The organism is Mesorhizobium sp. CNPSo 4671, assembly GCF_057784245.1.
Genome location: NZ_JBWLUW010000009.1, coordinates 1 through 53,255, shown reverse-complemented (window position 1 = coordinate 53,255; position 53,255 = coordinate 1). Strand labels below are relative to the sequence as shown.

The 53,255-nt window shown below is 61.4% G+C and carries 60 protein-coding genes and 1 tRNA gene (1 of these 61 running past the window's edge); 32 read left to right on the top strand and 29 right to left on the bottom strand.

What is annotated here, in order from left to right:
* Window positions 1–684, bottom strand: the 5' portion of a protein-coding gene (locus AC04SF_RS23960; protein WP_488479798.1) for an isopenicillin N synthase family dioxygenase. 345 nt of this gene lie to the left of the window's left edge; only the first 684 of its 1,029 coding nucleotides appear in the window; its start codon is at window positions 682–684; its stop codon lies beyond the left edge, outside the window.
* Between the two features lie 114 nt (window positions 685–798).
* Here AC04SF_RS23960 and AC04SF_RS23955 point away from each other — a divergent pair, with 114 nt between their 5' ends.
* Complete coding sequence (locus tag AC04SF_RS23955) at window positions 799–1,197, top strand: GFA family protein (RefSeq protein ID WP_096445378.1); 399 nt, start codon at window positions 799–801, stop codon at window positions 1,195–1,197.
* Window positions 1,198–1,348: 151 nt separating this feature from the next.
* Window positions 1,349–1,561: a hypothetical protein gene (locus AC04SF_RS23950; RefSeq protein ID WP_488479797.1), complete on the top strand. Its 213-nt coding sequence runs from the start codon at window positions 1,349–1,351 to the stop codon at window positions 1,559–1,561.
* A 6-nt stretch (window positions 1,562–1,567) separates the two neighbouring features.
* On the opposite strand, the gene AC04SF_RS23945 is transcribed toward AC04SF_RS23950, so the two are convergent.
* Window positions 1,568–2,473, bottom strand: a complete 906-nt coding sequence (locus tag AC04SF_RS23945) for a hypothetical protein (RefSeq protein WP_488479796.1) — start codon at window positions 2,471–2,473, stop codon at window positions 1,568–1,570.
* 166 nt (window positions 2,474–2,639) lie between these two features.
* On the opposite strand from AC04SF_RS23945, the gene AC04SF_RS23940 reads away from it, so the two are divergent.
* The 3 genes from AC04SF_RS23940 (at window position 2,640) to AC04SF_RS23930 (ending at window position 5,243) form a co-directional block, all read left to right on the top strand.
* The gene (locus tag AC04SF_RS23940; RefSeq protein ID WP_488479795.1) at window positions 2,640–3,512 is read left to right on the top strand and encodes an undecaprenyl-diphosphate phosphatase; all 873 of its coding nucleotides are present in this window, start codon (window positions 2,640–2,642) and stop codon (window positions 3,510–3,512) included.
* A 135-nt stretch (window positions 3,513–3,647) separates the two neighbouring features.
* Window positions 3,648–4,268, top strand: a complete 621-nt coding sequence (locus AC04SF_RS23935) for a transglutaminase-like cysteine peptidase (protein ID WP_488479794.1) — start codon at window positions 3,648–3,650, stop codon at window positions 4,266–4,268.
* 183 nt (window positions 4,269–4,451) lie between these two features.
* A complete protein-coding gene (locus AC04SF_RS23930) occupies window positions 4,452–5,243 on the top strand; it encodes a phosphodiester glycosidase family protein (protein ID WP_488479793.1) in 792 nt (263 codons plus the stop codon).
* Here the strand turns inward: AC04SF_RS23930 and AC04SF_RS23925 are convergent.
* Window positions 5,240–5,869 (bottom strand): DedA family protein, encoded by a 630-nt coding sequence (locus tag AC04SF_RS23925; protein ID WP_488479792.1) that lies wholly within the window; start codon window positions 5,867–5,869, stop codon window positions 5,240–5,242. The genes AC04SF_RS23930 and AC04SF_RS23925 overlap by 4 nt on opposite strands.
* 25 nt (window positions 5,870–5,894) lie before the next feature.
* Window positions 5,895–6,878, bottom strand: a complete 984-nt coding sequence (locus AC04SF_RS23920) for a DUF1402 family protein (RefSeq protein WP_488479791.1) — start codon at window positions 6,876–6,878, stop codon at window positions 5,895–5,897.
* A gap of 238 nt (window positions 6,879–7,116) precedes the next feature.
* Between AC04SF_RS23920 and AC04SF_RS23915 the strand changes: the two genes are divergently transcribed.
* Window positions 7,117–8,190, top strand: a complete 1,074-nt coding sequence (locus AC04SF_RS23915) for a glycoside hydrolase family 25 protein (RefSeq protein WP_488479790.1) — start codon at window positions 7,117–7,119, stop codon at window positions 8,188–8,190.
* A gap of 33 nt (window positions 8,191–8,223) precedes the next feature.
* Here AC04SF_RS23915 and AC04SF_RS23910 read toward each other — a convergent pair whose 3' ends face one another.
* Window positions 8,224–8,406 (bottom strand): hypothetical protein, encoded by a 183-nt coding sequence (locus AC04SF_RS23910; RefSeq protein WP_488479789.1) that lies wholly within the window; start codon window positions 8,404–8,406, stop codon window positions 8,224–8,226.
* A gap of 462 nt (window positions 8,407–8,868) precedes the next feature.
* Entirely contained in the window at window positions 8,869–9,780 is a 912-nt protein-coding gene (locus AC04SF_RS23905) for a LysR family transcriptional regulator (protein WP_488479788.1), read from the bottom strand.
* 105 nt (window positions 9,781–9,885) lie between these two features.
* On the opposite strand from AC04SF_RS23905, the gene AC04SF_RS23900 reads away from it, so the two are divergent.
* The 5 genes from AC04SF_RS23900 to AC04SF_RS23880 all read left to right on the top strand — a co-directional run bounded on the left by AC04SF_RS23900 (window position 9,886) and on the right by AC04SF_RS23880 (window position 13,001).
* Entirely contained in the window at window positions 9,886–10,047 is a 162-nt protein-coding gene (locus AC04SF_RS23900; protein WP_488479787.1) for a hypothetical protein, read from the top strand.
* A 39-nt stretch (window positions 10,048–10,086) separates the two neighbouring features.
* On the top strand, window positions 10,087–10,695 hold the full coding sequence (locus AC04SF_RS23895; protein WP_488479786.1) for a methyltransferase: 609 nt from the start codon (window positions 10,087–10,089) through the stop codon (window positions 10,693–10,695).
* Window positions 10,696–10,779: 84 nt separating this feature from the next.
* Window positions 10,780–11,802, top strand: a complete 1,023-nt coding sequence (locus AC04SF_RS23890; protein WP_488479785.1) for a DUF3592 domain-containing protein — start codon at window positions 10,780–10,782, stop codon at window positions 11,800–11,802.
* Between the two features lie 43 nt (window positions 11,803–11,845).
* Window positions 11,846–12,367, top strand: coding sequence for a hypothetical protein (locus tag AC04SF_RS23885; protein ID WP_488479784.1), 522 nt, complete (start codon window positions 11,846–11,848; stop codon window positions 12,365–12,367).
* A complete protein-coding gene (locus AC04SF_RS23880) occupies window positions 12,360–13,001 on the top strand; it encodes a hypothetical protein (RefSeq protein WP_488479783.1) in 642 nt (213 codons plus the stop codon). Before AC04SF_RS23885 ends, AC04SF_RS23880 begins: the two co-directional genes overlap by 8 nt.
* A 182-nt stretch (window positions 13,002–13,183) precedes the next feature.
* On the opposite strand, the gene AC04SF_RS23875 is transcribed toward AC04SF_RS23880, so the two are convergent.
* Window positions 13,184–14,731: an anti-phage dCTP deaminase gene (locus AC04SF_RS23875; RefSeq protein ID WP_488479782.1), complete on the bottom strand. Its 1,548-nt coding sequence runs from the start codon at window positions 14,729–14,731 to the stop codon at window positions 13,184–13,186.
* 115 nt (window positions 14,732–14,846) lie between these two features.
* On the opposite strand from AC04SF_RS23875, the gene AC04SF_RS23870 reads away from it, so the two are divergent.
* Window positions 14,847–15,023, top strand: coding sequence for a hypothetical protein (locus AC04SF_RS23870; RefSeq protein ID WP_488479781.1), 177 nt, complete (start codon window positions 14,847–14,849; stop codon window positions 15,021–15,023).
* Between the two features lie 63 nt (window positions 15,024–15,086).
* Here AC04SF_RS23870 and AC04SF_RS23865 read toward each other — a convergent pair whose 3' ends face one another.
* From AC04SF_RS23865 to AC04SF_RS23840, 6 genes are all read right to left on the bottom strand, one after another.
* On the bottom strand, window positions 15,087–18,860 hold the full coding sequence (locus tag AC04SF_RS23865; protein ID WP_488479780.1) for a vitamin B12-dependent ribonucleotide reductase: 3,774 nt from the start codon (window positions 18,858–18,860) through the stop codon (window positions 15,087–15,089).
* Between the two features lie 676 nt (window positions 18,861–19,536).
* A complete protein-coding gene (locus AC04SF_RS23860; RefSeq protein WP_096445417.1) occupies window positions 19,537–19,848 on the bottom strand; it encodes a PilZ domain-containing protein in 312 nt (103 codons plus the stop codon).
* Window positions 19,849–19,947: 99 nt separating this feature from the next.
* Complete coding sequence (locus AC04SF_RS23855) at window positions 19,948–20,436, bottom strand: NUDIX hydrolase (RefSeq protein ID WP_488479779.1); 489 nt, start codon at window positions 20,434–20,436, stop codon at window positions 19,948–19,950.
* 211 nt (window positions 20,437–20,647) lie between these two features.
* Complete coding sequence (gene gpt / locus AC04SF_RS23850) at window positions 20,648–21,148, bottom strand: xanthine phosphoribosyltransferase (RefSeq protein ID WP_027045568.1); 501 nt, start codon at window positions 21,146–21,148, stop codon at window positions 20,648–20,650.
* Between the two features lie 116 nt (window positions 21,149–21,264).
* Complete coding sequence (locus AC04SF_RS23845; RefSeq protein ID WP_488479778.1) at window positions 21,265–22,098, bottom strand: universal stress protein; 834 nt, start codon at window positions 22,096–22,098, stop codon at window positions 21,265–21,267.
* Between the two features lie 83 nt (window positions 22,099–22,181).
* Complete coding sequence (locus tag AC04SF_RS23840) at window positions 22,182–22,925, bottom strand: competence/damage-inducible protein A (RefSeq protein ID WP_488479777.1); 744 nt, start codon at window positions 22,923–22,925, stop codon at window positions 22,182–22,184.
* A gap of 161 nt (window positions 22,926–23,086) precedes the next feature.
* Between AC04SF_RS23840 and AC04SF_RS23835 the strand changes: the two genes are divergently transcribed.
* Window positions 23,087–24,091 (top strand): alpha/beta fold hydrolase, encoded by a 1,005-nt coding sequence (locus tag AC04SF_RS23835; protein WP_488479776.1) that lies wholly within the window; start codon window positions 23,087–23,089, stop codon window positions 24,089–24,091.
* 54 nt (window positions 24,092–24,145) lie between these two features.
* Window positions 24,146–24,424, top strand: a complete 279-nt coding sequence (locus tag AC04SF_RS23830) for a hypothetical protein (RefSeq protein WP_488479775.1) — start codon at window positions 24,146–24,148, stop codon at window positions 24,422–24,424.
* 79 nt (window positions 24,425–24,503) lie between these two features.
* On the opposite strand, the gene AC04SF_RS23825 is transcribed toward AC04SF_RS23830, so the two are convergent.
* Together AC04SF_RS23825 and AC04SF_RS23820 are read right to left on the bottom strand one after the other, a co-directional pair.
* Entirely contained in the window at window positions 24,504–24,743 is a 240-nt protein-coding gene (locus tag AC04SF_RS23825; protein WP_096445429.1) for a DUF2188 domain-containing protein, read from the bottom strand.
* A gap of 29 nt (window positions 24,744–24,772) precedes the next feature.
* Window positions 24,773–25,051 (bottom strand): DUF982 domain-containing protein, encoded by a 279-nt coding sequence (locus AC04SF_RS23820; protein WP_488479774.1) that lies wholly within the window; start codon window positions 25,049–25,051, stop codon window positions 24,773–24,775.
* A 165-nt stretch (window positions 25,052–25,216) separates the two neighbouring features.
* On the opposite strand from AC04SF_RS23820, the gene AC04SF_RS23815 reads away from it, so the two are divergent.
* Window positions 25,217–25,977 (top strand): IS5 family transposase gene (locus AC04SF_RS23815; protein WP_488479773.1). Its coding sequence is split into 2 segments (ribosomal slippage): window positions 25,217–25,544 and window positions 25,544–25,977, totalling 762 coding nucleotides; the frame shifts between segments, so codons are not numbered across the junction.
* An 88-nt stretch (window positions 25,978–26,065) separates the two neighbouring features.
* Here the strand turns inward: AC04SF_RS23815 and AC04SF_RS23810 are convergent.
* Together AC04SF_RS23810 and AC04SF_RS23805 are read right to left on the bottom strand one after the other, a co-directional pair.
* Entirely contained in the window at window positions 26,066–26,383 is a 318-nt protein-coding gene (locus AC04SF_RS23810) for an SH3 domain-containing protein (protein ID WP_096445433.1), read from the bottom strand.
* Between the two features lie 132 nt (window positions 26,384–26,515).
* Window positions 26,516–27,619 carry an NADH:flavin oxidoreductase/NADH oxidase gene (locus AC04SF_RS23805; RefSeq protein WP_488479772.1) on the bottom strand — a complete coding sequence of 368 codons (1,104 nt, stop codon included), beginning with the start codon at window positions 27,617–27,619 and terminating at the stop codon, window positions 26,516–26,518.
* Window positions 27,620–27,779: 160 nt separating this feature from the next.
* Here AC04SF_RS23805 and AC04SF_RS23800 point away from each other — a divergent pair, with 160 nt between their 5' ends.
* On the top strand, window positions 27,780–28,358 hold the full coding sequence (locus tag AC04SF_RS23800; RefSeq protein WP_488479771.1) for an NUDIX domain-containing protein: 579 nt from the start codon (window positions 27,780–27,782) through the stop codon (window positions 28,356–28,358).
* Window positions 28,359–28,385: 27 nt separating this feature from the next.
* On the opposite strand, the gene AC04SF_RS23795 is transcribed toward AC04SF_RS23800, so the two are convergent.
* Window positions 28,386–29,885, bottom strand: a complete 1,500-nt coding sequence (locus AC04SF_RS23795) for an HAL/PAL/TAL family ammonia-lyase (protein ID WP_488479770.1) — start codon at window positions 29,883–29,885, stop codon at window positions 28,386–28,388.
* Between the two features lie 467 nt (window positions 29,886–30,352).
* Between AC04SF_RS23795 and AC04SF_RS23790 the strand changes: the two genes are divergently transcribed.
* The 4 genes from AC04SF_RS23790 (at window position 30,353) to AC04SF_RS23775 (ending at window position 32,922) form a co-directional block, all read left to right on the top strand.
* Window positions 30,353–30,664 (top strand): hypothetical protein, encoded by a 312-nt coding sequence (locus AC04SF_RS23790; RefSeq protein ID WP_488479769.1) that lies wholly within the window; start codon window positions 30,353–30,355, stop codon window positions 30,662–30,664.
* A gap of 756 nt (window positions 30,665–31,420) precedes the next feature.
* Window positions 31,421–31,505 (top strand) — tRNA-Leu (locus tag AC04SF_RS23785).
* A 47-nt stretch (window positions 31,506–31,552) separates the two neighbouring features.
* Window positions 31,553–31,996: a hypothetical protein gene (locus tag AC04SF_RS23780; RefSeq protein WP_488479768.1), complete on the top strand. Its 444-nt coding sequence runs from the start codon at window positions 31,553–31,555 to the stop codon at window positions 31,994–31,996.
* A gap of 77 nt (window positions 31,997–32,073) precedes the next feature.
* Complete coding sequence (locus AC04SF_RS23775) at window positions 32,074–32,922, top strand: leucine-rich repeat domain-containing protein (RefSeq protein ID WP_488479767.1); 849 nt, start codon at window positions 32,074–32,076, stop codon at window positions 32,920–32,922.
* A 579-nt stretch (window positions 32,923–33,501) separates the two neighbouring features.
* Here the strand turns inward: AC04SF_RS23775 and AC04SF_RS23770 are convergent.
* Window positions 33,502–34,170, bottom strand: a complete 669-nt coding sequence (locus tag AC04SF_RS23770) for an outer membrane protein (protein WP_488479766.1) — start codon at window positions 34,168–34,170, stop codon at window positions 33,502–33,504.
* A 191-nt stretch (window positions 34,171–34,361) separates the two neighbouring features.
* Between AC04SF_RS23770 and AC04SF_RS23765 the strand changes: the two genes are divergently transcribed.
* Together AC04SF_RS23765 and ade are read left to right on the top strand one after the other, a co-directional pair.
* Window positions 34,362–34,748, top strand: coding sequence for a SecDF P1 head subdomain-containing protein (locus AC04SF_RS23765; protein ID WP_488479765.1), 387 nt, complete (start codon window positions 34,362–34,364; stop codon window positions 34,746–34,748).
* Between the two features lie 81 nt (window positions 34,749–34,829).
* Complete coding sequence (gene ade, locus AC04SF_RS23760; protein WP_488479764.1) at window positions 34,830–36,647, top strand: adenine deaminase; 1,818 nt, start codon at window positions 34,830–34,832, stop codon at window positions 36,645–36,647.
* Window positions 36,648–36,902: 255 nt separating this feature from the next.
* Here the strand turns inward: ade and AC04SF_RS23755 are convergent, their stop codons facing one another.
* From AC04SF_RS23755 to AC04SF_RS23745, 3 genes are all read right to left on the bottom strand, one after another.
* The gene (locus AC04SF_RS23755) at window positions 36,903–38,066 is read right to left on the bottom strand and encodes an alpha/beta hydrolase (RefSeq protein WP_488479763.1); all 1,164 of its coding nucleotides are present in this window, start codon (window positions 38,064–38,066) and stop codon (window positions 36,903–36,905) included.
* 139 nt (window positions 38,067–38,205) lie between these two features.
* Entirely contained in the window at window positions 38,206–39,279 is a 1,074-nt protein-coding gene (locus AC04SF_RS23750; RefSeq protein WP_096445458.1) for an alpha/beta hydrolase, read from the bottom strand.
* A gap of 100 nt (window positions 39,280–39,379) precedes the next feature.
* The gene (locus AC04SF_RS23745) at window positions 39,380–40,783 is read right to left on the bottom strand and encodes an aminopeptidase P family N-terminal domain-containing protein (protein WP_488479762.1); all 1,404 of its coding nucleotides are present in this window, start codon (window positions 40,781–40,783) and stop codon (window positions 39,380–39,382) included.
* A 193-nt stretch (window positions 40,784–40,976) separates the two neighbouring features.
* Between AC04SF_RS23745 and ilvA the strand changes: the two genes are divergently transcribed.
* Together ilvA and AC04SF_RS23735 are read left to right on the top strand one after the other, a co-directional pair.
* Window positions 40,977–42,233 carry a threonine ammonia-lyase IlvA gene (gene ilvA, locus AC04SF_RS23740; protein WP_488479761.1) on the top strand — a complete coding sequence of 419 codons (1,257 nt, stop codon included), beginning with the start codon at window positions 40,977–40,979 and terminating at the stop codon, window positions 42,231–42,233.
* A complete protein-coding gene (locus AC04SF_RS23735; RefSeq protein WP_488479760.1) occupies window positions 42,230–42,784 on the top strand; it encodes a DUF1697 domain-containing protein in 555 nt (184 codons plus the stop codon). Before ilvA ends, AC04SF_RS23735 begins: the two co-directional genes overlap by 4 nt.
* A 5-nt stretch (window positions 42,785–42,789) precedes the next feature.
* On the opposite strand, the gene AC04SF_RS23730 is transcribed toward AC04SF_RS23735, so the two are convergent.
* Complete coding sequence (locus AC04SF_RS23730) at window positions 42,790–43,086, bottom strand: DUF2218 domain-containing protein (protein WP_488479759.1); 297 nt, start codon at window positions 43,084–43,086, stop codon at window positions 42,790–42,792.
* Between the two features lie 132 nt (window positions 43,087–43,218).
* The gene (gene gloA / locus AC04SF_RS23725) at window positions 43,219–43,659 is read right to left on the bottom strand and encodes a lactoylglutathione lyase (RefSeq protein ID WP_488479758.1); all 441 of its coding nucleotides are present in this window, start codon (window positions 43,657–43,659) and stop codon (window positions 43,219–43,221) included.
* A gap of 216 nt (window positions 43,660–43,875) precedes the next feature.
* On the opposite strand from gloA, the gene AC04SF_RS23720 reads away from it, so the two are divergent.
* From AC04SF_RS23720 to AC04SF_RS23710, 3 genes are all read left to right on the top strand, one after another.
* Complete coding sequence (locus AC04SF_RS23720; protein WP_032920553.1) at window positions 43,876–44,472, top strand: cold-shock protein; 597 nt, start codon at window positions 43,876–43,878, stop codon at window positions 44,470–44,472.
* A gap of 129 nt (window positions 44,473–44,601) precedes the next feature.
* On the top strand, window positions 44,602–45,165 hold the full coding sequence (locus tag AC04SF_RS23715) for a DUF192 domain-containing protein (RefSeq protein WP_488479757.1): 564 nt from the start codon (window positions 44,602–44,604) through the stop codon (window positions 45,163–45,165).
* Window positions 45,166–45,185: 20 nt separating this feature from the next.
* A complete protein-coding gene (locus AC04SF_RS23710; RefSeq protein ID WP_488479756.1) occupies window positions 45,186–45,953 on the top strand; it encodes an alpha/beta fold hydrolase in 768 nt (255 codons plus the stop codon).
* 22 nt (window positions 45,954–45,975) lie between these two features.
* Here AC04SF_RS23710 and speB read toward each other — a convergent pair whose 3' ends face one another.
* Together speB and AC04SF_RS23700 are read right to left on the bottom strand one after the other, a co-directional pair.
* Window positions 45,976–46,941 (bottom strand): agmatinase, encoded by a 966-nt coding sequence (speB, locus tag AC04SF_RS23705; RefSeq protein ID WP_488479755.1) that lies wholly within the window; start codon window positions 46,939–46,941, stop codon window positions 45,976–45,978.
* 48 nt (window positions 46,942–46,989) lie between these two features.
* Window positions 46,990–47,595 (bottom strand): HD domain-containing protein, encoded by a 606-nt coding sequence (locus AC04SF_RS23700; RefSeq protein WP_488479754.1) that lies wholly within the window; start codon window positions 47,593–47,595, stop codon window positions 46,990–46,992.
* A 130-nt stretch (window positions 47,596–47,725) separates the two neighbouring features.
* Between AC04SF_RS23700 and AC04SF_RS23695 the strand changes: the two genes are divergently transcribed.
* The 3 genes from AC04SF_RS23695 to AC04SF_RS23685 all read left to right on the top strand — a co-directional run bounded on the left by AC04SF_RS23695 (window position 47,726) and on the right by AC04SF_RS23685 (window position 49,845).
* Window positions 47,726–48,370, top strand: a complete 645-nt coding sequence (locus AC04SF_RS23695; protein WP_488479753.1) for a VOC family protein — start codon at window positions 47,726–47,728, stop codon at window positions 48,368–48,370.
* Between the two features lie 269 nt (window positions 48,371–48,639).
* A complete protein-coding gene (cysE, locus tag AC04SF_RS23690; RefSeq protein ID WP_488479752.1) occupies window positions 48,640–49,488 on the top strand; it encodes a serine O-acetyltransferase in 849 nt (282 codons plus the stop codon).
* Window positions 49,489–49,641: 153 nt separating this feature from the next.
* A complete protein-coding gene (locus AC04SF_RS23685) occupies window positions 49,642–49,845 on the top strand; it encodes a DUF3126 family protein (protein ID WP_019857879.1) in 204 nt (67 codons plus the stop codon).
* A gap of 49 nt (window positions 49,846–49,894) precedes the next feature.
* On the opposite strand, the gene AC04SF_RS23680 is transcribed toward AC04SF_RS23685, so the two are convergent.
* Window positions 49,895–50,626, bottom strand: a complete 732-nt coding sequence (locus tag AC04SF_RS23680; RefSeq protein WP_488479751.1) for a hypothetical protein — start codon at window positions 50,624–50,626, stop codon at window positions 49,895–49,897.
* A 116-nt stretch (window positions 50,627–50,742) separates the two neighbouring features.
* Between AC04SF_RS23680 and AC04SF_RS23675 the strand changes: the two genes are divergently transcribed.
* Both AC04SF_RS23675 and AC04SF_RS23670 read left to right on the top strand, forming a co-directional pair.
* A complete protein-coding gene (locus tag AC04SF_RS23675) occupies window positions 50,743–51,078 on the top strand; it encodes a DUF6949 family protein (RefSeq protein ID WP_488479750.1) in 336 nt (111 codons plus the stop codon).
* A 19-nt stretch (window positions 51,079–51,097) separates the two neighbouring features.
* A complete protein-coding gene (locus AC04SF_RS23670; RefSeq protein ID WP_488479749.1) occupies window positions 51,098–51,625 on the top strand; it encodes a gamma carbonic anhydrase family protein in 528 nt (175 codons plus the stop codon).
* Between the two features lie 48 nt (window positions 51,626–51,673).
* Here AC04SF_RS23670 and AC04SF_RS23665 read toward each other — a convergent pair whose 3' ends face one another.
* Both AC04SF_RS23665 and AC04SF_RS23660 read right to left on the bottom strand, forming a co-directional pair.
* On the bottom strand, window positions 51,674–52,234 hold the full coding sequence (locus AC04SF_RS23665; RefSeq protein ID WP_488479748.1) for an ankyrin repeat domain-containing protein: 561 nt from the start codon (window positions 52,232–52,234) through the stop codon (window positions 51,674–51,676).
* A 114-nt stretch (window positions 52,235–52,348) separates the two neighbouring features.
* Window positions 52,349–53,101: an NYN domain-containing protein gene (locus AC04SF_RS23660; RefSeq protein ID WP_096445496.1), complete on the bottom strand. Its 753-nt coding sequence runs from the start codon at window positions 53,099–53,101 to the stop codon at window positions 52,349–52,351.
* Between the last annotated feature and the right edge of the window lie 154 nt (window positions 53,102–53,255).

The window sequence follows — 53,255 nt, the reverse complement described above, 5'->3', positions numbered from 1 at the left end:
GTCCTGCGCCAGCAAGGTGACGAAACCGGAATCGGCATGCTCGCGGCCGATGATGGTGCGTGTCTCACCCTTGTGGACCACCGAGAAGTCAGGCCCGCTGGTGTCGATGCCGGCATTGGCATCGCGCAGGGGGTAGCGGATCAGGCGCAGCGTCGAGATGCCATTGTCGAAATGGGGATCGAAGATCGTCTCCGGCAGGCCAAGCCCGCGCGCGATCGACTGCATCAGCGCCTTGCCGACCGTCTCCATCGCGCGGTAATAATCCGCCGCAGCCGCGCGCCAGCCGGGCAGGGTGTCTTCGGCCGGCAAGGGCGTCGGCTCGCATAGCGGATCGTCGGATACCGAACGGCCGGCTGCACCAGCGATATCCGGCCCTATGTCGATGCCTTCCTTGTAGGAGACGGCTGTCGGCTGCAGCGGGAACCATCCGCGATAGACGTTCTTTTTTGTCTGGTCGAAATTCCAGCGCAGCAATTTCTGCTTCTCTGTGTCGGGAAGGGCGAAGATGCGCAGCAATTGCGCTCTTCTGTCCGGCATCAGCCAGTCGTCGCCGGCAAAATCGCGGACCGCCATGAAACCTATTCCCGAGGCAGCGGCCACGATGCTGGCGTCGGCGCGGTCGCGGGCGGCCGAGGGCGGCCCGAACAGATCCGCGATGCCGATGGTTTCGATGTCTTGCGTCATGATCAGAATCCCACCGCATCACGGTAATCGATGGCTTTGTATCAAAGCTTTTCAATTGACCCAATCAGTCTCGCCATTTACCTCGGCCGCACACTCTCGTCAGGGATCACGGTGATGGCTAAATATCAGGGCGGGTGCCTCTGCGGAGCGGTGCGCTACAGCGCCGACGCAGCGCCCATCAACGAACGCATCTGCCATTGCCGGCTTTGCCAGAAGGCGATCGGCGCCGCCTTCAACGCACGCGTGTTGTTTCGCATCGACGATGTGACGATCGAGGGGCCGTTGGCGATGGTGAACACCTCGCCCGATCTCAAGCGCGGGTTTTGCCCAAGCTGCGGCACGACGATGTTTTCGCGTCGCGACTCCGCCGGCATCATCGGTATCACCACCGGTTCACTCGACGACCCCACTTTCTTCAGGCCGCAGATGCATATTTTCACCGCCTCGAAGCAGCCCTGGGTGGTGCTGGATGACGGCCTGCCGCAACATGAAGGCGCTCCGCCGCCAGGCTAGGTCTTTCGTTCTCCCTTGTGGGAGAAGGGAAGGTGAAACCATGACCAAAATTTAATCCAAAACAACACGCGATAGCCGGCAAAACGTCATTGGCGGGCCATTATTGTCTTCCTATCTATGCTGCGCGGGCCGGCATTCGAGGAGACGACGGATGAACGACAGCATCAGCGCCCTGGACGAGCTTTTGAGCGATCCGATGGTCTTGCTTGTCATGGAGCGCGACCGTGTGCGCCCGGAACAGGTGCGCATGTTGCTCGAACGGGTCCGCAGCAGGGTGCCCGATGGTGCCCGTGCCGATGAGCCGGTCGTTCCGCCGGCCCATATAGTGGCCAAAAGTTGTTTCCAGCAATGGCTGCGCAGTTAGGCGCGGTCAGTTGGAACTAGCCGGCAAATAGCTGTAATGACTGCGGAAATAGGCGATTTTGAAGCCCAGCCGCGCATAGTTGCGATAGGCTGGGCCGTCGCGGTCGTCGTACGGCGCCTCGATATCGGCGGCGAACAGTTTCGCGCCGGCCGCAATCCCGTCGCGCACCAGCGCTTCCGCAAGCACCGCGTCGAGATCGAAGCTCGGCGCCATGATGCCCGGCACCGGCGCTTCGATGCCGCTCCAGGCCGTGCCGTCGGCGCCGATGAACAGCGAGCGCACCGCCACCACCGCGCCATCCCGCCTGGCGATATAATGATGCCAGCCCTGCCGGCCGACCAGAGCCAGCAGCCAGGGTGAGGTGGGCAGCCGGTAGCTTTTGTCGATGAAGCCGGCCCATTCGCTTGCCGATGCCTTCGTCACGCGTTCGACTGAAACCCCGTCAATAATGAAGAGCGGCTCGGATGACAGCGGTTCGGCCTCGCGATAAATCCGCTCCCAGCCGCCCTGGCGCTGCAGGCCGCGCGCCTCGAGCCAGCATCTGAGGCGTGATGGTTCGGTGTGTGGATTGACATAGAACCAGGGCCGCGAAATGCCGGCGGCGCGGTAGTGCGCCAGCAGCGCGTCGAGCTGGCTTTCGGAGGCCGGGCTGTCGACGCCGAAATTCTTCACGCAGTTGAAATGGACGAACGGGATCGTCGTGCAGGTGGTCCAGGTGAGGTCGCCTTCTCCCGCTATCGAAAGCCCTTGCCTTGCCGCGAAATCGGCCGGCGCGGCGGCATAGAGGTCGAGCCAGGCGTTCACCTCGGCACGCTCGATAATACGGCTGAGGTCGCGCGAGACATCCTCGATCGCGATGCCAGGCGGGTGTGGTTCCGGCAGGGGCTGTAATTCCGACAGGGCGGTCGGCATGGCTCTCCTCCGTCATTTAACTTACAGTGTAAGATTAGCGGAGAATAATATGAACAGCCGGCTTGTCAAGCGGCGCCTTACAAATCCGTAAATAGGATTCCGGGGATCGCCAGACTATTGCTCGGCGGGGATCGCCCCTCATGGTTGTTCGACAGAAAGGCTCGATATGGCTGACATCTGCACTCAAGGCGTAGACACCGGCTTCGTCGGCCTGGGATTTGCCAAAGTCGCCTTTCTCGGCCTCGTGCAGGGCATCACCGAATTGCTGCCGATTTCCTCGACCGCCCATATGCGCATCGTGCCGGCGGTGCTCGGTTGGCAGGATCCGGGCTCCGCCTTCTCCGCCGCCATGCAGCTTGCCGCCCTTGCCGCCGTGATCAGCTATTTCTGGGGCGATGTCAGGGATCTCCTGTTCGGCTCGCTCGATGCTCTCACGCGGCGCGATTTCGCCGACCGGCATTTCCGGCTGGCTTCCTGGATCGTGCTGGCGACGGTCCCGATCGTAATTGCCGGCGTCGCGCTATCGGGTATTCTCAACGCCTGCAATTCGCCGCTGCGCAGCCTGAGCGTGATCGGCTGGTCCTGTATCGCTATGGCGATCCTGCTGGCTCTCGCCGAGATTTTCGCCCGCCACAAACGCACCATCGGCGAAGCCTCGCTCACCGATGCGCTGCTTGTCGGCGTGGCGCAGATTGGCGCGCTGATACCCGGCGTCTCGCGTTCTGGCTCAACCTTGACGGCGGCGCTGGGGCTCGGCTTCAAGCGGGCCGAGGCGGCGCGCTTCTCGTTCCTGCTCGGACTGCCAGCGATCGCGCTTGCCGGCCTCAAGGAGCTGTGGGAACTGCATAAGGTTCACCTCGACGCCCATGGCTGGTCGGTTCTTGCCACCGGGCTGGTCGTCGCCTCGATCTCCGCCTTCTTTGCCATCTGGGGCCTGATGCGTGTGCTGGAACGCTTCTCCGCCTGGCCTTTCGTCATCTACCGCGGCCTGCTCGGCGCCGTCCTGTTGCTCGGCTTGGCGATGGGGTGGCTGGCTTAGCAGGCCCAGTGTTGCGTGACGGCAACCAGTTGGGCGCGTGAGTCGATCCCCCGGAGATGTGATCGCCAGGGTTGATTGACTTCGGAATATAACCGCCCTTAACATTCTGTTAACAAAACAGATGGGTGGGGCCGGATGGCATCCTCGACGGGTTGGCGCCGCAAGGCGAAGGGGCTGGCGGTTGCCGTGGCCGTTTTCTATTCGGTGGCGGGTTCGGCCTATGCTGCGCCTGCTTCCATGGTTGTCGGCGGCTCGACCTCCCAGCCGATCGGTCACTATGATTTTTGCAAAATCCATGTCGCCGAATGCTCGATCCGCTCGCCCGACAGCGTGCCGGAACACCTGAACAGCAAGCTGCTGCACGAGATCTCGGCCGTGAATCTCTCGGTCAACACGCGCGTCAAGCCGATGAGCGACATGGACAATTACGGCAAGGACGAGTGGTGGGCCTATCCGGACAATGGTTTTGGCGATTGTGAGGATTACGCGCTGGAAAAGCGACGTGAGCTCAACAGCCTGGGCATTGCCATAGCCAATCTTTTGATGACGGTGGTTCGCAAGCCGGATGGCGAAGGTCATGCCATACTGACGGTGCGCACCGACAAGGGCGACTTCATCCTAGACAATCTGACCGACAAGGTCCGCCTCTGGAACCAGACCAGCTATCGCTACCTGAAACGGCAGGCGAGCGACAATACGGGGCACTGGGTCTCCATTCTGGGTGGCGACGAACAGCTGGTCAGCGCCGTCAAATAATCGAGATCTTTGTATTGACGCAATTCCGCACGGAAAACCGCTTCACACTTTTCCTGGTATTGCTCAGTTGGCCCCGCCGCGGCCGAGCTTGAAACCGGATCCGACCCTTTCGTGCCGGCCTTCCATGGTGCCAGCAAGTGGTGGTAACCACGAGAGCTGATTGAATCTGGCATCCGCAGGCGCATGGACTTTCTGACACTTCTCAACTCCGCGCCCCTACTTCTGGGGCTGGTCAAGGCAGCACTGCCGCAGGCGGTCGCCACGACGATGGCTTTCAGCCAATGGTTTGTGTCGCTGCCGCCGTGCCGTGACTTCGCCTTCGAGGCGACCAGTTATCTCATCTGCGAGGTTGACCCGAAGCTCTATTCGATCGAGCTGTTCTGGAAGGATCCGGCCGGCAAGCCTTTTCAGTCGCTGCACAATCTCGACACCGCCCAGCGCGCGGTCGGCCGCACCATGCTGTTTGCCATCAATGCCGGCATGTATCATCCCGACCTCAGGCCAGTAGGCCTCTATGTCGAGCGCGGCCAGGAAATGGCCGGCGTGAAGACGGGATCGGGAAGCGGCAACTTTTCGCTCCAGCCGAATGGCATCTTCTACATCAGCGGCCGCAAGGCCGCGGTCCGGGCGACCAGGGACTTCGTCAGGAAGCGGCCGTCCACCGACTATGCGACGCAATCCGGGCCGATGCTGGTGATCGACGGCCAGCTTCATCCGAAATTCCAGTCCGACGGCACCTCGCGAAAAACCCGCGACGGCGTCGGGGTGCGCAAGGACGGTGTCGCGGTCTTTGCCATTTCGAACGGCACGGTAAACTTCCATGCATTCGCCCGACTGTTTCGGGATGCGCTCGGCTGCGACAATGCGCTGTTTCTCGATGGCACGATATCGAGCCTGTTCGCGCCCGCGATCGGCCGCAACGACGATTACTGGAATCTGGGGCCGATGATCGGGGTGTTCAGGAAAAGGGGCTAGGCTCGCGCCGCTCGCTTGCCCCGAAACTTGAAAACAATCACCGCTACGACGATCAGGGCAGAGACGGCGATCCCCGCCAACCCGAACCGGCTGGTCACATCGAGCTCGGGAATGCTGCCGGCGCCCTTGGCCACCAGCCATCCCGGCGACAGCACGACGGGAGCCCAGATGATCGCCGACAGGATGTTGGCGATCTGGAAGCGGCGCCGGTGCATGCCCATCATGCCCGCGACCAGCGGCACGGTGGCGCGGACCGGGCCGAAGAAGCGGCCGACGAAAACCGCTGCAAAACCATAACGATGGAAGAATAGCCGCGCCCTGGCGACCTCGCGGCGGTAGCGATTGAGCGGCCGTTTGTGGACGACACCGCGCCCCAGCCATCTGCCGAGGAAGTAGGAGATGGTATCGCCGAGCGCCGCCCCGATCATCGCGGCGAGAAGTACGGGCAGAGGCTGGACGATGCCGGCTCCCACCAGGCCGCCGACGATGATGAGCACCGTGGTGCCAGGCAAGAGGATGCCGACCAGCACCAGCGACTCGCCAAAGGCCAGCAGCCCGACCACGAGGCCGGCCCAGGCCTGATGGTTCTCGATGAGACAAACGCTCTGGTCGATGAACGACTGCACGCAGGCTCCCTGTTAAAAGCGTTTCTCAGCTGCCGCTGTCGAGCAGGCTTCTGAGTTCGTCGAGCTTGTCGTTGACGAGCCAGCCGTAATAATTCTCGACCGGCAGCTTGCGGCCCTTGCCGCCGGCAACCGCCGCGCGCAGGTCGGCCGCGCGCTGCCGGGGCTGGCCGACATTGTAGAGCGTGGCGGTGATCCCCGGATTGCCTGATATGTCGAAGCCCTGTTGCTTGTAGGCGTCGATGGCGTCGCGCACGATCGCGGCGATGTAGACGATGCTGCGGTCGGGATCCATGACATCGCGATAGATCGCCTGCGGATGATCCGGCGTCAGCCTATCGTAGCCGCTCACCTTGTTCACCAGATCGGTCACCTCGAGCGCGGTCAGCGGGCTGATCTGGCCGAGGCCGAATGTCTGGCCGGCGAAGAAGGGCTGGAAGAATGCCTGCTGGAAGGTCTGGGCGTCATAGGTGACGCCGCCGACCGTCTTGCCGCGGAAATGCTCGACCCAGACCCTATCGCGGCAACTCCAAAGGGTGGCACTGTCCTTGGCCTCGGAGCAGGCTGCGAATTCCGGCCGCTGCACAAAGGTCTGCACCGGCACGCCCTTGTAGCGGAAGGCAAAGTCGAGGCCGGAATAGGACAGCGCCTTCACATAGTAGGTCTGGACGGAGCCGACGGCGGTCACATTGTAGGTATGTTCGCCGACCAGTGCGCCGACGATGTGGATGGGGTCGATATCGTAAGCGGCCGCCACCTGCTTGATGTGCGCCACCAGTTTCTTCTCGCGCTTCAGCAGCGCGACGATCTTCTCGTATTTTTCCGCGTAGGTGGTCTTGAAGGCGCGGGTCCGCGTCGCCGATGCATCCGGGATCGGCGGTTGCGTCTGCGAGCGATTGCCGGGGGGAACGACGGTCAGTGCGCTGGCATGCGCTGGCTCTGACAGGAGCGCGCCGCCGCAAGAGATAGCCACGAGCAGGGGGACCAGGAGAAGCCGCTGCAACGCAATCATCGGGCGCCTTTTTGGGAATCGCGGGAAATGCCGGCGGCAAGCGCCGTATCCCCGTCTCAACAGCCACATAATGGCGCTGTCAAGGCTGGCTGGCCGTCGACGGCGAATGTCTGAAACGGTCACAGTCATCATGGTAAAAAACTTGATTCAAACTTTATTGGTAATTTCTCGTTCATAACTGGGCTGGTTGTCCGTGGGCCGTCGCCTTCGGTCTGTTGTGTTTTGAGTACAGGTCCAGATGCGGTTACCAGGCGCCATCAGTTTCGTGATCGCAGCGCTGTGCCTTGCCGGCTGCTCGTCGACATCGGGCATGGACGCGCTCGACATGCAGAAGCCGTCGAATGAAACCACCAGCTCGGTGGTGCGGCCAAGCGCACCGATCGCATCCGTTCCAGAGACCAAGGCCAACAAGGTGCGCAAGCTGGCCGAGGCCGCGCCCGCCGACGACAATGCTCCGCCCTTCGGCCTGGCGGAGGAAGAAACGGTGGCGTTTCCGGCGCCTGAATTGCCTGACAGCGTCGATCCGCCGGTCGAGCCGGCAGCGCTGGTGTCGCCGTCGAAGCTATTGAACCGCAATGCGCCGCCCATCTTTGCCGGGTCGATCATGCGTTACGGCTTTCGCGACGCCAAGCCGATCAATTTCGGCCGATCATCGCCCAGGCATCTCGCCGTCCACGGTGTCGACGTCTCGCGCTGGCAAGGCGACGTCAACTGGGGGAAGCTGCGTGCCCAGGGCGCCAACTTCGCCTACATCAAGGCGACCGATGGCGGCGATCATCTCGACCCGATGTTCATGAAGAACTGGCGCAATGCCGATGCCGCCGGTCTGAAGCGCGGCGCCTATCATTTCTTCTACTGGTGCCGCACCGCCGGCGAGCAGGCCGACTGGTTCATCCGCAACGTGCCGAAGGTCGATGGCGCCTTGCCGCCAGTGATCGACGTCGAGTGGAATGGCGATTCCAGCTGCCAGCGGCGGCCGTCGCGCGAAAAGGTTCTGGAGAAGATGCAGGTGTTCATGGACAAGCTTGAACGCCACTACGGCCAGAGGCCGATCATCTATACATCGCCGGATTTCTATCGCGACAATCTCCAGGGCGCCTTCCCAGACTACCCGTTCTGGGTGCGCGCGGTGGCACGGCACCCGTCAAAGGTCTATCCCGGCCGCAAATGGCTGTTCTGGCAGTATTCCGGCTCCGGACTGTCGCATGGCGTGACCGGCCGCATCGACCTCAACGTCTTCCACGGCGACGAGCGGCAATGGCGCGCCTGGGCCGGCGGCGGCGGCCGTCAGATGATGGCCGACGCGGACTAGGGTCCGCGTCGCCCTTCGCTCTGGTTCTGCCGCCTATTGGAGCTGGTTGCTCCCGCCATTCCTCTCCTCGCTCAGCCGCAACTTTCTCCTCAATGCCATGATCTCGGCAATCGCGGCATCGATCATGGTGAGAAGTGTCAACGTGTCGTGCTGGGTCGGATCGGCCCTGACATAGGCGAGCTGATTCACGATATCGTCCTCGGGTTCGTCGCTCATGGCCACTTTTCCGGTTGCTATCCTCCAGACGTTCTCATTCGACCCGGTCCGCCGTCAAATTGCACCTGTATCACTTCGTTGTGTGGATGGCCGCCGGACCGCCCGTCCAAGCCGGTCCGGTCGCCAACCCTATCTTGGGTGACGGCGACGCGATTCGTCGAAGGTGGCAAAGGCGAGGACCACGGAAAATGACGCGAAGCTGAGCAGGACTGCGGCGGTAACCATGAGGTCGTAGGTCGACATGTTCGTTCTCCTTGCGATGATAGCCGAGGAGACAGCACTGACGATGCGTCGGCGTTGATTTGGATCAACTTGCAGGGGGCATTGCGCGGCAGGAGGTGACTGTGGCCGAGTCGGAGCCCGGCGACGCGAAGTGCCTTCGTTCGTCCACCTGTTGGCCGCCGCTGCCGCGCGCTAGGACGAAGCCTGGGCCTCCTTGATCATTTTGTGAGCCTTGCAATCCTATGTCTGGCGCGCTTCCAGCGCCCGGATATCCGCGGTCTGGGCCAGCACCCAGTCCCGAAACACCTTGATCTTCGGCACGTTGCGGCGGCTTTCCAGATGCACCAGCCAATATCCGTCGCCGTCGGATCCGAGCACCTCAAAGGGCTGTATCAGCTGGCCCTTTGCCAGCAGGGCGCTGTAGATGTTGCGGGTGAGGATCGCGGCGCCCCGATCGGTCAGCGCGGCCATCGCATCATAGGCCTGCGAACCCAGCATCGGGCCCACGATGACGCGGTCGGGCTCGAAAGGCACGCCGGCTGCCTCGAACCAGATTTTCCACCAGGGATCGTCGGCACAGCACAGCGGCACCTTGTAGAGATCCTCGGGGCCGCGGATGCCGCCCACGCTTTCGGCGAGTTTTGGGCTGAGCATGGGCGCGTAGTCGGCCTTGAACAGATAATGCGCTGTCAGGCCGGACCAATTTCCGGTGCCGGTCCGGATGCCGATATCCATGTCCTCGCGTGTGAAATCGACCAGCCGGGGCGATGTATTGACCTTCACGGCAAGATCGGCATGCATCAGCTGGAATGTTCCGAGCCACACGGCCAGCCAGTTCGTCGCGAAGGTTTCCATGGTCGTCACCGACAGCACGCCGGTCGCTCCACCCTTGGTCGCGACCCACGCATCCGCCAGCGCCGAGAAAGCGCCGGATGCATGCGGCGCCAGCTGCTGCCCGGCCTCGGTCAAGGCAATTTGCCTTGTTTTTCTTATGAAAAGCGGCGTTCCGGCGCGTTCTTCCAGCACCTTGATCTGATAGCTGGCCGCCGACTGTGTCATGCCGAGTTCTTCGGCCGCCTTGGTAAAACTGCCCAGTCTGGCTGCGGCTTCAAAGACCCTGATAGCCCCTAGTGGCGGCAACTCCCAACTCATGACGCATCAATCCTCCTGATGCATGGTACGCGAGGTTCGATTGGAAACCAAGACCGGAAAACGGCATGCTCTGGTCATCAACTCGAACCCGAAAGGACCACGGCAATGACCCTCTACAACACGCTTCGCCGCCCGGTGCTCGACCTCTTTACCGCACCGTTCAGACCCCGCAGGCGCGGCCTGCTCGACCAGTGTTGCCTGTCGGATCATTTCCTGCGCGATATCGGCGTGCTCGACGGACACGTGTCTCCCGGCACCATTCACTGAACGCGCTTTTTGATCCACATGAATGCGAGGGAGGGAAGGATGGATGAGTTGTCACAAGCCCTGGCGAAGAGCCGCCAAACGATCAGTGCCTATCAGGACTATGCGGAACGCTACGATGCCATCGTGCGGCATGTTCCCAACGAGAGAGAGCAGGCATCGCTGAAGCGGCTTGTGGCGATTGCAGGCACGGCAGGCCAGACTCTCGAAGTCGGGTCGGGAGCGGGCTACGATGCGGACTTTGTGGAGGGCCTGGGCGTCAAGGTTCGCCGCACCGACGCGACAAAGCGCTTTCTCGAACTGCAGGCCGCGCGCGGCAAGCACGGTGAGCTTCTCGATCTCCTCACCGACGATCTCGGAGGCCCCTATGACGCCGTCCTGGCGCTCGCGGTCCTGATCCATGTGCCGCGCAACCAGATCGACCAGGTCCTTGCCAAGATAGCTGGGTCGCTGCGGCCAGGCGGCGCCTTTCTCGTATCGATGCGCAATGGCGATGGCGAGACGGACAGCAACTATCACACGGTCCTGTGGCGCAAGGAGGACTTCGCGGCCCGCCTCGAAGCCGCCGGGCTGGTTCTTCTCAGGGATGATTTCAACATCGGCCGCAACAGCGAGGAATGGAACACGTTCCTGGCTGTAAGGCCGTCATGAAGGATATTTTCCCTTCTCCCACAACAGGAGAAGGAGAGGGCGCGCCCGGCCGCTCATCTCTCGGCTTTGCGAATAGGCGAGACATTGCCGCCGCAGTGCTGTCTAGTATCGGTTCCTGCACTCCGGGGGGTCAGGGTGGAACTGGAGCTCAAATTTCTGCTGGTCGGATTTGCCTGCGCGGTCGCGGGCATGTTGTCGCTTATCACCTTCGTGAAATGGCGCGAGGTTCAGGCCCTCAGCCACTGGTTGCCGACGCCGGGAAAGATCATTTCGTCGCGCGTCGAAGCACGTGAGGTCAGAAGCTCGGGCGTTGGCTCGGACAGCAGCGATACCACCGAGATGCGCAATTTTCCGGCGATCACCTTCGAATACAAGGTGGGTGGCAAGAAATTTCAAAGCTCGCGCTACAGCGTGAAGGAGAATTTGGGGAATTTCGAAGTCCCCGAGACCCTTGCGCAGTTTCCCCGCGGCGCTGAGGTGACCGTCTTCTACAATCCGGCTGATCCCAGCAAAGCCGTGATCGAGCGCACCATGCCGGACGGCGCCTTCAAGTTCATGTTCCAGCTCTCGGCAGGGCTGGTGATCGGCGCGGCGGTGCTGGTGTTTTCCGTCGGCGGTTTGCTGGAGGCGATCCGGCCGCATCTGCCCAAGCCGCAGAACCTCGGAGCCGCTGCACTGCTGCTGTTCATGGGCCTGATGATCCTGCGCATGGGCTTCGCCCAGAAGTCGCTCGCCGAGCAGGCGGCAAAATGGCCCGTCGTCACCGGCCGCATTGAGTCCTCAGGTCTGCAGGCGCTGCGAAACTATAGCGGCTATCAACGCTGGCGCACCGTCTTCAAATCCCGCATCGTCTACAGCTATGGCGTCGCCGGCCAGCGCTACACCGCCGACCGCGTCACCTTCGGCGCCACGGTCACGGCTTCGCTGCCTGGCCTCGTCCGCGGTCAGGCGCGAAGCTATGCCGAGCGCAGCAACGTCGACGTGCATTACGACCCCGCCAACCCCGCCTCGGCCGTGCTCGAATGCCGGGTGCGCGGGCTCTGGCTGCTGTGGGTCTGTTCGGCAGGCTTTCTCGGCGGCGCGGCCTTTCTGGTCGGGCTGGTGTGAGGAGAGGTTTTTGGCTTCCAAAACGCTTCCCCGGAGACATCTGGTGATCATTCGCAAACTGGCCTTCGTTTTCCTGGGCCTGCTCGGTCCGATCCAGGCGGCGAGCGCAAAGGAATGTCTGCTGAGCCACGCCACCTACCGCGAGCCGCGTTCGGGCGCCGTTCTGCAATTCCGGCCGCTGGACAATGAGCCGGAGGCGCTGACGGCGCAGGTGTTTTCGCTGCGCGTGCCCAACACCGACAAAAACCTGCCGGCCGACATCACCTGGACCAACGGCAAGAATTCTTTTCCCCTCGGCACCATCCGCCACACCTGCACCGACGACGACCGCGAAGCGGGCCTGCAGGATGGTAGCGGGCTGTGCAGGATATGGGATGGCCAGGTCTACGCCTTGACCGGCGGCGGTGCCGAACAGCTGAATTCGCGCGAAGCGACACCGGCGCCGATAGGGCTGTTGCTGCCCGATTTCGGTGCGGCTTTCACCGAATGGGCCGATTTCGCCAACGCCAATCCGGACGGCTCGGCCTGGGATGCTTTTACTCTCACAGGATGCAGCGATGACTAGCGCCATGAGATCGATCGCCTGGATCAGCATCCTGTTTGCGTCCGTGAAGAAATCCGTCGCGGCACACGCGGATGAGCCCGCGCCATCGCGCCTGCCGATCGACAAATGCGTCTGGGAAAAATTGGCCGACAAGACGGTCGGCCTTGCCGCCTGGGCGCAGCGCTGCGACTTCGGCTTCCACCAGATCCACTTCGAATTCGCCGGCAACGCGCTCGCCATCAAATACAGCGACGGCGGCGCGGCTGATCCTCTGGTCGAGGTGTTCGACATCAAATCAGGCGAAACCGCCGAGGCCGCCGTGCAGCGCCTGTTCCTGGAAAAGACCGACAAGATTGTCAGTTCGCGCTGCGTGGTGGCGCCTTATACGGAGGGAGTGCTCCCGGCAGGCGTCAAGCGTTACACATTCAGCCCCGACGCCGCCTATGCGAAAGAGCTGGAGGCGGTTGCTGACCCCAACGAGGTTCCCGAGCCGCCCTGCGGCGACTGGGGCGAAATGCCTGATGGCATCCAGTATTTCGAGGTGCCGGCGGGTGAGGGGCGGAAGGTGCTGTTCGTCCGTGTTGGTCAGGACGAGCCGTTGTTTGACGAGCAGACGCTGGAGGTTTCGCCGGCGGAATCGCTGCGCCGGGAATAAAAGCGTACGGATTGCGGTTTGGGCGCCTCGTGCCTACTGCCACAAAGGGAACACTAGACTAACCTTCCCATTTTGAAAGGTATGGTCGACCACATGACCATTGCCGCTGGTCGAGGCGTTTTATCTGTGCCGCACTCGAGGTCGGTAGCAAGGACAATGACGAATGCAGTTTGGGTCGAAGCTCAAGCGGAGGTTGAGCTGTCGCCCAACTCAATATTTCCAAGAAGGGGTGCAATTGCCCACAGCTCTGTGGCCACCGGGTAGGAGGGAAATTCAATCTCGACCATTGGCTTTGGGTGTTCAGCATACCAAAGTGCTGCTTTGCCGTCCTTTGCTTTCCGGCGGTCCTTTTGGAAAATGTCTCGGTAACGGTATGGGGAGATACCTAGAAATGGCACGAACGAAACTCGATTGAGATCGCTTTCCGATTCTATCTGGATCTCATCGCCGTGAAGCTCATGCGCCTTGCTCTTTGGATAAGGCTCCATGAAGACAACCTTTTTGATTCCACATGCGACTATATGTTTGGTGCAGTTGTGGCACGGGAATGTGGTGCAATACAAGGTTGTACCTTGGATTGGGTTGCCGATACGAGCGGCGTCGCAAATCGCGTTCATCTCGGCGTGGACGACGCGACCGAACTCTGTAACATCCATTATCTTTGCGTCAGATAATATACCGTTTTCTTTGTTTTTCTTATCTGTCATGCTGGCAACCATATCGAAGCTGTTTCCGATTTTCTGAGCTTTTTCTGACAAGAAACCGCCGTTGCTCAATCGCTCTAAAACATTCCGTAGAAGTTCTTTTTTTAGCGTGTCGTTTGGATCGTATCCTCTCCTAATGTCTCTGTAATCTGGAATATCTCCATCCCAATAATTTCCTCCACTTGATTTCGGGACCTCGTTGCATCCTTGGGATACGATCGTGCCGTCTTTGGAGAAGATGGCAGATCCAACTTGTCTAGATAGGTCAGCTGATCGCAATGAGGCTGACTTGGCCGTGTACATGCCGTATTCATCTCTCGACGGGGTAATGTCGTTCCTGCCAAAAAAAGCTTGGAAAAAGCGCTCCAGTGTTATTTCCATGGAGTCCTTGTCTACCCCATGTGTAAAAACATCTCCCAAATGAAACGTTTCCCTTAGATTCTGCCCTAAAGGGTCCGTTTCCTCGCGAGCATCTCGGGCTATCAGCCTGGAGGCCTTGTGAGCGATATCGGTTTCAGGCGTATCCGTTGGCAAACTTCGTGCGATATCCCTGGCCAGCAAATCGAACCGCTGCGCTTCGCTCGCATATGCCGAGACAAGTATGAATTGCCGCCCGTAGGTTCGACGCAACAACTGAACCTCTTCGGGAAGTTTGAGCTGCCGTATGAGATAGGCCCGTGAAGGGGCGGGAACGCTTTCCTTGCCAGAGAATGATCGTCTGAATTCCCGGATGGTTTGGATTGCTATCCGTGCAAGCGTGTCAGGCCGACCGTACATCGTCCGAATTTCGTTCGCGCAATCCATTTTCCAATTTATTTGGCTAAAAAGGTCTGGCCCATCCGCCTTTCTGCTAGGCGTTCCAAACCTGCCCATTTCCGAAGTCAGTTTGATTAGTTGGGTACGATATTTTACCTGCTCCAGACATGAAGAGATGGAAATGGTGAGCCGATCGATGTCGACCCCAATAGGGCCTGCAATTCCGATCACCAATTCCGGGAACTCCACCGGCGTCAGCTGCGTTTCCATCGTGACCTCACAAACGTGTCAGGAACGTACCATTAACTTCGGTTTACTATATTCCAAATCGGCAATTCGAATTATCATAGCCTGAGTCCGAATGGCGCAACTGGAGGGTCGCTAAATGAAGAATCAATCCAAGGAAAATGAACGGCGCAGAGAGGATTTTCAAACTTTAACAAAGGATATCCAGGATTTGGCTGCGCTCGTTGGCGCCCGTTTCGTCGTGGACGATAAGAAATTGCAAACCTATCGAGGAGCCGGCGACAGCGACCTTCAGAAATTTGTTAATTTAGCTTAAGTTACCATAATCGGATATAAAAAGGGCCCCAACCGGGGCCCTTTTTGCTGCAGTTCAAAATTCTCAGCTGCACCCGCTCGTAGCACCGCACGTATCGCACTTCTCGCAGGTCCCGTTGCGCACCATCGTAAAGTTCTGGCACTCGGAGCAGGAATTGCCGGTGTAGCCTTGCAGCAGTGACTTGGCGCGGCGGTCGGCGGCGAGTTTTTTTGCCTCGGCCGCTTCATTGGCTGCCACGTCGGTGAACAGCGCCGCCGTGGTGTCGGAAGCAGAGTCCGCCCCTTCCTCGAAGGCAATGTCCTCGGCCAGTTCCTTGGCCCGCTCCTCATAGTCGCGCTTGTAGGCGATCGCCTCGTCGCTGGCCGGCTTCAGCGCCAGCACGTTGGAGCCGGAGAAGGCGGTGGGCGCCGAGCGGGCAGGGGGCGAGCCGCCGGCAAAGCCCTTCGGCTCGTTGCCGATCGCCCTCGACACCAGCTTCACCGGCGAACCGCGGGTCAGGCCCTTGGAGACGGCGTCGGTCTTGCCTTCGCTGATGCCACGGCCAAGCGCGGTGTTGGAAAAGTCCGACTGGTCGACATGGGCAAGGTCGTTGCGGCCGAGATAGGAGATCGCGAGCTCCCGGAACACGTAGTCGAGGATCGACGTCGCGCTCTTGATGGCATCGTTGCCGATGACCATGCCGGCCGGCTCGAACTTGGTGAAGGTGAAGGCGTGCACATATTCGTCGAGCGGCACGCCATACTGCAGGCCGAGCGAAATGGCGATGGCGAAGTTGTTGAGAAGGCCACGCAGCGTGGCACCCTCCTTGTTCATGTCGATGAAGATCTCGCCGAGGCGGCCATCGTCATATTCGCCGGTGCGCAGGAAGATGGTGTTGCCACCGATCTTGGCCTTCTGGGTATAACCCTTGCGGCGGCCGGGCAGCTTTTCCTGCTCGCGCGACACGCGCTCGATGATGCGCTCGACTATCCGCTCGGTGATCTGCGCCGCGCGCGCTGCCGCCGGGGCGGCGATCAGCTGCTCGACCGCATCGTCCTCATCTTCCTCGCCATCGGCGAGCAGCGAGGCATTCAGCGGCTGCGACAGTTTCGAGCCGTCGCGGTAAAGCGCGTTGGCCTTCAGCGCCAGCTTCCACGACAGCATGTAGGCGCCCTTGGCGTCCTCCACCGTCGCATCGTTGGGCATGTTGATGGTCTTGGAGATGGCGCCGGAGATGAAGGGCTGCGCCGCTGCCATCATCTGGATGTGGCTGTTGATCGACAGCGAGCGCTTGCCGATCTTGCCGCAAGGGCTGGCGCAGTCGAACACGGCGAGGTGTTCGGCCTTGAGGAAGGGCGCGCCTTCCAGCGTCATCGCACCGCAGACGTGGATGTTGGCGGCCTCGATGTCCTTCCTGGAAAAACCCATCGCCGGCAGCATCTCGAACGAGAAGTCGTTGAGCTGCTCATCGGTGAAGCCAAAGGTCTCCTTCACCCAGTCGGCGCCGAGCGTCCACTGGTTGAAGACGAACTTGATGTCGAAGGCCGACTTCAGCGCCGCATTGAGCGCGGCGATCTTCTCGTCGCTGAAACCCTTGGCCTTGAGCGAGCCGGGGTTGATGCCGGGCGCCTGGTTGAGGTTGCCGTGGCCGACGGCGTAAGCCTCGATTTCGGCGATCTGGCTCTCGGAATAGCCGAGCGTGCGCAGCGCTTCCGGCACGGCGCGGTTGATGATCTTGAAGTAGCCGCCGCCGGCGAGCTTCTTGAACTTCACCAGCGCGAAGTCGGGCTCGATGCCGGTGGTGTCGCAATCCATGACCAGGCCGATCGTGCCGGTCGGCGCGATCACGGTTGCCTGGGCATTGCGGTAGCCGTGTTCCTCGCCAAGCTCGATGGCGCGGTCCCAGGCGGCTTTCGCATGCTCGGCAAGCGCCTGCTGCTTGAGGTCGGAGGCGACCAGCGGCACCGGGTTGACGGCGAGCTTCTCGTAGCCGTCCTTGTCGCCATAGGCGGCGCGGCGATGGTTGCGCATGACGCGCAGCATGTTCTGGGCGTTGCGGTCATAGTCCGGGAAGGCGCCGAGTTCGGAGGCCATTTCCGCCGAAGTGGCGTAGGCGACGCCGGTCATGATGGCGGTGAGTGCTGCGCAGATGGCGCGGCCCTCGTCCGAGTCATAGGGAATGCCTGAGGTCATCAGCAGGCCGCCAATGTTGGCGTAGCCGAGGCCGAGCGTGCGGTATTCGTAGGAGAGTTTGGCGATCTCCTTCGACGGGAACTGCGCCATCATCACCGAGATTTCGAGAACGATGGTCCACAGCCGCACGGTGTGCTCGTAGGCCGCGATATCGATCGTGCCGTCGGCATTGCGGTAGGGCAGCAGGTTGATCGAGGCGAGGTTGCAGGCCGTGTCGTCGAGGAACATGTATTCCGAGCACGGATTGGAGGCCCGGATCGCACCGGCCGAAGCGCAGGTGTGCCAGTCGTTCATCGTCGTGTTGAAATGCAGGCCCGGATCTGCCGACGCCCATGCGGCGTAGCCGATCTTTTCCCAGAGATCCCTGGCCTTCAGCGTCTTCAGCACCTTGCCGTCCTTGCGGGCGGTCAGGTGCCAGTCGGCGTCGTCCTCGACTGCGCGCAGGAAATTGTCCTTCAGCGACACCGAATTGTTGGAGTTCTGGCCCGAAACGGTCAGATAGGCATCCGAATCCCAGTCGGTGTCGTAGGTCTTGAACGACATCGAGGTGTAGCCTTGCTTGGCGAACTGGATGACGCGATAGATGTAGTTCTCCGGCACGGCCGACTTCTTGGCCGCCTTGATCTCGCGCTTCAGCGCCGTGTTGATGGCCGGATCGAAGCAGTCGTCGTCATGGCCTTCGCAATTGACGCAGGCCTTCATGATGGCTTCGAGATGCTTCTTGACGATCTTGGAGCCGGTCACCAGCGAGGCGACCTTCTGCTCTTCATTGACCTTCCAGTCGATGAATTCCTCGATATCGGGGTGGTCGGCGTCGACAATGACCATTTTGGCCGCACGGCGGGTCGTGCCGCCCGACTTGATGGCACCGGCGGCGCGGTCGCCGATCTTGAGGAAGCTCATCAGGCCGGACGAACGGCCGCCGCCGGACAGCTTTTCGCCTTCGCCGCGTAGAAGCGAGAAGTTCGAGCCGGTGCCCGAACCATATTTGAACAGGCGCGCTTCACGCACCCACAGGTCCATGATGCCGCCCTCGTTGACGAGGTCGTCCTGCACGCCCTGGATGAAGCAGGCATGCGGCTGCGGATGCTCGTAGGAGGATTTCGACTTGGTCAGCTTGCCGGTGAAGGGGTCGACATAGAAGTGGCCCTGGCTCGGACCGTCGATGCCGTAGGCCCAGTGCAGGCCGGTGTTGAACCATTGCGGCGAGTTCGGCGCGACGCGCTGCGTGGCCAGCATATAGGCGAGCTCGTCGCGGAAGGTGCGCGCGTCTTCCTCCGACTTGAAGTAGCCGCCCTTGTAGCCCCAATAGGTCCAGGTGCCGGCGAGACGGTCAAAAACCTGGCGGGCGTCGATCTCGGAGCCGTAGCGCTCGGCTTCCGGCAGCTTGGCAAGTTCGGCTTCATCGGCAACGGAGCGCCACAGGAAGGAGGGGACGTCGTTCTCCTCGACCTTCTTCAGCCGCGCGGGGACACCGGCCTTGCGGAAATATTTCTGCGCCAGGATGTCGGCGGCGACCTGGGAGAATTGCGCCGGCACATCGATATTGTCGAGACGGAACACCACCGAGCCATCCGGATTCTTGATCTCGGAAAGTGCCTTGCGGAATTCGATCTCCGCATAAGCAGATTGCCCTGGCTTGGTGAAGCGACGCTCGATGCGCATTGGTCCGGTCCCTTTTGTCTATATATAGCGCTTTCGTCAGGGGATTTCTGCCCCCTAATGCGAAACACGCATGTCCGCCGTCCGCCGGCGTTCGAAAACGGCCGGCTCTCCATTTCGCGGTCCCCGCCGGCCTCTGCTGGTCGAGCTCCTTGCGAAGCTTTTGCCCAACGCGCCGACGAACCCCGCGGGTCCCTCAAATCTGAATTTTTTCCGAGTCCCTCACCTGAGGGAAATTCACACTATCTAGCGTCGAACCTACCTGCAAACACTAAATATAGTATTAACAGACAATTTATTCCAGTCCGACAATTCTCCCTTTCGTCGCCCCACCACCCCACAATCCCCACGCTTCCGCCGGCCTCGTAAACAGGCGGAAATGCGGGAAAAAACGCACATAATCCGGGAAAAAGACCGGGCTCAGAACTTTCCGGTCGCACTCTCAACAGAAGCGCATGGCCTATAAAAGGCGACTCGTTTTGCGCCGTCAAGGATTCGTTTGCGTAGCTTTTGTGACCCCAACATCTTGTGTGTCACACATGTGGATAACGGGGATAGAAATGCGCCGCTGCGATTGCCAATTGCAGCGGCGGGTTCGCGCGCCGTTGACGCTTCAGCAGGCGCCTGCCCGAGGTCAATCTGGGTGGCAGCGAAGCTTGTCAGGCCGATTAGCCAGATATCAGCCGTAATGCAACTTCGGCTTCGGCTCGGTGCCGGTGAACTGCACACCGACCCGATCGTTGCGGCGCCAGCGGACCTCGCAGCGATAGGCGACGCCGTCGAGCGGCACATAGAGAAGGAAACGATCGGGAACCCGCGCCTCGAGCGGTACTTTCAATTCGGCGCCCCCGGCATGCTGGTTGCGTAGCGTAACGGCGATTTCCGAGTTCTGAATCCCGGTAATAACGGAACCGCCCTTGAGCACGCGCGGACGGTGCTCTCGCTTGGAGGCGTCGGTATCTTGCTTAAGTGGGTCTACGGAGTTCGCCATCGATCAATCGCTAGATTGACCGATTCTTAGCGAAGAAAAATTAGCAAACCATTCATGCGGCACATCACATGGTTGTGAATCCGCGCTGCAAGATGTCGCTTAGGAGAATCTGCGTGGGTCGGCACAGAAATAGGCGATGATCTGGCAAAGATCCGGTTCATTGACCATGCGCACCGCTTCGCTGGAATTGACCCATTTGCGGGTGCGGGAGTGCTTTTCCTTCCAGCGGTCGGCGATCTTGTCGACGTGCAGCGGAAACACCAGCACCTCGCAAGGCACTTCTTCGCCGGAAGCCAGCACCTTGGCGTAGAAGTAACGGCCGGCTTCGAGATGGGAGACGCTTCCGCGCAATCCGGCTTCCTCGCCGGCTTCGCGCGCCGCCGCCTCGCAGAGCGGCTCCTTGGCTTCCGGCCAACCCTTCGGCAATACCCAGCGACCAGTATCGCGGCTGGTGATCAGCATGATCTCGACACCATTCCCGGTATCGCGCCAGGGCAGGGCGGCAACCTGCAGACGGCACGGCGCGGTGCCGAAGAGTCGCCGGACCCTTTCGGCCAGATGGTTGTGCGTCGTTGGCCTTGTCAACATCGGAGAAGCTAGCCCCAGCCTCCAGAATCGTTTGCCGCCTTACGAATCTTACGGCTAATTGTGACCAATAAAAGTAAAAACTTTGATCAGGCTGGCCGATTTCCGCCAACAAGGGTCGATTTCACAGGATATCCTGCCCCGCGGACCCGCCCGCGGAAGCAAATATTGTCATCGGTGACGGCTTAACTGGAAAAAATCGGCGTGTTGGGAATCAGCCGGCGTGGTCGTCGGCGATCGGCTTCTGATAGGTGAAGCCCATGTCCCAGGGGAAATAGATCCAGGTGTCCTGGCTGACCTCGGTGACGAAAGTGTCGACCAGCGGGCGGCCCTTCGGCTTGGCGTAGACTGTGGCGAAATGCGCCTTGGGCATCATCGCGCGCACGATGCCGGCGGTCTTGCCGGTGTCGGTCAGGTCGTCGATGATCAGCACGCCGGCGCCGTCGTCGGCGAGCAGCGCGGGCGTGATTTCCTTCAGCACCTGCAACTGCCCCTGGCTGGTGTAGTCGTGGTAGGAGGCGACGCAGACCGTCTCGATGACACGGATGCCGAGCTCGCGCGCGATGATCGCCGCCGGAACCAGTCCGCCGCGCGTGATGCAGACGATCGCTCTCCATTGACCCTTGTTGGCGCCCGAAAGCCGCCAGGAAAGCGCGCGGGCGTCACGATGGAACTGGTCCCAGGAGACCGGGAAGGCTTTTTCGGGAAGGGACATTTTTCGCGCACTCCGCAGCACGCGAAGGCCGCGTGCAAGAAAACAGGGGAATGCGCGCGGAATTAACTGGAAAACCTTGGGCTTGGCAAGGGCGGCCGGCCGCGATGGCTGTGGACTTATCGCGACAGGAAGGCCGCCACCTGTGCCGTGCGCAGCACCGTGCGCGTCACCCCGCCGAACAGCAGCTGGCGCAGCCAGGAATGGCTGTAGGCACCAAGCACCAGGAGATCGGCGCCGCTCTCGGCGACCCGGTTCTGGATCATGTCATCGACCGAGGTGCCGCCAGATTGCTGCACCGAGACGCTGACGTTGGCGCCGTGGCGCGACAGCGCCGATGCGATTTCGGCGCCGGCGGCTTCCGGGCTTTCCTCGAGCGTGTCGGGCGGATCGATGACCAATATGTCGGTTTTCTCGGCCTCGATGATGAAGGGCAGGGCGTCGAAGGCGGCGCGCGCGGCCTCCTTGCTACCGTTCCAGGCGAGCAGCACACGCTTGAAAGTGGTGACCAGCGGACCCGCGCTCGGCACCACCAGCACCGGGCGGCCGGCATCATAGACCAGCGTGTCGACATCGGCGCTCGGGTCGCCGCCGGTCTCACGCTGGGCGGCGATGATCAGATCGGCGGCCCGCACGTTCGAAATCCCGGTCAGCGCGCTGTCGCCGGAAAAGCTCTCCAGGCTGCGCCACTCGAAGGAGAGGCCGGAATCCTCGATGCGCCGGAGAAAGACGGCCTGCAGCTTGTCGGCCCGCTCCCGGTTCATGTCGGCCGACACCTGCAGGAACTCGGTGTCCGGGAAACCGGTCGCCGAAGTGTAGGGCACCGGAAGCGCCTCGGCATGGATGCCGATCAGATGGCTCTCGAAGCGGCTGGCGAGCGGAATGGCGCAGTCGAGCACGCGCTCGGCGTCCTGCTCGTTCTGCAGAATGGCAACGATGGTCTTGAAGCGCATGGTGATCCCTCAATCTGGTGAGCCTTGGAGCTCACGTGCAGGAAAACGCCGCGGCGCCGTGCTTGGTTCCGGCCTGAACCGGCTCAACTCGCCTTGGCGGCGAAACCCGCCACCATCGCCTCGACATCGGCGCGCGCGGCGTCAAGCGCCTCCTGGCTGCGGGCGCGAACGACCAGTTCGGTCCAGAACTTGCCGTCGCCATATTTCGGATAGGAGCCGATGATCGTGTCTGGATGCGCCTTCTGGATCTCGCCCAATGGTCCGCCGACTACGCCTTCGCCGAACGGACAGTGCACCGTCGCCGACAGCATCTTCGTGCCGGTCTTCAGCGTCGGCACGACATTGTCGAGCATGGCCTGGAAAATCGAGGGCACGCCGGCCATGACATGAACGTTGCCGATGCGAAAACCGGGCGCCACTGATACCGGGTTGTCGATATGGTCGGCGCCGCGCGGCATCCGCGCCATGCGCTTGCGCGCCTCGGTGTATTCGATGCCGCGCGCCGCATAGCTTGCCTCCAGCAGCGCATAGGCCTTGGCGTCGTATTCGCAGGGCACGCCGAACGCCTTGGCAATCGAATCGGCGGTGATGTCGTCATGGGTCGGGCCGATGCCGCCGGTGGTGAACACATAGCTGTAGCGCGCACGCACCGCATTCACCGCAGCTATGATCTCGTCTTCCTCGTCGGGAACGATCCGCACTTCCTTCAGGTCGATGCCGACGGCGGTCATGATGTCGGCGAGGTGGCCGATGTTCTTGTCCTTGGTGCGGCCGGACAGAATCTCATCGCCGATGACAAGCATGGCGGCGGTAACGATTTCAGGCATGGAAGGCTCCGGCAGGACGGGGTCGCCTCAGATAGCGCGGCGCGTGGCTGTCGGCAATGCCGCGCGGGCGGCGAACGCTCCGTGCCTGGATACGCCCGTTTGCGAGGTTGCAGCGCAACCGGATGCGGGTAAGCTCGAACAGGTTCTGGTCCGGGTGAACAATGCTGATATCGATCCTGTCGTGGCTGCTGGCCCTGTTGTTGCTGCTGGCGGTCCTGGGGATCGCCTCTCTGGTGCTGGCGACATTGTGGATCGCGGCCAAGGCGCAAAGACTGGTGCCGCCGGTCGGAAAATTCGTCGAGATCGACGGCAACCGCATCCACTATGTCGACGTGGGCGAGGGCAGGCCGATCGTCTTCCTGCACGGGCTTGGTGCGCAACTCCATCACTTCCGGCACACTTTGTTCGGGCATTTCGGCCCGGGCTACCGGCTGATCGCGCTCGATCGTCCGGGATCGGGCTATTCGGTGCGGGCGAACGGTGCTACCGGCCGGTTGCCCGAACAGGCGGAATTGGTGCGCCGCTTCATCGAAAGACTGGGGCTGGAAAGGCCGCTGGTGGTGGGCCACTCGCTGGGTGGCGCCATCACGCTGACCCTCGCCGTGGAGCATCCCGAGGCGATTTCGGGCGTCGCCTTGCTGGCGCCGTTGACGCATCTGGAAACCAGGACACGCCTGCGGTTTGACCTGCTCTACATTCCCTCACGCCTGCAGCGCTGGATCATGGCCTACACCGTGGCGATACCCCTGAGCCTGCGCTATGCGCGGCCGACAATGGAATTCATCTTCGCGCCGCAGGCTTTTCCGACGGACTACATGGTTGACGGCGGCGGCTGGCTTGGGCTGCGGCCTGCCCATTTCCAGGCGACATCGGCCGATGTCGTGGCCGTGGAACAAGATCTCGGCCGCATCGAGCTGCGCTATGGCGAGATTGCCATGCCGGTCGGCATCCTGTTTGGAACCGCCGACCGCGTCATCGACATCCGCACCCATGGCGAGCCGATGCAAGACAAGATCGCGGGACTCGATTTCGAGCCCGTCGACGGCGTCGGCCATATGCCGCAGTTCGTCGAGCCCAGGCGGGTGATCGATTTCATCGAGCGGATTGCCGCCCGCGCGTTTGCATCACCACTGCCTCACGACAATTTCAATGAACCAACCGGCTGACTGCCGGGTTTACCCCGTGTCGCACCCAAGGCGACCAAGACACGGAGTAATGCAATGTACAGGAAACTTCTCGCAGCATCGGTTCTGACGATCGGTCTCGCCACATCGGCGATGGCGCAATCGTCGGACGATACATATTCCAATCATCAGGATTGGCTTCATCACAACTGGCTCTGGGGCAACGAGGATTCCTCAGGCGTTGACCAGAACACGACCGGAAGCATCAATGCTCTTGGCAATCCTGGCGGCCCGGCCGGCCCTTGTGCCTACAATGCGGCCGGTCCTGACGCGAACCATCAGGGAAATGTGAACGACCAGTATTGCGGTAAATAGTCGGCCGCGAGGGCTCGCAACTGGCCACGAGACGTCCCTCTCTCCAGACGTCCGTGGCCTGCGGCCTTTGGCAATAAAATCAGTCAGAGACCTCGGTCTGCGGCCTGTCGCGGCCATCGGCCAATTCCTCGTGCCATTTGCCGTCGGCATCCTCATACTGGATGCCGTCCGTGGCGCCTGCCACCTGCTGTTCGGCCGAAGCGATCTCGGCGGCGCGCAACGCATCCTGATGGGTGGGAAATGTCTCCGAGAAGGTCGTGCCGACCTTGTAGGCCCAGCCGCCGTCATGTTCGACGATCTTGTAAGTCAGCTTCGCCATAAAAACCTCCGGTTGAAAGGTCCGCCTGCTCAATGCAGCCGGTCGTCGGAAAGCTTGTCGTCTGGCACCAGCACTTCCGATTCCCTGGCGGCCTCGATCAATGCCCGTCGCGCTTCCGCTGTCGAACGATAACCTTCCAGCACTTTGAGGCAAGTGTCGAGGGCATCACGATGGCGCGGGCCGCGATTGAGCGGCCACACCGTCATCAGACACTCCGCCGCTTCCTGGGCGCTGCGGATATGGCGATATTTGCCGACATGGCCGAGTTCGACCACCACCGGCGTTTCAAAGGGTTTGTTGTCCATCATGGCCGCAACGCAAAACAGCCAATTTGGTTGCAAAAGTGGCGCGGAACCTGCGCCCAAAAGTCGCGTCGCGTTTGCGACGCGCTCTAGGCTGTAGTGACAATTTAAGGGCTTGGGATTCCCATCGAGAGGCAAATCAGATTCAAAGCTGACTTTTGGAGGTCAGTCTTGGACGGTGAGATTCTACGCGACGATCAGTGGGAGCAGATCGAGCCGTTTGTGCCGGGCGGACGCAAGGGCAAGCGCGGCCCTCGTAGCAATGGCCGTCGCTTCTTCGATGCGCTTTTATGGATCGCTCGCTCTGGCGCGCGCTGGCGCGACTTGCCGGAGCGGTTTGGCCCGCATCAGAGGGCAAAGCGGCGTTACTACCGCTGGATCGAAGCGGGCGTGTTCGACCGCATGTTCGAAGCCATCAGCAGTGATCCTGATCTGGAATGGCTGATGATCGACGCGACCGTTATCCGCGCTCAGGCCCAAGCTGCAGGGGCCCGGCGTAAAAGGGGGGATCTGAAGCCCAGGCTCTCGGTCGCTCGCGAGGCGGGTTCGGCACCAAGCTCCATGCCGTCGTAGATGCACTCGGCCTGCCGGTCCGCTTCGAGATCGGTCCTGGCCAGCAAAACGACATGGCACCTGCCTGCGGTCTGGTCGAAGGGATTGGTGTCGGCCAAGTGATCGCCGACCGCGCTTATGATGCCGATCGACTGCATGATGTGATCCTTGACCAAGGCGGGGAACCAGTCATTCCGCCGCGACGCCATCGCAAATACCAACACAGCTATGACAAGATCGCCTACAAAAACCGCTGGGGCGTCGAGGCTTTCTTCGCAAAGCTCAAGCAGCGGCGGCGCATCGCAACGCGCTACGACAAAATCGCCGCCAACTTCCTCGGCTTCGTCAAGCTCGCTGCCATCATGCTCTGGCTTAAATGATTAAATTGTCACTACAGCCTAGGTCTTTGTTTGATGCATGTCGTCGTCCCAAAACCGGACCCGCTTTTGGGTGACATGCATCGGTGTCTCAGTAGTCGCAATCGTTGCGCAGCCAGCGTGCGTTCGCCCAGCCGGTCGTGCCGCCGATTTCGACCTGGTACCAGTTGCCGCGCCGGTCGAAGATTTCGACGTGATCGCCGTTGAACAACTGGCCGATCATCCGCGATGACGAATTCGGCCGTGTCCGCACGGCGAGAAAGCCGCTGCCGGTGGCCAGATTGTAGCGGCCGGACAGGCCGTGCACCGTCCCCTCGCAATATTGCGCGACGCTCGGCGTCGACGTACCGAGCCAAAACCCGGCCACGGCCACAATAGCTGCAGCCGGCAAGAATGCCCTGAACGACATGATTTCCTCCCAAGCCCGGCCGCGCCCGCCGCAGCCTCACCCAAGGTAACAGTTTGCGGCCGGAATTGAAGCGGGCGTCTGCAAACCGGCTAGGCTGCATCGGGAGGCCCCGATATCAAGAGAATGGCCCGATCAGCCGGCCGCCTTCATCCAGTGCTCCATCGTCGTCACCGAGCGGGCGAGCTGTGGCGCCGGATGGATCTTCTCCTTGAATGTCGCGGCTGCGCGCCAGCCCCAGCGCGGATCGGCAAGGAAGGCACGCGCCAGCGCCACCATGTCGGCGCGGCCTTCCGCGATAACAGCCTCGGCCTGCTTGGGATCGTCGATCAGGCCGACCGCGCGGGTCGGGATGCCGGCGCCCTTGCGCACGGCTTCCGCCAGATGCACCTGATAGCCGGGGCCGGTGGGCAGTTTCTGCAAAGGCGAATTGCCGCCGCTGGAGCAGCAGAGATAGGCGACGCCTTCGGCCTTCAATGCTTTCGCCACCTCGATCGCGTCCTCGACGTCGAAGCCGCCGTCGACCCAGTCCTTCACCGACAGCCGCGTGCCGAGCATCAGCTTCGGCACCGCTTTCTTCACCGCTTTGGCGATTTCGACGACAAGACGCATCCGGTTTTCCAGCGAGCCGCCCCAGCGGTCCGTACGCTGGTTGGACAGCGGCGACAGGAACTGGAAGATCAAATAACCGTGTGCTGCATGCAGTTCGATGAAATCGAAGCCGGCGCGTTCGGCCCGCCTTGCGGCTTCGGCGAACCGTTCGATAACCTGCCGGATTTCTTCCTCATTAAGCGCGCGCGGCACGTTCCAGCCAGTGTCGTAGGCGATGGCCGAGGCCGAGACGGTCTGCCAGGGGTCTTCGTTTGGCTGCAACGGCCCGCCGCCCCCCCAAGGCTTGCGGTTCGAGGCCTTGCGGCCGGCGTGCGCCAGCTGGGTGCCGAATTTCGTGCCGGGCGCGGCGACGCGTCGTGCCGCGTCCAGTGTGCGGCGCGCGGCGGCTTCGTTGTCGTCGGAGTAAAGCCCGAGGCAGCCATGGGTGATGCGCCCGCGCCGCTCGACATCGGTCATCTCCACCGTGACCATGCCGGCGCCGGACATGGCCAGGTTCATCCAGTGGTAAAGATGCCAGTCGCTGGCGCAGCCGTCCTCGGCGGAATACTGGCACATCGGCGCCACGGCGATGCGGTTGGGGAAGGTGAGGCCGTCAAGGGTGATCGGCTGGAAAAGCGATGCGGTCATGAAGAGGGCTCCGGGAGAGGGAACGCGTTATTTAGGTGACGGATATGTTGCATACCACACACGAGAGAGGGAAACGCTTGCTGGACCAATCGCTGCCCCAATTGCGCTGGCGCCGGTTCGCGGTTACGCCTGCGCCCGGCGACAAATACCGAGGTATCCAATGGAAGATCGCATTCGCATCCGCTCGGAAGAGGTTCTTTCTGACGACTGGGCCGTGCTGAAAAAGACCGTGCTCGACTATCGCCGGCGTGACGGGCAGTGGGAGACGCAGATCCGCCAGACCTATGATCGCGGCGATGGCGCGGTGATCCTGCCCTACGACCCCCAGCGTTCGACGGTGCTCCTGGTGCGCCAGTTCCGCTACCCCGCCTATGTGACCGGCCACCCCGAGCCGCTGATCGAGGCCTGTGCCGGGCTGCTCGACGAAAACGATCCCGAGACCGCCATCCGCAAGGAAGCCGAGGAAGAACTCGGCTACCGGTTGAAGGATATTGAGCGGCTGTTTTCGCCTTACATGAGCCCGGGCAGCGTCACCGAGCGGCTGTGGTTCTTCGTTGCCCGCTATTCGCCCGCCGACCGCATCTCGGCCGGCGGCGGCGCGCCGGAAGAGGGCGAGGACATCGAGGTCCTGGAAATGCCGCTCGACGAAGCGCTGGCCGGCATCGTCGACGGCCGCATCGTCGATGCCAAGACCATCATCCTGATCCAGCATCTGAAATTGCACCCGATGAAGGCCTAATCTCTCGAGGCTCGCCGGGCATTTGCCTTACGGCTGCGGACAGGCCGGCACGTCCATTTCGCGGATGAAGTTGCGCAAGGCCTCCATGTCTCGGGACAGAGGCCGATCATCGGAATAGTGGGAGATGTTTTCCCGCACCATTCGGTAGACGATGTTTGTACCAGGCGCACGTGCACCTCGCGCGGCCAGAAAATCATGGGCCTGCGCGGCTGCCATGAGTTCGATCGCCAGAATGTATTCGGCGTTGTCGATAACCGCCAGCAGCTTGTTGGCGGCGACGGTTGGATGAGCCAGAAAATCCTCTTGCAGGCCGGATGTGACGCCGCCGTCGGTCGCCGCCGGCGCGGCCAAACGCCGATTGACGTTGCTGAGCGATGTGGCCGTGTATTGGGCGATCATGAAGCCGGAATTGGCGCCGTCCTCATCGGCAAGGAAGGCCGGCAAATTGTTGACAAGTGGATTGACGAGACGATCGATCCGACGCTCGCTCATTCCAGCCACCTGCGCCAAAGCGATGGTCAGGCCGTCGGCGGCCTGCCCGAGGGCGGGCGCTACCGCATGCGCCTCTGAAACAACCTGAGGATCGTTCAAGGACCCGAATACCGCCGGATTGTCGGTGACGGCAGCCAATTCGCGGTCGACCAGCTCGGCGGACCGGTCCAGCACCTCCCGGGCGGCGCCATGAACATGCGGCACAGCTCGAAGACTGAGTGCGTCCTGCGTGCGGCTGCCGTGGGCGAGCGCAATAAGTTCGCTGCCATGAAGCCAGCCACGCAGCGATTTGCCCACCTCCTGAATGCCGGGTGAGGGCCTCATCGCCAGGATTTGTTCGCCAAAGGCCGGCATTTGCGCGCCTGCGGCTTCAAGAGTCAAAGCCGCCGCGGCGTCAGCCCATCCCAACAAACGCTCCGCGCGCAGCACGGCGATGCTTGTCAGTCCGGTTGCGCAGGCGGTGCCATTGACGAGGCTCAAGCCTTCCTTGGCGCCAAGCTCCAAGGGCTCCAGACCCATTTCAGCCAGGGCCTCGAGCCCGCTCATCGAGCGGCCTGCCACGGTTGCGCTGCCTTCGCCGATCAAGACCAGTGCTACATGCGCGTTGTGCGTCAAATATCCGGCCGATCCCCGCGACGGCACGTCGGGAACGCAGTCGCGCTCGATGAAGGTGAGCAGATTGCGCACGATCTGAGGGCTCACACCCGAATGGCCATGCGCGAAATTAGCCACTTGAGCGGCAATGATGGCGCGCACGCCGCGTCGCGGCACGAGGTCACCGACGCCGCAGGCATGACTGCGAATGATGTTGCGCGACAGTTTCTTTTGCAGGGCAGGCGCCACGACCTTGCTTGCCAAGGCGCCGACCCCGGTGTTGACGCCATAGGCGCGGATACCTTTTTCGACGATGGCCGCTACGATCTGGTTCGCAAAAGCGATCCTCTCCCACGCTGCCTGGCTAAGCGCCAGGGATTCGCCTTCGCTCACCCGTGCGATATCGCGCCAGCTGGCGTTTCCATCTATCGTGATTGTCATTGCCCGTTCCGAAATAGCTTTGCGAATGCGCAGGCACTCGCCCGAAAGGCGGCATCAGAATCGCTGTTTCGGCCCTGTGCCGCCCAATCGTGATGCATAACGGCAATGGATTGCCGGCTGATGCGACTGGAGCGACGTCGTCGGCAATAAAGAGACATGCCGCCTGCGATCCGACGCTGGAAATCGGGCGCGCCGTTTGGAGTCACTTTCGAGGGTGATCTCGAAGACCTATAGGACTGGCAGCCCACGGGAATATGCGGCTATCCGGTGCGGGCGGCTTAACGGAGGGCCTTGGAGCAAGGGTCGCTACATGGAGGCGAAAGACGCTTCCGGGACGGTATATTAGCAATAAACAATATATTAATAGCTATAATGCAGCCTTGGCACAGGGATGGAAATACCTCCCATCGACGTTCCGACACGCGCCCTGGAGCGCCGGAACGCTTGGCCAATGCGGAGCAAAACGCATGAGTGTCGGAGCCGCTCTCGAACAATTGCTCCGGCTGATTCATCGCCGAGCCATCAAATTGGCGATGTTGCCGGAGGATGAAAGGGATTCTCACTACGATCACATCCGCCTGTCATGTTGCGCGGCCGCCGAGCACATTGGGCAAGATCCCGACAGGGCAGCCATCACGGCGAACGATATGGTTGAGTTTGTTCGGGCGCTGGTCGGAATCATTGAAGTGGGCTCCGGGTCAGACCATGAGCCAAGCGCCGATCAGCGGCCGCCGGTGCTACATTCGAGCAGCCAACAGAGTGGCGCTACGCGCATCTAGCAGACAGGGGAGAACGCCACCGTTGGCAGCGGGAACGAGGCCGCTATCGCTGATGTTGTACGATGTAGCTGCTGGTGATGGCGTCGGCGCCGAGGCCGCGCGTCACAAAAACCCTTGTATAGCCGACTGGTAAGCCGTCTGTGACGCTCGTATCAACGAGACGACACCGCCCAACGGTTTCGCCGCTCGGAGCGCTTGCCAACCTGTCCCTCAGCGAAGCCATGCATAGATCGAGCGACGCATACATGGTCGGCCCCATATCGACGGGTTTGCAGACAGAACCCTCAATCGGACCGCACTGGAGCAAAACCATCACTGCCGCAGTTGCCGGATCCATTTTCAAAAATCCCTCGTTTTGACGAACCTCAACGTGGAAATGCATCCTTTGTTGCGCTTTTGCTAAAAAACGAAGGTGGATAGCCGTCCTCGATGCGGTTGCCTTGCGGCTATCCTGCCAAACGTCTTCATGGGATTGCCGCCCAATACCAGTCAGCCAAACTCTGCTTTTATTTCAATCTGGTGCGGACGACGGGAATCGAACCCGTACGATCAGAGATCGAGGGATTTTAAGTCGCTTTTTTCTGCGGTGCTTCCCGCTCAACAGTCTGGAAAACCGGGACTTCGAGCTGATGGTGAAGTCCGGTTTTCTCCCACATGCGTGGGAAATCCCCACGATATTTCCCACACAATCAAGTGTGCGAGCCTGCTCCCTTGCTCTTTGCAAAATCCCACGCCACGCGTACATGTGCGGGCACTGCGGGCGTGGTGAAATTGGTATACACACCGGACTTAAAATCCGGAGGCCTCGGCCATGCGGGTTCAAGTCCCGCCGCCCGCACCATGCTTCCCATAGGACCGAACGCATCACGGCACGGAGGCAATTTAAGCATGGCTAGGCGACCAACGAAAAAAATAGCGAAAAAGATGTCGGCCGGACCGCACAGCTTGGCGCTGCGATTGGATGTCATGGGCGTAACCGCATACATGACGAAAGCTGCAATTGAGGAACTCATCAAAGAGCTAGTCAGGATTAGCGCGTCTGATCCGGAGGAATTCCACGATGTGCATGTCGCGATGCACTTCGGCGGCCGGACGCCCTCAGGCGAATACATCGCGCCGAGTTTCGGCCATCACCATGGGCTTGGAACAATCTTGACCAAACTGCGCAACGAGCAGCTGAAGGACGGCATGACGAAGGCGGAAATCGAACGCGACATTACGCCAGATGAGGCTTATCGGGCTTTCGATATTACCATCATGCATGTGTCCCCCGAGGTGGTTCAGCGCGTGGCCATCGAAAATGAAGCGGCCGAGAGCAGCAGTACTGACTAAGGTCGTGAACTCATAAATTAGCGTCCGATCCCGACCCTTTGCGGACGTTGGCAGCACCTTCACTGAGGCGTATCCTGATGAAGTTCATCTTAGACAAGCTTGAGACAGGAACTGACGAGTTCCTGACAGACGATCACACGGCTCAGCTTGCTGCCAATCCTCACTACGATGAGGTCTACATTCGATGGAACAAGCCGTTTGCGAAAGCTGATGCCGCTAAATTGAAAGTGATCCGGTCTGTATACAAAGTCCGGATATGGTGCGACATCACGCGCGCGGCGGTCAATTCTATCGTGCAACTTCCTAACCTTAGGGAACTTCACTTACTGGGTATTTCTCGGGCCGGTCGCTTGGACGGTTTTAGAACGGCCGAAGCTCTTGAGGAGCTTAGCTGTCTGTGGGGCGTAAGCAGCAGTGACCTGTTCCAAATTGCACAGCTTCCAACTGTCAGAAAGCTCACCGCGCATAGGGCGCGCATTACGGAAGAATCCCTTGCAGCGCTCCTCGGCAATCCGTCAGTGACCGAACTGGACTTTGAGGAGTCAAGGTTCTCCGACGATTTTGCGCGGATGGTCTCGCATTCGAAGGCAATCACAGCTTTGGAGCTTGGCGCCACAGACATCACGGCAGTTGGCCTGCAGGCGATCTGCACGATGTCGCAGCTCCGTTGGCTCGACATATGGTCAACGAATATCGTTGAGGACGATCTTAAGATTCTGTCACAGCTCCCGAACCTCGAATACTTGTCCATTGGCGGTCACGAAGGTCAAACAACCTTTACCGCTGCGGGAACTTTGGCAGCGCTATACGAGATCCCGTCTTTGAAAACAGTATGGTTGGACGGATTGCATGTTACCAAGCAGGACTTTGGAAAACTCAACGAACGGTTCGAAAAAGTCTGGGTGTCATCGGTTCTTGACAGCTAGCCCGACGTCCCACAGGTGCTAGGTCCGCTCCGGGCGCCTTTGCCAACGCTAAGCGCGTTGCCACAAGATTTCCCACATTTTCTTCGTGGGCATCAGTGTCGGGAGTGGGAAGATCGCTTCAATGAGGAAACATAGCGTCGCGATTTCAATAAGTTGGCACGACAAAATCAGAGGTTGAAAACCGCCGCAACTCAGGATCGTGCGGAGGCAGAGTGGGGTGCCAAGGTAAACCGTTGAAAACATTGCTGTAGACGCAAGGGATATTTTAAGTCCCTTGCGTCTACCAATTCCGCCACGTCCGCAGGCCAGCCCTTTTCAGATGCCAGACACAGGCCGTCAAGTCGTGTTCTTAGGCCGCCTGAACGCGCACCCCAGAGGAGGGGGCATGGCGATACTGGCGTGATCGCGGAATTTAGCGCACGGCGCACAATGCGTAGGGTGTTTGCACGGCGGACTTGATCCGCCGAGGCTGGCGTCTACCAGGCCCAACCCATTCCCCCGCCCACTGGGGGCGCCGGCCGCCCCTCTCATCGAAATTGCTGATCACGTCAGTCGCTCGCCGATCGCTGTCGGCGGCGCTCAGAACTTGTAGCTGAGATTGATGCCGACGGTGTTCAGCTTGGTATCCTGGTCGCGGCCGACGAAGTCGCTGGATCCGTCATAGTGCTCGGAGCCGAAATCATAATAGCGATACTGGGCGCCGACGACGAATTTGTCGGTCAGCGCATAGTCGACGCCGGCGCCCACCGTCCAGCCGACATTCGTGCGTGTCTCGGAGAATGCGGCGCCCGAGGCTTGCGACGTCTCGATGCCGGCGAAGGCGACGCCGCCTATGCCGTAGACCAGCACCCGGTCCATCGCGTATCCGGCCTTGGCGTTGACCGAACCGAACCATTTGATGTCGGTGCCAACGACATTTCCAAGCCCGCCGAGTTCTGCCGTGCCGTCGATCGAGGAATAGTTGAGGTCGGCCTCGGCGCCGATCACCGCCTGGTCGAACTGCCATAGGCCGGCGACGTGCCCGCCGACGAAACCGCCGTCGATGTCGGGCGAGACGGAAAACGGCTCCCCCTCCGTTCCTGAGATGTCGGAATGGCCCCAGCCATAGCCTGCCTGCAGGCCGGCATAGTATCCGGTCCAGTCGAAGCCGGGCGCGGTCATCGGAACATCGACCGTCGGGTCGGCTGCAAGAGCCGGCATGGACAGTGCGGCAAGAAGACCGGCACTTGCGACGACAAGGCGATACATTCGAACTCCCCAGACGGAAGAGTCAGAAAAATCCTTAGCATTGAGGGTAGACCGATTTGCGACGAAACGGAAACCTGTTTCTGGCTGCGGCCGTGCGCCGCTCGCCGAACAGCGGCCTGCAAGCAGACGACAGCTGACATTGCCGGGCGCATGCAAGCGTGCAAGATGAGCGTCTTGCAGGGAAAATCGTGATGAACAGCCTGGCTCGTCTCATCGCTGCAGTAGCCGTCATGCTGCTCGCCTGCGGCCTCGCCATGGCCGAGCCATTGACGCTCGCCATCGCCAAGGCCGCGGTTGTTTCCGATCAAACGTCCGGGCAGATGGTGCTCAGCCTCAAGATGACAGCGGACAGCGCAAAGGCGTTCGCCGACTTCACCAAGGCGAATGTCGGCAAGGTGGTCGATCTCAGCGTCGACGGTGCCGTGGTGGCGTCGCCGCGCCTGGTCGAACCCATCCTCGGCGGCGAGGTGATGCTCAACGGCACCTTCGCCGCGGGCGAACTCCAGCGCCTCGCGGACCGGATTTCGACCGGAGGTGCGAAAGTCACGGTCGAGGTAAAGACCGAACAGCCTTTGTGAGTGTTGGGTAGGCCTATCGGTTGTTTGGCGCTGGTCAAAACCAGGCAGGCTTGGCACAGTCGCGCAAACAGGAGTCCCTTCATGGCAAAGAAGCCGGCGGCGCATGCGACGAAACCAAAACCCTGGACCGAGATGGCCACGCATCTGGTAGACGTCGCCATGGGCCGCAAGCCCGCCGATCTCGTCATCCGCAACGGCCGCTGGGTGAACGTTCACTCAGGCGAGATCATCGCCGGCACCGACATCGCCATTGCCGGCGGCCGCTTCGCCTATTGCGGGCCGAATGCCAGCCACGCCATCGGCCAGGGCACCAAGGTGGTCGATGCCGGCGGGCGCTATCTGGTGCCTGGCCTCTGCGACGCGCATATGCATGTCGAGAGCGGCATGGTGACGGTGACCGAGTTCTGCCGCGCCGTCATCCCGCACGGCACCACCTCGATGTTCATCGATCCGCACGAGATCGCCAATGTGCTGGGCCTGCCGGGCGTGCGGCTGATGCATGACGAGGCGGTGGCGATGCCGATCAACGTGCATGTGCAGATGCCGTCCTGCGTGCCTTCGGCGCCCGGGCTGGAACACGCCGGCGCCGAACTGACGGTCGCCGATGTCGCCGAAGCGATGACATGGGAAAACATCATCGGGCTCGGCGAAGTGATGAATTTTCCCGGTGTCGTCGCCAACGATCCTGTCATGTCGGGCGAGATCGCCGCGACGGTCAAGGCTGGCAAGACCGTCGGCGGCCACTATGCCTCGCGCGATCTTGGCCTGCCGTTCCACGGCTATGTCGCCGGCGGACCCGAGGACGATCACGAGGGTACGCGCGCCGAGGATGCGATCGCCCGCGTACGCCAGGGCATGAAGGCGATGCTGCGGCTGGGCTCGGCCTGGTATGACGTCGCTTCGCAGATCAAGGCGGTGACCGAAGGCGGCATCGATCCGCGCAACTTCATCCTTTGTACCGACGACAGCCATTCCGGCACGCTGGTGCACGAAGGCCATATGGACCGGGTGGTGCGCCACGCCATCCAACAGGGGCTGAAGCCGGTGACGGCGATCCAGATGGCGACGATCAACACCGCTCAGCATTTCAGGCTGGAACGCGAGATCGGGTCGATCGCGCCGGGGCGGTTGGGCGACCTGCTGATTGTCTCCGATCTCGCCGCAATGGCCGTCGATGAGGTCTATGCGCGCGGTGTCAGGCTGGCCAAGGGCGGCAAGCTCGATATCGACATTCCGGCCTATGATTATCCAAAGACGGCGAAAAACACCGTCAAGCTCGGCAAGAAGCTCAGGGCCGGCGATTTCGACATCACGGCCCCCAAGGGCGCCAACGAAGTGCGGGTGCGCGTCATCGGCGTCATCGAGAACCAGGCGCCGACACGGGCGCTGGAGGCCGACCTTCCGGTCGAGGACGGGCTGGTCGCCATGGATCGCCGCAACGACGTCTGCCAGATCGCCCTGGTCGAGCGGCACCGGGGAACGGGCGGCGTCACCAATGCCTTCGTCTCCGGTTTCGGCTATATGGGCGATTGCGCCATGGCCTCGAGCGTGGCGCATGACGCCCACCACATCATCTGCGTCGGCACCAACAAGCAGGACATGGCGCTGGCGGTCAACCGGCTGGGCGAAGTCGGCGGCGGCGTCGTGCTGTTCTCCAAGGGCAAGGAACTGGCGTTGGTCGAAATGCCGATCGCCGGCCTGATGTCGGACGAGCGCGCCGAGATCGTTGCCGCCAAGGCCGAGAAACTGACCGAGGCGATGCGCAAGATGGGGTGTTCCCTCAACAACGCCTACATGCAGCACTCGCTTTTGGCGCTCGTGGTCATTCCGGAACTGAGGATTTCCGACGTCGGGCTGATCGACGTGACTACGTTCCAGAAGGTCGATCTGTTCGTATAATTTTTTCGGAGCGCGTGTCCCGCTGGAGCTATGTGCGGGCTCTCTTAAGCGGGATCAGAAGAGGTAATTTTCAACGAAAGATGCTATAATTCCGACAATAATAGATCCAAATAGGGCAATATAGGCGTACAGATCGCTTCTATTTTCTACTTTTCGCCACCGCTGCGTATTCTTATCCAGAAGATTGAAATAAACCAGAATTGCAATGCCGATTCCACCAAATACCCACATTGAATAAGGCATAAGCTAAACCTCTCATCCGCCGGTGACGATGGTCAGCACCTTGAACGGCGTGGTGATCACGACCTCGGCGACCGAACCGACGGCCTTGCCGAGGCCCTGGCCGATATTGTTGAGCTGTGCCGGATCGGGTTCGTCAGAGGCCAGGCCAGCCGGCGTGCGCAGCCGGTTGCCGAGCAGTTGCACCAGGATCGGATTGTCGGCGAACTTGGCGTGGTTGAGGCCACCGTCGCCACCCTTGATCTTGGACAGGTCGACCACGGAGACGCCATAGCTGGCGAGATCGGCGGCATTGCCATAGTCGCCGACACGGGGCTTGTCACCCGAGATGATGGATGACAGCTTGAGCGCCCGGTCATCGCTTGAAAGCAGCACGGCAAACGGCTTGTCCGGCTTGCCGTAACGCATCATCTGCTTCTTGAACACGTCGACATCGATGTCGGGCGAAGCCAGGACGACATAGCCGAGCTTGCCGCCGAGATCGCGGTCGCCGGTGATGGCGAGCTGGCGCAGCGCCTCCATCGTCAGCCAGGTTCCCATCGAATGAGCGATGATGTCGATGCTCTTGACCCGCGTCTTGGCGAGCATCCTGAGCGTCGCCTCGAGATCGTCACGGGCGGCGTTGGCACTGTCCTTGTCGTAGATATAGCCCGTCGTCTTGGCGCTCGACGCCCAGGAGAACAGCACCGGCGTGCCCGGATACTTCGTGTCGTGGGCGATCTGCGTCAGCCGGTAGATGCCGTCGTCGAAGCCGTTGTTGAAGCCATGCACGAAGACCAGCGCACGGTCGCCGCGCATGGCGATGTCGGCGCCGACAGCCTTGGCGAATTGCGGGGCGTCGCCATAGTGGACGACATTGGCGGCGGTGAATTGCTTGGCTGGATTCGAGTTGGCCGAACCCTTGGCCCGCTCGATGGCGCCGACCTGGTGGACTTTCGGCACGGTGACGTCGACACGGGCGTAGCTGGTGGTCAACGAGCGATCGCCGTCAAATACCTGACGCGGATCCTTGGTCGCCTGCTGGCGGGTGGTGGCGACGAAAATTTCGTGCGTGGCCGCGATGTCGGAAGCCGGTACCGAGACCGTCGTCTTGTTGAGCAGATCATGCGTACTCTGGCCGGCGCAGCCAGCAACAGCGAGCGCCAACGCGACGACGAAACTCTTCAAACGCACGGTCACGCGTCGGCTCCCGTAAAGGGGGACGTCAAAAGCATGACGTCACCAGTCATTCCGATAAGGCCAGAGACGGGCTCGGTCCAGTTCAAAGTGGACCAAGGCCTTCCAAGGTTTCATTGGCATGGCAAACCCGCTGCGCAGCCTACTGTCCGAGCAGGCTGATGCGGTCGGTCACGTCCCGGTCGCTGGCAAAGCCGTCATCCTCGCGCAGCCGCTGGCCGATCATCTTCACCAAGGCGGGATTGTCGGCGAATTTCGTGTGATTGAAGCTGTCGCTGCCTTTGACCTTGGAGAGATCGACCACCGTCACGCCGTAGGAGGCAAGATCGGCGGCGTCCTTGTAATCGCCGACACGCGGCCGAGAGCCGGCGATCAGGCCGGAGAGCCTCAATGCGCGGTCGTCGTCGGACAACAGCAGGATGAATGGCTTGTCGGGCTTGCCATAGCGGCGCATCTGGCTCTTGAACACGTCGACGTCGATGTCGGGCGAGGCCAGCACCACGTCGCCCAGCTTGCCGCCCAGATCACGGTCGCCGCTGATGGCCATCTGGCGCAGCGTTTCCATGGTCACCCAGGTTCCCATCGAATGCGCGACAATGTCGATGCGCCGCGCACCGGACTGCTGCAGCATGCGCAAGGTCACTTCAAGCTGGTCACGTGCGGCGCTGGCACTTTCCTTGTCATAGACATAGTCGGTGGTCTTGGCGCCAGATGCCCAGGAAAACAGCACCGGAGTGCCCGGATAGCCGGAATCGTGGACGATCTGGGTCAGGCGATAGACCGCATCGTCGAAGCCGGTGTTGTAGCCATGCACGAAGACCATCACGCGGCCGCCGCGCGCCGCGATATCGGCGTTGAGCGCGCTGGAGAATTTCGGCTGCGTGTCGTAGCCGACAACCTCGGAAGCCATGAAATATTTGGCCGGATCATCCGACTTGCCGCGCGAACGCCGTTCGATCTGACCAGTCTGATGGATGCCGGGAACGGTGACGTTGACGCGCGCATAGTTCAGCGTGGCCGAGCGCTCGCCGTCGAATACCTTGTTGGGATCGTCGGATTTCTTGCGCGTCGTGGCGATGAAGATCGAGTGGTTGCCGGCGATTTCCGTCACCGGCACGGACATGACCGCGCTGCCGAGCAGTTCCTGGGTTTGCGGGCCGGCGCAGCCGGCAACGAGCAAGGCAAGGACAACCGTAAGTATCTTCTTCAAAGGCACGTCTGAAATTCCACTCCGGCCAAAAGGCCCATCCATCCCCGCGACACCTCCCGGACAGGGAGAGTGCGGCAGAACTAAGTCGTGTCCAGTCGAAATGTGGTCAGCGCTTGGTTACAGCCATCGCACTGTTGCGCGAAAGCCAAAATGGCGGAAGGAACGCCGGAATGTTGGAGAAGGGCAGCACCTCCGGTTTGAGGCGGATGCCGAGCACATCCGCCATGAAGGCGCGGCGCGCCTCGATGCGGCTCCAGGCTTCGGGATAGTGCGCCGCGATTTCCTCGCGCAGTGCCTCCTCGGCGAGCGCGATGCCATCCTCGATGTTGGTGGTGAAGTAGTCGCTGCCTGTCGCCGGGATGATGTCGACCTGCAACGCCATGCCGGATCGCAACTTGATGTCGGAGCCGGAAAAAACCGGCGAATGCATCCATTCGTCGATATGGACGAGATGGCCGGGGTTGAGGGAGACGCCAAAGAACGGGTCACCGATGCGGTCATGCACCGCCTTCCACAACGCGCCGCCCGTCGTGCCGATGCCAATCGCTTCGTACCAGTCGACAACCGCGGCGAAATAGGGCGCCACCAGCTTTTCGACATAGTCGCGGATGGCAGGAGGCAACTCGGAGGCGCCCTCGGCCAGGAAGCCGGCACGGGCATTGAGCGCACCCTGGATGCCGTAGGCCATGGTGATCGGATCGCCGCGCCGGATGACGTCTAGGCGAGGGCTGGGCAAGCCATAGGCGGCGCGCTTTCCCGCCGACAGCATAGGGTGACAGCCATGCGGCAGGCCGTTCATGCCCATCAGCCGCGCCGCCTGCAGTTCGGTCATACCGGGTTCGATGCTTTGCAGGACATTGCGCAGCCCTTGCGAGGTGAAGGTCGCAGCGAACTCGAAGGCAGCCAACTGGTCCGCCTCGTTGATTGCGCGCAGGCCGTCGGTGGGATTCATCAAAAGATCGGCGGCATTCACGACCGCACCCTTGTCGCCGACAAGCGTGCGCAGCGTATCGGCAGGGAAGGACGGCAGGTCGAGCGTCGTCTCATCGATCCCGGCATCGCCGGCGCCAAAAGGCTTCCAGCCGATGGCGCCGATCCTGTGGCCGGGCTTCAAGCCGCAGGCGGCAAGGATATCGGGCAGCGCGTCCGAGCGGTCGCGCGGCTGCGCCGGCAGCGAGAAGGTCTGGTAGAGCATGCGCTGGTAGGGGCCATCGCAGATTTCGGCATAACCCCAGCCCTCATTGCCGACGAGAAGTCTTGGCTGCTTGCCGGGAACGATGACCAGCAACGTCTCCTCGAAGCGCGGATCGTAGCCTGAGAGATAGGCGACATTGGCGGCATGTTCGCGGTCGCCATAGATGGCGAAGCCATCGAGGCCGGCCCTGGCGCCGCGCGCGATCAGCGCTTCGATGCGCGCCTCATAGGTGCTTCGCGCAACCAGCGGCATCACCGTCGGTTCGCCGAATTCCGGCAGTGACATGGATTTCAGGCCGACCGATGCGACAGGCATGAACAAACGCCCTCAAGTGCTTGCAAGGATTTTGCGAATGCCCTTTGCGAAGGGGCATGAAGGGTCGGACAATGGCGTTGCCGGCCCGGATATGCAATAGGCAGGATCGGCTGCGTCGGATCACGATAGACGCTTTGCGGCCAGGTTGATGACAGGGGTCCGCGAAAAACATGCGGCACAAGGTGGCTTTCCGATGACCAGTTTTTCCTCCCGCGTCGCTACCGCAGCCGCCGCGATCCGCCAGATCTTTCCGGAAACGCCGCTGCAGGAAAACGATTATCTGTCGAAGAAGACCGGCGGGCGGGTGCTGCTGAAGCGCGAGGATCTGAGCCCGGTACGCTCCTACAAGATCCGCGGCGCTTTCAACTTCTTCCGCAAGGCGCTTGCTGCCGGCAATCAGGCTGAACTGTTCGTCTGCGCGTCGGCCGGCAACCATGCGCAGGGCTTCGCCTTCGTCTGCCGTCACTTCGGCAAGAAGGCTGTGGTGTTCATGCCGGTGACGACGCCGCAGCAGAAGATCGACAAGACCAGGCTGTTCGGCGGCGAGTTCGTCGAGATCAGGCTGGTCGGCGACTTTTTCGACGACTGCTATCGCGCCGCCTTCGAATTCACCGAAAGCTCCGGCGCCCACATGGTGCCGCCCTTCGACCACAAGGACATCATCGAGGGGCAGGCGACGGTCGCCTATGAGATCTCGGACCAGATGCCGGGCGCGCGCATGCCCGACATCATCATGCTGCCGGTTGGCGGCGGCGGGCTCGCTGCCGGCGTGACGCACTATTTCGCCGATCAGGGCCGGGAGGCGCGCTTCGTTTTCTGCGAGCCGGCCGGCGCGCCGAGCCTGCATGACAGCCTCGCGGCCGGAAAACGGCTGAAGCTCGCCAAGGTCGACAACTTCGTCGACGGCGCGGCGGTGGCCGAGATCGGCCGCGAACCCTTGAGATACCTCAAGGAGTTCGCCGCTGACACCGTGCGGCTGATCCCGGAGAACCGGCTCTGCGCGACCATGATCGAGATGCTCAACGTCGAAGGCGTCGTGCTCGAGCCGGCCGGCGCTTTGGCGATCGACGCATTGAAGGATTTTTCCAGGAAGGAAATCCGCGGCAAGACCATTGTTGCCGTGGTTTCAGGTGGCAATTTCGATTTCGAGCGGCTGCCGGATGTCAAGGAGCGGGCGCTGCGCTACGAGGGCCTGAAGAAATACTTCATCATCCGCTTCCCGCAGCGGCCGGGCGCGCTGCGCGACTTCCTCGAAATGCTGGGTCCGGACGATGACATTGCGCGCTTTGAATATCTGAAGAAGTCGGCGCGCAATTTCGGCTCGGTGCTGATCGGCATCGAAACCAAGGACCGGCGCAATTTCGACCTGCTCAAGGCGAATTTCGAGGCCGAGGGCGTCCAGTATCAGGACATCACCGACAACGAGACATTGGCGGGTTTCATCATATGAGCGCAAAGGTCTTCATTGCCCTGTTTTCCGGCATCAATGTCGGCGGCAACCGCATCGTCAAGATGGCGGAGTTGCGGTCGTTCTTCGAGGATCTCGGCTTTTCCGACGTCGCCACCTATGTGCAGAGCGGCAATGTCGTGTTCCAGGCCAAGAAGGGCGACGCGGCCGCGCTGACCAGACAGATCGAAGCGGCGTTCGAGAAGAAATGGGGTTTTCATTCGCGCATCATGGTGCGCGATCTCTCCTGGTTCGAACGGCTGGTGAGAGAAAATCCCTATCCGGAAGCAGCCTCTGACCACACCAAGCTCCATGCCTATGCGCTGGAGCGTCAGCCGACTGCTGAAGAGGTGGCGCGCCTGGCCGAGAAATGCACCGGCCCCGAGCGCTTCGAAGTCAAGGGCGACGTGCTCTACCTCAGCGCGCCGGACGGGCTCGGCAAGTCAGTCTTTGCCAACCTCATTCCGCGTGTACTGAAGGTGCCGGGCACCGCGCGCAACTGGCGCTCGGTGCTGGCGCTGCTGGAGATGGCCGGCCAGGCCGGTAAAAACTAGCCTGATCACGCCGCCGTGGCTGGCCTCCAGTCGAAGGTCAGTTCTTCGCGGAAGGCAAAGCGCTTGATATGGTCGGCCACGACGCTTTCCAGACGCTCTAGCGATCCGCCTTCATCCGTCGACACGGTGATGTGCAACGCGCTCGCATCGGCGTCCATGACGGTTCGTCCCAGCGACGTCAGGTCGATGGTGCCGTGGGTCGGGTTGAATTCGACGGGGAATTTGTGCGCCCAGTGCTTGCACAACTGCTGCAGGTAGCGGCTGGCGTGCTCGGTGGCGACGTCGGCATGGCTGGATGGCATGAATGACTTCTCCTGGTCTGGGCGCCGGCCTGCCGGTCGGGCGCGATGACCGGTCAGATAGGTGGGATGATGCGAAACGGCAAAGGCGGCCGGCTTATCGCCCGGCCGCCTCCCTTCAACATGGTGTGATCGCTACCAGCTTCCGGTATTCGGCATCGACGACCAGGGCTCTGCCTTGGCTTTTGGTGGGCCCTTCTGCAGAAGCTCGATGGAGATGCCGTCCGGCGACCGGATGAAGGCCATGTTGCCGTCGCGCGGCGGCCGGTTGATGATGACGCCGTTGTCCATCAGATGCTGGCAGGTCGCGTAGATGTCGTCGACCTCATAGGCGAGGTGGCCGAAATTGCGCCCGCCCTTGTAGTCTTCCGCATCCCAGTTGTAGGTCAGTTCGACCAAAGGTGCCTTGTCGTTGATGCCGCTCTGCTCGTCTTCGGAGGCAGCGAGGAAGATCAGCGTGAAGCGACCTTGCTCGTTTTCATAGCGGCGAACTTCCTTCAGCCCGAGCTTGTTGCAGTAGAAGTCGAGCGAGGCATCGACATCGGCGACGCGGACCATTGTGTGCAGATAGCGCATGAGTTTTCCTCGATCTGTTGGGGTGCGGCGAACATAGGGTCGGCCCGGCGAAAGGGCAATCTCCCGCGGCCGGCGATGCCGGCAAAGAACAAATCCGGTATTCCCGCAATGAACCGTGAAAAAAGGCAGGGAAGGTCTTGCACACACCGGAAGCCGCGGTGTTAATCTGGTGTCAAGAATCAGTTGCGGTGTTCTTGCAAAAAAGGGGGCATTCTTATGGGGGAAAAGGCCTCTTTGACGGGGCGGGCCGGAACCCTTGGCGACGCCTTGAAGCGCGACGAAGGCGGTGATGCCGCCGACCTGACCGAAATTGCCGGCGCCATCAAGTGGTTCGATGTGGCCAAGGGCTACGGGTTCATCCTTCCCGATGACGGTGTTTCGGGCGATATCCTCCTCCATGTGACATGTCTTCGGCGGGACGGCTTTCAGACAGCCTTGGAAGGCGCGCGCGTGGTCTGCCTTGTCAAGCAGGGCGATCGCGGGCTGCAGGCTTTCCGGGTGCTTTCCATGGATGTCACCACCGCTGTCCATCCAGCGGAAATGCAGGAGCAGCGCACCCATGTCGCGGTAACGCCGGAGAGCGGGCTCGAACGCGCCTTGGTCAAGTGGTTCAACCGCACAAAGGGCTTCGGCTTCCTGACGCGCGGCGAGGGCACCGAGGACATTTTCGTCCATATGGAAACCTTGCGCCGCTACGGCATCACCGAGCTTCGGCCGGGGCAGGTCGTGCTTGTCCGTTTCGGTCGCGGTGACAAAGGCCTTATGGCCGCCGAAATTCACCCCGATATGGGCACCTTGCCGGTTTCGCACTAGAACCGGCCCATCCCGATAAATCGGGGTGGTTCAGGCTCTAGCTCCTCTTTGTTTGACCATGATCTTGTCCGAAACCGGTTCCACTTTTCGGGATCATGGTCTAGGACGATTTCCGGTCGAGGATTTTGGATGGCTCACAGGAACTGGCTGACGGCGGGCGTGCTTTGCGCGTTTGCTACCTTGATCGTGGCCTTGGGCGCTTTCTTCTATTCAGAGCGTCCGACCTCGGCCGACAGCCGGGCGATGATTCTTCCGGTCGACCCGACGCCGCTGGTCGTTGTGACGAAAGAAGGAAATCGCTCCTTTTCAATCGAAATCGCCGACACCGATACAGAGCGCGAGGCCGGCTTGATGTATCGCCAGGACATGGCGGACGATCACGGCATGCTGTTCGTCTTCGAAATACAGCAGCAGGTCAGTTTTTGGATGCAGAACACGCCGATGCCGCTTGACCTGATCTTTGTCGGCCAGGATGGCAAGATCCGAGCCATCAAGCATGGCGAGCCGCAATCCCAGGCCATCATCTCGCCCGGCGTACCCGTGCGCTTCGTGCTCGAGCTCAAGGCCGGCACCGCCGCCAAATACGGCATCGAATATGGCGACCTGTTGCGTCACCCGGCAGTCGGCACAATATCTGGCCCTGGCATACCACCGTCGGACAAGGGCGATTCCCCGAACGTCGATTCCAACTGAGCGCCGGGGATAGCCTTCCGATGCAGTTTTTTTCCCATGACGGGTTCGATCTTGCCTTCCTCGACCGCCAGCCGGCCTCGGGCGAGGGCGATCCCGTGCTCATGATCCACGGCTTCGCTTCGAGCCACTATGTCAACTGGGTGTCACCCGGCTGGTTCAAGACGCTCAACGATGCCGGTTACCGCGCCATCGCCTTCGACAATCGCGGCCATGGCTCGTCATCGAAGAGCTATGACGAGGCCGATTATACGCCTGCAAAAATGGCCTCGGATGCCGCCGCCTTGCTCGATCATCTCGGCATCGAACGGGCTCATGTCATGGGCTATTCGATGGGAGCGCGCATCGCGGCGTTCCTGGCACTGTCCGATCCGGACAAGGTGGCGACGCTGGTCTTTGGCGGCCTCGGCATCGGCATGATCGACGGTGTAGGCGATTGGGATCCGATCGCCGCGGCCCTGCTTGCCGACGATCCGACGGCGACCACCCATCCGCGCGGCCGCTCTTTCCGCGCCTTCGCCGACCAGACCCGCAGCGACCGTCGGGCGCTTGCCGCCTGCATCGCCAAATCGCGGGAGTTGCTGAGCGAGGACGACATTGCCCGAATCGCTCAACCGACGCTGGTCGCTGTCGGCACCACGGACGATATTGGCGGTTCGCCCGACGAGCTCGCCGCCTTGATGCCGAACGCCAGGGCTTTTCACATCGAGGGCAGGGACCATATGCTGGCGGTCGGCGACAAGACCCTCAAGCAACGCGTGCTGGAGTTTTATGCTGAATATCCGCTCTGACCTGGCATGCTGACACGTAGGGTCAGCCTGGCGCTCTCGCTGCTTGAACCGACTTCGCCAGCACGCACAGCAATTCGAACATCATCGTCGCGCCCGCCAGCGCCGTCATGCCGGCGAGATCGAATGGCGGTGACACTTCCACGACATCGGCGCCGACAATGTTCAATCCGTCGAGCAGTCGAACCATTTCCTGCGCCTCGCGGGTGGTGAATCCGCCGAGCTCGGGTGTGCCTGTTCCCGGCGCCATCGACGGGTCGATGCAGTCGATGTCGAAGGTCACATAGGTCGGGCCGGTTCCGGCAATGGCGCGCGCTTCCTCCATGACGCTGGCCGCGCCACGCCTGACGAACTCCTCCATGTAGATGATACGAATGCCCTGGGCGACTGCCCAGTTATGCTCGCCGGGCTCGTAGATCGAGCCGCGAATGCCGATCTGCACGACCCGTCTGGGATCGAGCAGGCCTTCCTCGATCGCGCGGCGGAAGGGCGTGCCGTGCGTATAAGGGTTGTCGCCGAAATAGCGGTCATTGGTGTCGGAATGCGCATCGAAATGGATCATGCCGACCGGGTGATCCCTGGCAACGGCGCGCAGCACCGGCAGCGTCGTCAGATGGTCGCCGCCGGCGGCGAGCGGAATAGCGCCGGCCGCCACGATTGCCGCGATGCCGTCCTCGATGCGCTTCAACCCGTCCATGAGGTTGATTGGATTGACCGAGAGATCACCGACATCGGCGACGTTGGCGATGCTGAACGGTTCGGTTCCCGAGACGTGGTGGACGCGCCGCATCAGGCTCGACTGGTTGCGGATCTCGCGCGGGCCGTGCCGCGCCCCGGCGCGGTTGGTGGTACCGCCATCCCACGGTATGCCGACCAGCGCGATGTCGAGCCCCTCGGCGCTCGCCACCGCCGGCAGCCGCATGAAGGTCGAGAGTCCGGCAAAGCGGGGAACGGCCGAGGCGTCGACCGGCTGGAAGAATTTGCTGCTCATGGTGTCGGCACCTCGGAAGAATTTGCTTTTGACGAAGCCTCGCGAAAATCACGAGGGCTTTTGCAGGGTTTCCAGCGACCGCGCCATGTTCAGCCTGGCCTGCGCCTCGAAACGCTGGCGGAATTCCTCCGTATGGAAGATGTGCGGGCGGGCCAGGAAATCTTTCAGCACGGCACCCCGTCCGGCACGCCACATCGGCTCCGCCACCCAGTCATATTCGCGGCGGACCGCGCGTTCATAGGCATCGAACGCATCCGGCGCGGCACCCAGGATCGACAGGTCCATGTCGAGGAACAGGCTGGCGTCGCGTATAGCCGTCGCGTCGTCGAACTGCGGTAGCTGGTGTGTGGCGGTGGTGAGGATCATCGCGCTGATGCGGCCCAGGCGCCCGGCATCGGTGCGCTCCGCGAGTTTGGTCTCGGCAAGGGCGGCACTTTTGGCCTCATTGTCCTTCGCCTTGCTGTCGTAGATGGCGTCGTGGAACCAGATCGCCGCTTCGACGGCTTCGGGGTCATGTAGCGACGCACGATAGTCGCCGGCCAGCGCCAGCATGGCCTCGATATGGGCGAGGTTGTGGTAGTGGCGATCCCCGGCGTTATAGAGCGCCGAAAGCTCGGTTTTCAGGGCCGCGTCGATCAAAGGCTGGTCTTTCATTTCTATCATCCGTCCAGTTAATCGATCTCAGCCCTTCGGAGTCAAAGACCCAATCACTGCGAACCTTGCATGGGCCGGGGCTCTGGGGAATGTTGCCAGTCCAGGAAATATGCAAGCCAGGGAGGCTGACATGGCCAATACTCTAAGCAGCGAGACTCCAAGACCGGGGACGATCGACATGAAGCTGGAGGCCGTCATCATTGCCGTTGCGGATGCCGATCGGTCCAAGCGTTTTTATGGCGGCCTCGGTTGGCGGCTCGACGCGGACTTCGTCGTCGGCGACGCGTTCAGGGTCGTGCAATTCACGCCACCGGGTTCGCCGTGCTCGATCCATTTCGGCAAGGGCCTGACATCAGCCGCGCCAGGCTCGGCGAAGGGGCTTTATCTCGTGGTGTCCGATATCGTGGCGGCGCATGCCGAACTCGTGGCGCGCGGCGTCGAGGCGAGCGAGGTGTTTCATCGCGCCGGGCCTGGGCAGCCGCCGATCAGCGGCCGGCATCCGGAAGGGCGCAGTTATTCATCCTATGTCACGTTCAGCGATCCGGATGGCAACAGCTCCATACTGCAGGAAATCACCCAGCGATTGCCTGGACGCGTGGATGCCAGCGACACGATATTCACGTCGTCGGGCGAGCTTGCCGCGGCGCTGCGGCGTGCGGCGGCCGCACATGGCGAACACGAGAAAAGGACGGGCGGACAGCACGATGTGAACTGGCCCGACTGGTATGCCGAATATATGGTGGCTGAACAGGCCGGCACGCCGCTGCCGACTTGAACGGCGTCCATTGCAGCGCGGCGTCATCGGCGCCGCGCTGACCTTGAGCCTGCCACCAGATCGCTCTACGCCTTCCCCGCAGCCAGGCACGGAAGGCCGCCTTTCGGGGTCCGGCGATCAAGGGTTCGTTTTCCATGGCTGCTTGAATTCCCGCGAACCAAATCCATTTGACAATGCACTAAGGAAAATTGAGTTCAATCGTGCTATGATCTGGCTTATATGTGCGGCCGGAAAACAGGCAAGCCAGCAGGACGCAGGACGAGACGTCGATGAACAGCATCAGTATTTCCCGCCACAGCGCGTTGCAGCCGGTCGACCCGATCTGGCGTTCGATCCGTGACGAAGCGATGGACGCGGTCAACCGCGACCCCTTGCTCGCTGCCTTCCTCTATTCGACGATCCTCAACCAGGAGAGCCTGGAAGAGGCGGTCATCCACCGGATCGCCGAGCGGCTTGCCCATCAGGATATCGGCTCCGACCTCATCCGCCAGACCTTCAAATCGATGCTGGCCGACGACAAGGAATGGCCGACGACGGTGCGTGTCGACATCCAGGCCTATTACGACCGCGACCCGGCCTGCGACCGTTTCATCATGCCGGTGCTCTATTTCAAGGGCTTTCACGCCATCCAGACCCATCGGCTGGCGCATTGGCTGTGGAACCAGGGCCGCAAGGATTTCGCGCTCTACCTGCAGAGCCGCTCGTCCTCGGTCTTCCAGACCGACATCAACCCGGCCGCCCGCATCGGCAAGGGCATCTTCATCGACCACGCCACCGGCCTCGTCGTCGGCGAGACCGCGGTCATCGAGGACGATGTGTCGATCCTGCATGGCGTGACGCTGGGCGGAACCGGCAAGGCCGGTGGCGACCGCCATCCCAAGATTCGCCGTGGCGTGCTGATCGGCGCCGGCGCCAAGATTCTCGGAAACATCGAGATCGGCCATTGCTCCAAGGTCGCCGCCGGATCGGTGGTGCTGTCGCCCGTGCCGCACAACAAGACGGTTGCCGGCGTGCCGGCTCGCGTCGTCGGCGAGACCGGTTGCGACCAGCCGTCGCGCCAGATGGACCAGCTCCTGCCTTCGCAGACGATGGACCATGTGATCAGCTTCGATATCTGATTTCCGCCCCGTCGCGTTGCTCGGCGTCGTTGCAATTTTGCCCGGCGGCGCTGTCGCTTCCGGTGCAATACGGCCGGCTTGCCTTTACATCGCCATTGTCGACGTGCCAGAAGCGCCCTTCAAACCAGCAAGCCCGATGATCGGAGAAGACTGTTGAAGCCGGACGAAATCAGAAAGCTGGACGCCTATTTCAAGCGCGTCTTCCAGAACCCCAAGCTTGAGGTCAAGGCACGGCCGCGCAAGGAAGATTCGGCCGAAGTCTATGTCGGCGACGAATTCCTCGGCATCGTCTTCAAGGACGAGGACGACGGCGACTACAATTTCTCGATGGCGATCCTCGACATCGATCTGGGCTGAGCTCGCAATCCAACGGCAGGCCGCGCCGGGCGTGGCCTGCCTTAATCTCTCAATGTCCGGTCTTCAGGATTCGCCCGGCCTCTGCCGTCATCGCCGCGTCGAGCGTCTGCCAGTCGCCAAGGAATTCCTTGGGAAAACGGTAGGTGAGGCTGAGATCGTCGCCGACATGGATGTCCCGCTCGCAGGGCGCCAGCGATTGATCGGCACTCGGTCCGCTCAGGCAGCGGGCCACGAAGGGATCCTTGCCCCCGCGCTTGCCGACCACCAGCACCTCGTTCAGATAGCCCGACTTCTCGTTGAAACCGTAAACCGTCGTGCCGCCGGGCCCCGGAACGCCGGGCTGGACGATCAGCGCGCTGTAGATCGGCGCGAACCGGCCGCTCATGTCGCGCGACATCATCTGTTGTTCGAACGACAGGAAGATGATGCTTCTGTTGGCTTCCGAGTGATTGAAATCGTCGCGGGCCGCCTCGCTGTAACCGTCCATCGGGGGATAGCGCAGATAAAGGTCGAGACGTGAGGCGATGCCGTCGCGCCGGGCCTGGTCGAAACGGATGAAATTAGCCGACACGGAAATCACATTGTTGCCGATCACCACCCGGCGCATCGTCGTGTCGTCGGAATATCCGGCCATGGCGATGGTATGGCCGAACCACTTGCCGCCAAGGCTGATCGCCACCGACAGCAGGGCAAGTGCGGCGAAGGCATAGAACACCCGCTTCATCAGCGTGGAATCGACCACGGTGAGTTCAGGGCCGTCGGCGATCGCTGCCTGCTTCATCTCGGTCCTCATCCCAACCGCCCGTCTTGTGTCCCCAGGCGGCACACATCGCGCGGCACGGCTCTTGCAGCCTTCCTGAAACGACTGTGCGATTTCATGGTAAATGGAAGGTTAAGATGGCTGAGATGGAACTCTTCCTGTTTGCTTTTGTCGTCGGGCTGACGGTTTGCGGGCTGACGGGTTCGACGATGGAATTGCTGTCGGGCCGCAAGGTCGCCTTCACCGAGCCCTATGTGTCGCCGGCGCATGTGCTGCGCTCACTGGCCGCCACCGCAGGCGCCGGGCCGTTCATGCTGGTCAACGATGCCCTCGATGCCCGCCGCGAAAACCGCATTTCGACGATGGCGCTGCTCTCATGCGGCTGCACGGCGATCGCCTGGTCCCTGGCGCTCGGCATCGTCGTGCTTGCCATTGCCTCATGGACGATCGGTCTCCTAGGGTCCGGCATCTGAGACGATTCGGAGACCGACAATGCCGCTTTATGCGATCGACGGAACGGAGCCCAGCTTCGCGGACGCGGACACAAACTGGATCGCGCCCGATGCGACGCTGATCGGCAACGTGCAAGTCGGCCGCAATGCCGGTTTCTGGTTCGGGGTCGTCATTCGCGGAGACAATGAGCCGATCATTATAGGCGCCGACACCAATGTGCAGGAAGATACGGTCATGCACACAGATCCTGGCTTTCCGCTGACCATCGGCGAGGGCTGCACAATCGGCCACCGGGCCATGCTGCATGGCTGCACGATCGGTGACAACAGCCTGATCGGCATGGGCGCCATTGTGCTGAACGGCGCCAGGATCGGCAAGAATTCGCTGGTCGGCGCCGGCGCGCTGGTGACCGAAGGCAAGGAATTTCCGGACAATTCGCTGATCGTCGGCTCGCCGGCCAAGGCGATCAGGGTGCTGGACGACGCGGCCGTCGCCAGGCTGCACGGCTCGGCCGCCCACTACGTCGCCAACGGCAAACGCTTCAAGGCCGGGCTGAAGAAGGTCTGAGGCTGGCTGGCCAACAGCTGTCGCCGACCGTTTTAATCGCGAGCTGACTCACTGTCCGTTGGAGCCACGCCCGGCCATCGCATCGCGCAACAATGACGCGCCGGCTTCAAAGCCGGCATTGCCGGCTTCCTCGGCGGCTGTCGTATAGTCATCGATGCGGGTTTTGAGCGTCGGGTCGGCGCCCGCCGCCAAAAGCAAGCGGATCGCGTCGGCGCTGCGGATGGCCACCGAATAGTGTAGCGGCGTCCAGTCGTTCACGCCCCGCATGTCGGGATCGGCGCCGGCCTCGATCAACAGCTGGACGATTTCCAGTCGGTCGGCCCGGTCGGTAGACAGCGCTGCAATGATTGCCGGAAACCCGCCGTGATCCCCGTAATTTGGATCCGAACCCGCATCCAGCAAGGTCGAGATGAAACCGACAGGGCTCCAATAGATGGCATATTCCAGCGGATGCCCGAGGCCGAGTTCGAACGGCATGCGTTCGTCGAACCAGCCGGGCGAACCGCCCAAGGCCACGCCGAGGCCCTCGAAATCGCCGGCCTTGAAGGCATCGTCGATCGCCTTGAACAGACGATGGCGCTCGCATCGATCTTCCGGGATTTCCAGCATCGCGGTGATCCAGAGGACGAAACCAACGGCCTACAATGCCTCGATCCGCCGCCCTTGCAAAGGATGTCGGATGCGCTGGGCAGCCGTGATCCTCTGCAGGCCAAGCGCCTGTCGTTAGGCTGATTTGATTTTTCCCTTTTTCCCGGCCGCAGGCTTGATTCGAATACGCATGGCTCCCCCTTTGGGCGCTTCGATTTCGAATTCGGCTGTACTCCTCACCAGGTCACTCAGTTTGCCGAAACCATAGGTGCGAGGGTCAAAATCGGAGAAGAGGTTTGAGAGCTGCTTTCCGAATGTGCCGAGCAGCACCCAGCCATCTTCGCTGTCCATCTGGCCAATGACTTTCTTGAGTATGGGCAGCGCAGCGCTGGATGATTGGAGCGGCTTCGATGGAGGCGCGGTATCCGGGATGTTCGCCGGGCTGCGAAGAAGGTTTTCGGTATAGATGAACCGGCGGCAAGCTTGCCGAAAGCTCTCCGGGGTCTTCTGCTCGCCGAACCCGAACACATCGACACCCTGTTCACGAATGCGTGCGGCAAGCCGGGTGAAATCGCTGTCGGAAGAAACCAGACAGAAACCGTCGAAGCGGCCGCTATGCAGCAGATCCATCGCGTCGATTACCAGTGTGATATCGGAAGCATTCTTGCCAGTGGTATAAGCGAACTGCTGCTGCGGAATGATTGCGTGCTTCGCCAATATGTCCGCCCAGCCCTTGGACCGAGTGCTGGAGAAGTCGCCATATATGCGGCGCACGCTGGCCTCACCGATCTTCGCGATCTCCTCGAACAGGCCGTCGGCGATCTTGGCGGAGGTGTTGTCGGCATCGATAAGAACCGCAAGACGTGGTGATCTAGCTTCGGTCGGCATAAGACCTCCTGCGGCTGACATCTTCTCAACATATGGCGGCGCGAATACACACCTGCCATCGAAATTGGATCAATTTTGGCAGCCGCTGCCAGAAATGGCGGAGCCGGCCCGGGGACGGGGCCGGCTCCTTAGACCCGGTCGTTGGGGACGGGGA

What these genes read in the sequence shown, in the direction of transcription:
- AC04SF_RS23955 (WP_096445378.1), top strand. Translation starts at nt 799, where the DNA reads ATGGCTAAATATCAGGGCGGGTGCCTCTGCGGAGCGGTGCGCTACAGC.
- AC04SF_RS23950 (WP_488479797.1), top strand. Translation starts at nt 1,349, where the DNA reads ATGAACGACAGCATCAGCGCCCTGGACGAGCTTTTGAGCGATCCGATG.
- AC04SF_RS23945 (WP_488479796.1), bottom strand. Translation starts at nt 2,473, where the DNA reads ATGCCGACCGCCCTGTCGGAATTACAGCCCCTGCCGGAACCACACCCG.
- AC04SF_RS23940 (WP_488479795.1), top strand. Translation starts at nt 2,640, where the DNA reads ATGGCTGACATCTGCACTCAAGGCGTAGACACCGGCTTCGTCGGCCTG.
- AC04SF_RS23935 (WP_488479794.1), top strand. Translation starts at nt 3,648, where the DNA reads ATGGCATCCTCGACGGGTTGGCGCCGCAAGGCGAAGGGGCTGGCGGTT.
- AC04SF_RS23930 (WP_488479793.1), top strand. Translation starts at nt 4,452, where the DNA reads ATGGACTTTCTGACACTTCTCAACTCCGCGCCCCTACTTCTGGGGCTG.
- AC04SF_RS23920 (WP_488479791.1), bottom strand. Translation starts at nt 6,878, where the DNA reads ATGATTGCGTTGCAGCGGCTTCTCCTGGTCCCCCTGCTCGTGGCTATC.
- AC04SF_RS23915 (WP_488479790.1), top strand. Translation starts at nt 7,117, where the DNA reads ATGCGGTTACCAGGCGCCATCAGTTTCGTGATCGCAGCGCTGTGCCTT.
- AC04SF_RS23910 (WP_488479789.1), bottom strand. Translation starts at nt 8,406, where the DNA reads ATGAGCGACGAACCCGAGGACGATATCGTGAATCAGCTCGCCTATGTC.
- AC04SF_RS23905 (WP_488479788.1), bottom strand. Translation starts at nt 9,780, where the DNA reads ATGAGTTGGGAGTTGCCGCCACTAGGGGCTATCAGGGTCTTTGAAGCC.
- AC04SF_RS23900 (WP_488479787.1), top strand. Translation starts at nt 9,886, where the DNA reads ATGACCCTCTACAACACGCTTCGCCGCCCGGTGCTCGACCTCTTTACC.
- AC04SF_RS23895 (WP_488479786.1), top strand. Translation starts at nt 10,087, where the DNA reads ATGGATGAGTTGTCACAAGCCCTGGCGAAGAGCCGCCAAACGATCAGT.
- AC04SF_RS23880 (WP_488479783.1), top strand. Translation starts at nt 12,360, where the DNA reads ATGACTAGCGCCATGAGATCGATCGCCTGGATCAGCATCCTGTTTGCG.
- AC04SF_RS23875 (WP_488479782.1), bottom strand. Translation starts at nt 14,731, where the DNA reads ATGGAAACGCAGCTGACGCCGGTGGAGTTCCCGGAATTGGTGATCGGA.
- AC04SF_RS23870 (WP_488479781.1), top strand. Translation starts at nt 14,847, where the DNA reads ATGAAGAATCAATCCAAGGAAAATGAACGGCGCAGAGAGGATTTTCAA.
- AC04SF_RS23865 (WP_488479780.1), bottom strand. Translation starts at nt 18,860, where the DNA reads ATGCGCATCGAGCGTCGCTTCACCAAGCCAGGGCAATCTGCTTATGCG.
- AC04SF_RS23860 (WP_096445417.1), bottom strand. Translation starts at nt 19,848, where the DNA reads ATGGCGAACTCCGTAGACCCACTTAAGCAAGATACCGACGCCTCCAAG.
- AC04SF_RS23855 (WP_488479779.1), bottom strand. Translation starts at nt 20,436, where the DNA reads ATGTTGACAAGGCCAACGACGCACAACCATCTGGCCGAAAGGGTCCGG.
- gpt (WP_027045568.1), bottom strand. Translation starts at nt 21,148, where the DNA reads ATGTCCCTTCCCGAAAAAGCCTTCCCGGTCTCCTGGGACCAGTTCCAT.
- AC04SF_RS23845 (WP_488479778.1), bottom strand. Translation starts at nt 22,098, where the DNA reads ATGCGCTTCAAGACCATCGTTGCCATTCTGCAGAACGAGCAGGACGCC.
- AC04SF_RS23840 (WP_488479777.1), bottom strand. Translation starts at nt 22,925, where the DNA reads ATGCCTGAAATCGTTACCGCCGCCATGCTTGTCATCGGCGATGAGATT.
- AC04SF_RS23835 (WP_488479776.1), top strand. Translation starts at nt 23,087, where the DNA reads ATGCTGATATCGATCCTGTCGTGGCTGCTGGCCCTGTTGTTGCTGCTG.
- AC04SF_RS23830 (WP_488479775.1), top strand. Translation starts at nt 24,146, where the DNA reads ATGTACAGGAAACTTCTCGCAGCATCGGTTCTGACGATCGGTCTCGCC.
- AC04SF_RS23825 (WP_096445429.1), bottom strand. Translation starts at nt 24,743, where the DNA reads ATGGCGAAGCTGACTTACAAGATCGTCGAACATGACGGCGGCTGGGCC.
- AC04SF_RS23820 (WP_488479774.1), bottom strand. Translation starts at nt 25,051, where the DNA reads ATGATGGACAACAAACCCTTTGAAACGCCGGTGGTGGTCGAACTCGGC.
- AC04SF_RS23810 (WP_096445433.1), bottom strand. Translation starts at nt 26,383, where the DNA reads ATGTCGTTCAGGGCATTCTTGCCGGCTGCAGCTATTGTGGCCGTGGCC.
- AC04SF_RS23805 (WP_488479772.1), bottom strand. Translation starts at nt 27,619, where the DNA reads ATGACCGCATCGCTTTTCCAGCCGATCACCCTTGACGGCCTCACCTTC.
- AC04SF_RS23800 (WP_488479771.1), top strand. Translation starts at nt 27,780, where the DNA reads ATGGAAGATCGCATTCGCATCCGCTCGGAAGAGGTTCTTTCTGACGAC.
- AC04SF_RS23795 (WP_488479770.1), bottom strand. Translation starts at nt 29,885, where the DNA reads ATGACAATCACGATAGATGGAAACGCCAGCTGGCGCGATATCGCACGG.
- AC04SF_RS23790 (WP_488479769.1), top strand. Translation starts at nt 30,353, where the DNA reads ATGAGTGTCGGAGCCGCTCTCGAACAATTGCTCCGGCTGATTCATCGC.
- AC04SF_RS23780 (WP_488479768.1), top strand. Translation starts at nt 31,553, where the DNA reads ATGGCTAGGCGACCAACGAAAAAAATAGCGAAAAAGATGTCGGCCGGA.
- AC04SF_RS23775 (WP_488479767.1), top strand. Translation starts at nt 32,074, where the DNA reads ATGAAGTTCATCTTAGACAAGCTTGAGACAGGAACTGACGAGTTCCTG.
- AC04SF_RS23770 (WP_488479766.1), bottom strand. Translation starts at nt 34,170, where the DNA reads ATGTATCGCCTTGTCGTCGCAAGTGCCGGTCTTCTTGCCGCACTGTCC.
- AC04SF_RS23765 (WP_488479765.1), top strand. Translation starts at nt 34,362, where the DNA reads ATGAACAGCCTGGCTCGTCTCATCGCTGCAGTAGCCGTCATGCTGCTC.
- ade (WP_488479764.1), top strand. Translation starts at nt 34,830, where the DNA reads ATGGCAAAGAAGCCGGCGGCGCATGCGACGAAACCAAAACCCTGGACC.
- AC04SF_RS23745 (WP_488479762.1), bottom strand. Translation starts at nt 40,783, where the DNA reads ATGCCTGTCGCATCGGTCGGCCTGAAATCCATGTCACTGCCGGAATTC.
- ilvA (WP_488479761.1), top strand. Translation starts at nt 40,977, where the DNA reads ATGACCAGTTTTTCCTCCCGCGTCGCTACCGCAGCCGCCGCGATCCGC.
- AC04SF_RS23735 (WP_488479760.1), top strand. Translation starts at nt 42,230, where the DNA reads ATGAGCGCAAAGGTCTTCATTGCCCTGTTTTCCGGCATCAATGTCGGC.
- AC04SF_RS23730 (WP_488479759.1), bottom strand. Translation starts at nt 43,086, where the DNA reads ATGCCATCCAGCCATGCCGACGTCGCCACCGAGCACGCCAGCCGCTAC.
- gloA (WP_488479758.1), bottom strand. Translation starts at nt 43,659, where the DNA reads ATGCGCTATCTGCACACAATGGTCCGCGTCGCCGATGTCGATGCCTCG.
- AC04SF_RS23720 (WP_032920553.1), top strand. Translation starts at nt 43,876, where the DNA reads ATGGGGGAAAAGGCCTCTTTGACGGGGCGGGCCGGAACCCTTGGCGAC.
- AC04SF_RS23715 (WP_488479757.1), top strand. Translation starts at nt 44,602, where the DNA reads ATGGCTCACAGGAACTGGCTGACGGCGGGCGTGCTTTGCGCGTTTGCT.
- AC04SF_RS23710 (WP_488479756.1), top strand. Translation starts at nt 45,186, where the DNA reads ATGCAGTTTTTTTCCCATGACGGGTTCGATCTTGCCTTCCTCGACCGC.
- speB (WP_488479755.1), bottom strand. Translation starts at nt 46,941, where the DNA reads ATGAGCAGCAAATTCTTCCAGCCGGTCGACGCCTCGGCCGTTCCCCGC.
- AC04SF_RS23700 (WP_488479754.1), bottom strand. Translation starts at nt 47,595, where the DNA reads ATGAAAGACCAGCCTTTGATCGACGCGGCCCTGAAAACCGAGCTTTCG.
- AC04SF_RS23695 (WP_488479753.1), top strand. Translation starts at nt 47,726, where the DNA reads ATGGCCAATACTCTAAGCAGCGAGACTCCAAGACCGGGGACGATCGAC.
- cysE (WP_488479752.1), top strand. Translation starts at nt 48,640, where the DNA reads ATGAACAGCATCAGTATTTCCCGCCACAGCGCGTTGCAGCCGGTCGAC.
- AC04SF_RS23680 (WP_488479751.1), bottom strand. Translation starts at nt 50,626, where the DNA reads ATGAAGCAGGCAGCGATCGCCGACGGCCCTGAACTCACCGTGGTCGAT.
- AC04SF_RS23675 (WP_488479750.1), top strand. Translation starts at nt 50,743, where the DNA reads ATGGCTGAGATGGAACTCTTCCTGTTTGCTTTTGTCGTCGGGCTGACG.
- AC04SF_RS23670 (WP_488479749.1), top strand. Translation starts at nt 51,098, where the DNA reads ATGCCGCTTTATGCGATCGACGGAACGGAGCCCAGCTTCGCGGACGCG.
- AC04SF_RS23665 (WP_488479748.1), bottom strand. Translation starts at nt 52,234, where the DNA reads ATGCTGGAAATCCCGGAAGATCGATGCGAGCGCCATCGTCTGTTCAAG.
- AC04SF_RS23660 (WP_096445496.1), bottom strand. Translation starts at nt 53,101, where the DNA reads ATGCCGACCGAAGCTAGATCACCACGTCTTGCGGTTCTTATCGATGCC.